Below are 55,622 nucleotides of genomic sequence, written 5' to 3'. Positions count from 1 at the left end.
GAGCGCGCCGGTCGCGGCCGCCGGAGGTGTCTTGAGAGCCGCCTCACGCATGTCCCGCCCCGATATACGCTTCGACCACACGCGGATCCTTCGAGACCGTGGCGTAGTCCCCCTCGGCCAGCACCTGGCCGCGGGCCAGCACGGTGATCCGGTCCGAAAGGGAAGCGACCACCGACAGGTTGTGCTCGACCATCAGGATCGTCCGGTCCTTCGAGACGCGCCGAATGAGCGCGGCGGTCCGGTCCACGTCCTCGTGGCCCATGCCGGCCATCGGCTCGTCGAGGAGCAGCATCTCGGGATCGAGAGCGAGCGTGGTTGCGATCTCCAGCGCGCGCTTGCGGCCATAGGACAGCTCGACCGCCAGCACGTCGGCGAACTCCGACAGTCCGACCGCGTCGACCAGTTCGAGCGCCTCGCCGTTCAGCGCACGCAGGACCCGCTCGGGCCGCCAGAAATCGAAGGAATCGCCGCGCCGCCGCCGTTGCAGGGCGATGCGGACATTCTCCATCACGGTGAGATGCGGGAAGACCGCCGAAATCTGGAACGAGCGGACGAGCCCCAGCCGGGCGACATCCGCCGCCTTGAGGCCGGTGATGTCGCGATCCTTGTAGCGGATCGTCCCCGAAGTCGGGATCAGGAACTTGGTGAGCAGATTGAAGCAGGTGGTCTTGCCGGCGCCGTTCGGCCCGATGAGCGCGTGAATCGTGCCGCGCTCCACCTGCAACGCCACGCCGTTGACGGCCCGGAATCCACGGAATTCCATCGTCAGGCCATCGGTCGCCAGGATTACATCCCGTGCCAAGCGTGTCCCTCCCGGGTTTGATTTCTTGCCGCCATATCGCCGATCCGTGACGGTACAGTCCATCGCAATCGCCGGGGACCACGCGACAATCCCCCGTCAGTGATATCTGTCGCCGACCGTGTCGCGACGGTCGCTCGACCGAACTTGACCACGCGCCGCCCTCCAATTAACTCAGACAAATTACGGTGGCGCTATTCTGGGGAGACACGGCATGGACGGTCGCGCGGCCTACATCGCCGTCGACTGGGGCACCACGAACCGTCGGGCCTTCGCCGTGTCGGGCTCGGGAGCGGTGCTCGACAGCCTGCAGGACGGACGCGGGATCCTCTCCCTGGCGCCCGGCGACTACCCCGCGGAGATCGCGGATCTGCGCGCGCGGCTGGGGCCTCACCCGGTCATCGCGGTCGGCATGGTCGGATCCAACCGGGGCTGGCTGTCGGCGCCCTACATCGCCGCGCCGGCAACCCTCGCGGCCCTGGCGAAAGCCTGCGTCGAACCCGCGCCCGACGTGCAGATCGTCCCCGGCGTAGCCCTGCGTGACGGACAGCGTCCCGATGTGATGCGGGGAGAGGAGGTTCAGGTCTTCGGTGCGATCGAAGCGGATTCAGCGCCGCCGACGGCCTTGTTCTGTCAGCCGGGCACACACAACAAGTGGATCGAGACCGTCGATGGTGCGATCACGGATTTTACCACCGTGATGACCGGAGAGATCTTCGCCCTGCTTCGCGCACAGGGCATCCTGGCGGGGATGCTCGCCGGTGAGGTCGGGAACGGAGCCGCCTTCCGCGCGGGCGTCGGACGGGGCCTCGCCTCCAGAAACCTCGCCGCGACCCTGTTCGAGGTCCGCTCGGGACTGCTGCTCGACCGCCTCGCCCCCGATGACGCGGCCTCCTACGCCAGCGGCATCCTGATCGGCGCCGATGTCGGCACCCGGGACGACCTCCAGGGCCGTCCGGTCCATCTGCTCGGCGGCGGTCCCCTGGCCGCGCTGTACGCCGCCGCCATCGCGCAAGCGGGCGGGACTGCGGTGATCGTGCCGGACGGTTCCACCACGTCCGGTATCCACGCCATCTGGAGTCTGCGGACATGACCATCCACGACCGGTTCGAGGCGGCCTTCGCGGGCTGCCCGCTCGTGGCGATTTTACGGGGACTCACGCCGGACGAGGCGCCGGCGATCGGGGAGGCCCTGGTCGGGGCCGGGTTCACCCTCATCGAGGTGCCGCTCAACTCGCCGGACCCGTTGCGGAGCATCGCGGTGCTCGCTGAGCGCCTCGCCGGACGGGCGCTCGTCGGCGCCGGCACCGTTCTCAGCCGATCGCAGGTCGCCGACGTCGCGGCCGCCGGCGGAGGCCTCGTCGTGTCGCCGAACGCCGATCCGGCGGTCATCGGCGCGACCGTCGCGGCCGGTCTCGTTTCCCTCCCGGGCTATCAGACACCCACGGAGGCCTTCGCGGCCCTGGCGGCCGGCGCCACCGCGCTCAAGCTGTTCCCGGCGGACGTCGCGACGCCTCTGGCGCTCAAGGCGCATCGCGCGGTTCTGCCGCCGGTCACCCGGGTCCTGGCCGTCGGCGGAATCCTGCCCGAGACGATCGCGGGCTGGCGACAGGCGGGAGCCGATGGTTTCGGCCTCGGCTCCAATCTCTACCGCCCCGGCAAGGGGGCGGACGACGTGGCGCGCGATGCTGCGGCCTACGTGGCGGCATTGCAGCGATCTGCCTGAAGACACGTACGGGGTCCCGACGGCTTGGACCGGCGCCGAGGCTCGCCTATCAGCCTCTCGCGTCGGATAGGTCGGGAGCGGTAGATGATCGGTGACACTGCGGTATCGCCCGGTGGCGGCGGTTTCGACGGGCTGGAGACACCGTGCCTCCTCCTGGACGCCGACATCCTGCAGGCGAATGTCGACAGGATGCGCAGGCATCTCGACGGGTTGGGCGTCACCCTGCGCCCGCATCTCAAGACGGCCAAATCCCTCGAGGTCGCGCGCCGGGCGATGGCCGGTCCCGCTGGGCCCGCGACGGTCTCGACGCTCCGGGAGGCCGAGTATTTCGCCGAAGGCGGCGTGCGCGACGTGATCTACGCCGTCGGCATCGCACCGCAGAAGCTCGATCGGGTCGGAGCCATCCGACAGCGCTGGGGGGCGGATCTGGCGATCGTCCTGGATTCGGCAGCCCAGGCCGAGGCTGTGGCGGCCTGGAGCCGGCGCAGTGGCGATGCCCTGCCGGTGCTGATCGAGGTGGATGCCGATGGACATCGCTCCGGGGTCGGGCCGCGGGATGCCGAAGCGCTCGTCGCCATCGGCCGCGCGGTCGCGGACGGCGCGAGCCTGCGCGGCGTGCTGCTCCATGCCGGCGACAGCTATGGGCTGAGCGATCCCGCCGCCCTTCGTCGGGCGGCCGAGGCCGAGCGCGTGGCCGCCGTCGCGGCGGCCGAGATCCTGCGCGGCGCCGGCCTCCCCTGCCCTGTCGTGAGCGTCGGATCGACGCCCACCGCCCGGTATGCGGAGACCCTCGCGGGCGTCACGGAGGTGCGCGCCGGCGTGTTCATGATCGGCGACTTGTTCCAGGCGGGCGTCGGCTCCTGCACGATCGACGACATCGCCCTCACCGTTCTCGCGACGGTGATCGGGCATCAGCGGGACAAGGGCTGGATCATCACCGACGCGGGATGGATGGCACTGTCGCGTGATCGTGGCACCGCGCGGCAGGCGGTCGATCAGGGTTACGGCTTGGCCTGCGACATCGCCGGGCGCCCCTATCCGGACCTGATCGTGCGGGACGCCAACCAGGAGCACGGGATCGTCGCGGTGCGGAAGGGCGCTGCCGCCGGGATGCCCGACCTTCCGGTCGGCGCGCGCCTGCGGATTCTCCCGAACCATGCCTGCGCCACGGGTGCTCAGCACGACCGCTATCACGTCGTGGCCGATGGCCGCCTCTCCGGAGAGGTCTGGCCGCGCATCAACGGCTGGTGAGGCGCGGCGCCGCGCCTAGCGGCGATTTGCGATGTTCCCTTTCGACCGGTCGGAACGGTCGACGACCGTCCGGCAGGCGGAACTCAACGCCACCCGATTCTCCCGCAGGCAGAGGGTGATAGCGCCCGCATTGGGAATCTGAGAGGCGCAGAGGCGCATCACGTCCGGCGTGCAGGCGGCCCGCTCGGCCCCCGTTTCCGCGAACGCCGAAGCCGTGCCGAGGAGGACGACGAACAGTGCGAGGGGGGCGGACTTCATCGCGGTGGGTTCTCCTGAACGGGTCGGGTCGGCGTGCGGCCAAGCCTCGGCATCGGGCGAGAACGTCGACGCCGACCGAGATATCCCGTCACGCTTGTTTCAATCTGACGCAGGGGCGCCGCTCAAGACTACGCAGAGCGCAGGCTCAAGGACGCTCCTGCCGCGTAATCGTTCCAGTGGTGGCAGGCTCGATCAGTGCGGCGCCGACGACCGGTTGCGTTTTTCGCCGGTCGACCTTGTCCGCCGAGACGAGGGCGGCGGCGATCAGGGCCGACACCGCCAGCGTCGCCTTCACCACGTCCCAGACCCGCGCGAGCATGGCCGAACCCTTCCGATGTCACCGAATGCAAGCGGCGGATCCGCGTCGATCATCCGCGCACTCCGGATCCTCGACGGTGGCCGTTCCCAAAACCTTTCCTGCTCGACCGAGACCTGCAGATCGACGGTACCGTGATGCAATCAGGTCTCACTTCGACGTCGGCCGAGCGGCCGCCTCGGCGGCTAGGGCTTCGAAGACCAGCGCGTGGCGCCACGCGAGGGCTTCGACATCGTGGGTGTATCCGCCGCCGATTACCGCAGCGAGCGCGATCCCGCGCGCGCGAGCCTCGGCCACGACGAAGCGGTCGCGGGCGAAAAGGCCATCATCGGTGAGGCAGAGCCGGCCGAGGCGGTCGTCGCGATGCGGATCGACGCCGGCATTATAGAAGACGAGGTCCGGCGCGAATGCGTCGAGCAGCGGCGGCAGACGGGCACGCAGAACAGCGAGGTAGCCGGCGTCGTCGAGCCTGTCCGGCAGGCCGATATCGAGGTCGCCGGCGATCTTCTGGGCTGGATAATTGTTTTCGCAATGGATCGAGAAGGTGAAAAGCTCAGGGCTTCGGGCGAGACAATCGGCGGTGCCGTCGCCCTGATGCACGTCGAGATCGACCACGAGGACGCGCCGGACCAGCCCCTCGGCCTGGAGCGTCCGCGCCGCTACGGCGACGTCGTTCAGCACGCAGAAGCCAGCACCCTGCTGGCGCCGCGCGTGATGGCTGCCGCCAGCGGCGCTGCCCGCCAGACCTTCCGCCAGGGCGAGGCGCGCGGCCAGAAGGGTGCCGCCCACCGATGCGCGCGAGCGCCGGACGAGGGCCGCATCGACCGGTAGCCCGATGGCCCGCTCGATTTCAGGACCGACATCGCAGGCCAGCACCGCATCCACATAGGCGGCATCGTGAGCGCGGATCAGGATGTCCGCCCCGGCCGGCTCCGGCGTGACGAAACCGAGCGGAGCCAGCCCCTTCGCGATCAGCTTCTCCGCGAGCAGGCCGTACTTGCGCATCGGAAACCGATGGCCGACCGGGAGGGACGCCTCATAGGCCGGGTGGAAGGCGATCGGGGGAGTCACGCAGGGTGCCCGAGATCGTTCAGGATAGCGTCGGCGAGCGCCAGCCCGCTGTCGTAGGCCGCCTCGATCCGGGCCCCCAGGCACCAATCCCCGGCCGCCCCGAGTCGGCATGCCGGATCGTACAGGCAGGGCACCTGCACGGCGTTCTCGACCTGCGCGTAGCGCCAGCGATGGGCTTCCATGTGGGACGGTCGAAGTTCGGAGCCGAGGCAGTCCCGGGTGGCGCGGACAAGTTCGGCGACGATCGTCTCACGCGGCGCTTCGAGATGCCGGCGCGACCAATCCGGGGTCGCGTGGACCGTGAGCCGGATCCCGGGGGGCCGCCCGGGCTTCGACGAATCGTACGCGATCAGGCCGATCGGACCGGCCCCCGGTTCGATCAGGTCCTCCGGCGGGGACGTGTCCGCCGCGATCATGAAGGACCAGCAGGGTGCGTATGAAGCGTGGGCGATGTCCGGGAGGATGACGCCGGATGCCGCGAGCAGCGTCATGACCTGCGGCGCCGGGACGGTGATCGCCACCGCGTCGAACGGCCCGTGAACGGCGCCGGACGCGTCCTCCAGCCGCCAGTGTGCCCCATCTCGGTGAAGACGCAGGATGGTCGTGGCGCTCTGAACCGGAAGACCCGACAGCAGGTCGCGCACGGGCTCGACCATGCTCGGCACGCCGACAGACCGTTCGGAACCGGCCCAGGGCGCAACGATGCCGCTTCGCGCCCACCGATCGATCTGACCCGCGAAGGCGGTACCGCGTGCGCGCATGAATTGAGCGCCATGGTCGAACTGGAGATCACCGACGCGCCGGGTTGCCATCCGACCGCCGACGCCGCGCCCCTTGTCGAACACCCGCACCCGCAGGCCCGCCTCGGCAAGGTGGCGTGCCGCAGCTGCGCCGGCCATGCCCGCGCCGAGAACCGCGACGATCCCACGCTCGTTCAAGTGCCTACTCCGCTCCGCAGGACGGCCAAGCCGGCCGCGTTGCAGCACAGATAGGGGGCAGCGATCAGGAGATCAGGGCGACCGAACTTCGCGCGTCGACAGGATCCGCGCGGACATCGGGTCGCTCCTCATGGAGCCGCCGGACGGGATAGGCCGCACGATCGCCGGATGGCCATGGTGCGGGTAGAGGGAATCGAACCCCCACGCCTTGCGGCTGGCGATTTTGAGTCGCCCGCGTCTACCAGTTCCGCCATACCCGCGTACGGAGGGCTCTTCGCATAGGTCGGCGGGTCCGGCCAAGTGTTGTTTTTGCGGTGGGCGCCGATCTGGCCAAGGCGGGACGCCTATGCTCAAAGGGCGACCGATCGCTCACTTCGGGACCTTGCATGCTCCGCCGGCTGTACGCGTGGATCCTGGCCCTCAGCGACAGGCCGTCCGCGCCCTATGCGCTCGGCGCTGTGGCCTTCGCCGAAAGCTCCTTCTTCCCGGTTCCGCCGGACGCGATGCTGGTGCCCATGGCGGTCGCCCGACCGGACCGGGTCTGGCTCTACGCCACGATCACCACCGTCGCCTCGGTCATCGGCGGACTCGTGGGCTACGCGATCGGGGCCCTCCTGTTCGATTCCCTCGGGGAATGGCTCATCCGTCTCTACGGATTGCAGAACTCGGCCGCGACCTTCCAGGATTCCTACGCGCGCTACGGCCACTGGGTGATCCTGCTGAAGGGACTCACGCCGATCCCCTACAAGCTCGTCACGATCACCTCGGGCTTCGCCCATTACAGCCTGTTCTGGTTCACGGTTCTGTCGATCGTGACCCGCGGCGCCCGCTTCTTCATCCTGGCCGGATTGCTTGGACGCTACGGCGTCCAGATTCGGGCCGTGCTCGACCGGCACCTCAACGCGGTTGCGGCGATCTCCGTCGCCGTCATCGTCCTCGGCTTCCTGCTCTTCAAGGTGATCCTGTAGCGATGAATACGGCGGCCGCCCTGCGCCTCAAGACCGCTGGCCTCTGGCTGGCAATCGCTTCCGCCCTCACCGTCGGAGCCGCGCTCGTTCTGCAGTACGGATACGGCTACGCGCCGTGCAAGCTCTGCCTGACAGAGCGGCTGCCCTATTACGCCGCGATCCCCCTGGGCCTTCTGGCCCTGTTCCTGCCGGAGCGCCTGGCACGGATCGCCCTCGGGCTGGCCGCCCTCGGCCTCCTCTACGGCGCCGGCATCGGGGTCTACCACGCCGGCGCGGAATGGGGCTTCTGGCCGGGGCCGGCCGATTGCGGGGGCGGCACCGGGACGAATCCGGGCCAAGTCGGCGACTTCCTCAACGCGCTCCAGACCACGAAGGTCGTCGATTGCTCGGTGGCGGCGCTCCGGCTGTTCGGGATCTCGCTCGCCGGCTGGAGTGCCCTTGTCTCGGCTGTGCTGGCGTCGTTCGCGGGGACCGCCGCCCTGCGGCCCTGAGGCTCGGGGCGGGTCTGGTATCCGCTCAGTTCCGGTCGTCCGGCAGGACCGGGATCGCCGCCACCTCAATGCCCTCGTCGATCAGCGCGCGCGCCTCCGCGGGGGTCGCCTCGCCATAGATCGAACGGCCCTCGGTCTCCCCGTAATGGATCCTGCGCGCCTCTTCGGGAAAGCGCGCGCCGACGTGCTCGGCATTGGCCACCACGTGCTCCCGGAGCGCGCGCAGCATCGCCCGCAACTGACGCTCCGGCTCGGCGACCATGGTCACCGGCGCTTCCGCCTCCGCCTTCGCGGGCAGCGCGGGTGCACGCGCCCGATCCGTGCGGGCGACGCTCGGCACCATCAGGGCCTTGCTGACCTTGGCGCTGTCACAGACCGGGCACGTCACGAGCCCGCGTTCGACCTGCGTGTCGTAGGAGTCGGAGGACGGGAACCAGCTCTCGAAGCCGTGTCCGGCCTCGCAGACGAGACTGTAGCGGATCATTCTGTCGCTTGCTGTGCTGCCTGATGCGCCGCTTGAGCCTGGGAAGAGACGCGCTCGATGGTGAAGGGCCGGCCGTGCTGCAACGAAGGGATGCGGGCCCGGGCCTCGGCGACCTGCGCGAGGTCGATCTCCGCCAGAATGATCCCGGGTTCGACCCCGCCGGCATCGGCCAGCACCCGGCCCCAGGGATCGACGATCAGCGAATGGCCGTAGGTTTCCCGCCCGTCCTCGTGCAGGCCGCCCTGCGCCGCCGAGATCACGAAGGCGCCGGTCTCGATGGCGCGGGCCCGCTGCAGGACGTGCCAATGGGCCTCCCCGGTCTGACGGGTGAAGCAGGCGGGTGCCGTCAGCACGTCCGCGCCCGCTTCGGCGAGGGCGCGGTACAGGGCGGGAAAACGGATGTCGTAGCAGATCGTCAGGCCGAGGGTGGCCCACGGCGTCTCGGCGAGGACCGCGCAGGCACCTCCGGAATACGTGGCGGATTCCCGCCACCGCTCGCCGCTCGGCAGGTCGACATCGAAGAGGTGCAGCTTGTCGTAGGACGCCAGGATCGCGCCATCGGCGCCGATCAGGTAGGCCCGGTTGGCGATCTTGTCGCCGGACCGGACTGCGATCGAGCCGATCTGAACGACCGTGCCGGTCTGGCGCGCGGTCTCGCGGAGGGCCGCCAGGGTCTGGTCCTGCTCCTCGGCGGTGACGTGGGCGAACAGGCGCTCGCGGCTCCGCTCCACCAGGGATGTCATCTCGGGAGTCTGCACGTAGGCCGCGCCCCGGGACGCCGCTTCGCGCACACCCGCCACGGCCGCGTCGCGGTTCGCCGCGGGATCGCGCCCCGACCGCATCTGCACGCAGGCGGCCGTGAAGCGGGCCTCAGGCATCGGCCGTGTCCTTGAGCAGCGGGTCGAGCTTGCCCGCCCGATCGAGGGCGTACAGGTCGTCGCAGCCGCCGACATGCGTGGCACCGATGAAGATCTGAGGCACGCTCGTACGGCCGCCCGCGCGCTCGACCATCGCGGTTCGAGCCCCCTGCGCGCGTTCGACGTCGATCTCCTGGAAGGCCACGCCCTTCTCCTTCAGCAGGCTTTTGGCCGCCGAGCAGTAGGGACACCAGCCCGTGGTGTAGATTGTGACCGGCTGCATCGCGAACGTCGTCCCGACCGTGAACTCCCGCCATATAGGAGTGCGGGACGCGACTTGCCTATGCCCGTGTCGCCACAGGCAAACTCGGTCGCGCCATGCCGGTGGCTCCGCGGCCGGCTCAGGCAGCCAGCAGTTTTTCGACCTCGTTCACGAGATCGCGCAAGTGGAAGGGCTTCGACAGGACCTTCGCGTCCTTCGGAGCCTTGGAATCCGGGTTGAGGGCCACGGCTGCGAAGCCGGTGATGAACATGACCTTGATATCGGGATCGAGCTCGGTGGCCCGGCGGGCCAGTTCGATACCGTCCATCTCGGGCATCACGATATCGGTCAGCAGCAGCTCGAACGGCTCCTCGCGCAGCCGGTTGTAGGCCGAGAGGCCGTTGTCGAAGGACAGGACATCATAGCCCGCATTCTGCAGCGCCTTGGCCAGAAACCGGCGCATGTCGTTGTCGTCTTCCGCCAGCAGGATTTTCATCGGCCGGATCCGAGCCTTCGAGTCGAGAAGTTGATCCCATAAAGGGAGGCGATGGTAAACAAGGTGTTAGGATGGAGCGCGCAGCGGGAGCCGCGTGTCTCACGGGCGACTGCCCCAGTCGCCGGCACGGAGTGGACAGGCGGTCGATCGCGCACCACAGTGAGCACCTGCCGTCCTCGTTCAACCGCCGGGGTGTCCACCAACCGATGACTGCATCCGAACCGGTACAGCCAGACGCCTTCGGATTTGCCCCGGCCTTTGCGGTCGACGAGCCCGCGGCGCACACCCTGCCCTTCGTCTTCAATACCGGTCATTCTGGAGCCGTCTACCCCCCAGACTTCATCGCAGCCTCGCGGCTCGACGCCCTGGCGCTGCGTCGCTCCGAGGACGCCTATGTCGAGCGCCTGTTCGCGCCCGTCGTCGAACTGGGCGCGCCGCTGCTGCGGGCCAACTTCCCCCGCGCCTTCCTCGACGTGAACCGCGAGCCGTACGAGCTCGACCCCCGCATGTTCGACGGGCGCCTGCCGCCCTTCGCCAACACCCGGTCGATGCGCGTGGCCGGCGGCCTCGGGACGGTCCCGCGCGTCGTCGCAGACGGTCAGGAAATCTACGCCCGACGACTGCCCGTGGCCGAGGCGACCGCCCGGATCGAGGGCCTGTACAAGCCCTATCACCGCGCGTTGCGCAGCCTCATCCAGCGCACGGCGCGCGCGCATGGTTGCTGCATGCTCATCGACTGCCACTCGATGCCCTCATCGAGCCTGGGCCGCGACCCGGAGATGAAGGCCGACGTGGTGCTGGGTGACCGGTATGGCACGGCTTGCGCGCCCGCGCTGATCGACGGGTTCGAGGCCGCGTTCCGGGCTCGGGGTTTTCGCGTGGTGCGCAACAAGCCCTACGCGGGCGGGTTCATCACGGAGCATTATGGCGAGCCGAACCTGGATCGCCACGCGCTCCAGATCGAGGTCAACCGCGGCCTCTACATGAACGAGGTCAGCCTCGCGACGACGCCGGGCTTTCCGGCCCTGGTCGGAGCCTTGCGCGCCGTGATCGTCGAGGTCGCCCAAGATCTCGCGGAGGTTGTTCCGCGCCAAATCGCCGCGGAATAGCGATCGCGCCGGGACGTTCGGCGGAGACGGGCGCGGGAGGACCAGACAGAAAAAAGGCCACTCCCGAAGGAGCGGCCCGAAGTCTAGGGAGGAAACGCCCAAGAAGGGCAGCAGGGCCGCGACGCCATCGCGATCCCGCAACGCACAAATTAAAGTGCGCCGCACAAGAAGCAAGGGCAAATCGTCGGATCCCGCTGCTCTGCGCGCATACCTGAGCCGCGTGCGACGGACGCAAGAGGCCCACGCGGTCTCCGGGTGAGCGATCGGCCCCGTTCACCGCGTTCGCCGGTCGGGGCCTGGACCTGGGCGGTTCGGCAGCCCCGGAGACGGAGCGCCTTAGCCCTGACGCTTCAGGAGCTTCTCGATTTCAGCCTTCAGCGGCCCCGCGAGGTCGTCCCGATCGAGGGCGTAGGCGAGATTGGCCGTGAGGAAACCGAGCTTCGAGCCGGTGTCGTAGGTCCGGCCCTCGTAGCGCATGCCGTAGAACGCTTGCGTCTCCATCAGGTCGATCATGGCATCGGTAAGCTGGATCTCGCCGCCAGCGCCCTTCTTGCCATGCTCGAGAATACCGAAGATCTCGGGCTGCAGGATGTATCGGCCGGAAATGATGAAGTTCGAGGGCGCCGTGCCCTGCTTGGGCTTCTCGACCATGCCGGTGATCTGGAACGACTGACCGTAGGTCTCGCCGACGCTCACGATCCCGTACTGATGCGTTTCCTCCGGCTTCACCTCCTCGACGGCGATGATGTTGCCACCGTGGCGCTCATAGGCGGACAGCATCTGCTTCATGCAGCCGCGGCTGAGCATGTCGGGGAGCAGGACCGCGAAGGGCTCGTCGCCGACGATCTCCCGGGCGCACCACACCGCATGGCCCAGGCCCAGCGGGGCCTGCTGCCGGGTGAAACTCGTCTGGCCCGCCTTCGGCAGGTCCTTCTTCAGTTCCTCATAGGCGGCCGTCTTCCCCCGCTCCTGGAGCGTGTGGTCGAGTTCGAACGCCATGTCGAAATGATCCTCGATCACGGCCTTGCCGCGACCGGTCACGAAGATGAAGTGTTCGATCCCCGCCTCACGGGCCTCGTCGACGACATGCTGCACGACCGGCCGGTCCACGACCGTGAGCATTTCCTTCGGGACCGCCTTCGTAGCTGGCAGGAAGCGCGTGCCAAGGCCCGCGACGGGCAGGACGGCCTTGCGGATCGGTTTCATCAAACGGTAACCCCGGAACAGGATGGAGCGACGTGGTCGGCGGTGCCGTCAGTGAGATAGCTTAACGCGAGCCGTCGCAAGGGTTCTACGTCGATAGTATGAAGCAGCGGAGCGTAAATTTCCCGTCTGCAATCGCGTAATCAGGCTCGGCGGGACGGCGTCAGGGTGGGGGGTCATGGCGGTTCTGGTTACGGGCGGTGCCGGCTACATCGGCAGCCACATGGTGCTGGCGCTGCTCGATGCGGGCCATGAGGAGGTGATCGTCCTGGACGATCTATCCACCGGCTTCGACTGGGCGGTTCCGGAGGGCGTCAAGCTCGTGGTCGGAGACGTGGCCGACCAAGCCCTTGTCACGCAGACGATCCTTCAGCATCGGATCGATGCCCTCGCCCACTTCGCCGCCAAGATCGTCGTGCCCGACTCGGTGGCCGATCCGCTGGGTTACTACCTGTCCAACACGGTCAAGACGCGATCGCTGGTCGAGGCCTCCGTGCGGGCCGGCGTCCGGCACGTCATTTTCTCCTCGACCGCAGCCGTCTACGGGGAGCCCGAGGTCGTGCCGGTTCCCGAGGACCTGCCACTGAAGCCGATCAATCCCTACGGCCGCTCGAAGCTGATGAGCGAATGGATGATCGCCGATGCCGCGGCCGCGCACGGCTTCTCGTACGTGATTCTGCGCTATTTCAATGTGGCCGGCGCGGATCCTGAGGGTCGGTCCGGCCAGTCGACGCCGAATGCCACCCACCTCATCAAGGTCGCCACGCAGGCGGCGCGGGGGCAGCGCGCGCGGCTCGACGTCTTCGGGACCGATTACCCGACCCCCGACGGGTCCTGCCTGCGCGACTACATCCAGGTCTCGGACCTCGCCGAAGCGCATCGTCTGGCCCTCGACCACCTCCGGTCGGGCGGCGACAGCCTGACGCTGAATTGCGGCTATGGCCGCGGTTACTCTGTGCTTGAGGTCATCGAGGTCGTGAAGCGTCTATCCGGCCGCGACTTCGAGGTCAGGCTCTGCCCGCGTCGTGCGGGAGATCCGGCCCGGATCGTGGCCGAGGGCGCGTTGATCCGCGAGCGTTTGGGCTGGCAGCCCCGGCATGACGATCTGGACGCCATCGTCGCTCAGGCCCTGGCCTGGGAGGAGCGCCTGGAAACGCGCAACCGGATCTGACCGAATGATGTCCCGCAGAGGGCTGCTCGCCGCGGCGGCCTGTCTCGCCGCGGGAGAGGTCCGCGCCGAAGATACCTTCCAGGCCTTCGTGGCAGCGCTCCGACCGGACGCGGCTGCGCGGGGCGTCTCCGCGCAGACCTTCGACGCGGCATTCCGCGGAATCACCGGCCCGGACCCCGGCATCCTGGCGCATACGCGCCGCCAGAGCGAATTCGTCCGGCCCGTCTGGGACTACCTCGTCGGCGCCGTCTCCCCCGGACGCATCGCGCGCGGACGCGCCCGTGCCGCGGCCGTCGCAACGACCCTCCAGGCCATCGAAACCCGCTTCGGCGTACCGGGGCCGATGGTCACGGCGTTCTGGGGCGTGGAATCGGATTTCGGGGCCAGCGCGGGCAGCGTTCCCACCATCCGGGCGCTGGCGACTCTGGCCGCGGCGCGCCACCGCGGCACGCTGTTTCGCGACGAACTCCTCGCCGCTCTCACGATCCTGCAGCGCGGCGACATCACGCCCGACCGGATGAGCGGCAGCTGGGCCGGGGCCATGGGACAGGTCCAGTTCCTGCCCTCCACCTATCTGGCACATGCGGTCGATTTCGACGGGGACGGGCGGCGCGACATCTGGGCCAGCGCGGCGGATTCGCTCGCCTCGATCGCGGCCTACCTCAAGGATCTCGGCTGGGATCCGACCCTGTCCTGGGGCTACGAGGTGCGCCTGCCGAAGGATTTCGACCTGAGCCGATACAGCGGCGAGCTCGGCTCGTTCGCCGAACGCGGCGTTACCCGCACGGACGGGAAACCTCTGCCCGGCCGCGGCCGGGCCAGCCTATTCCTGCCCGGGGGCCTCGGCGCCCCGGTCTTCCTGATCACCGACAATTTCGAGGTGATCCGAGGCTATAACACCTCGGATTCCTACGCTCTGGCCGTGGGCCACCTCGCGGACCGTCTCGGCGGCGGACTGCCGCTGGCGGCTCCCTGGCCGGCCGCAGGGGCGCGCCTCGACGGGCCGGGCCTTCGGGCCCTGCAGACCGGTCTGGCGGCTGCCGGCTTCTACGACGGTCCGACGGATGGCCGCGCCGGCCCGAAGCTGCGTGAGGCGGTGCGCCGCTATCAGATCAGCGTCGGATTGCCGGCTGACGGCTATGCCACGCCGGCCCTGCTCAGCCGGGTCACGGGACAGCCGGCGTCGCCGCGACGCTGATCCCCGCGAGAGGTTTAGACCCGCCGTCAGCTTCCACCTATACTGGGCGCGTTCCGAACGGGTTGGGTTCGGCGTACAGCGTACGGGATGCGCATGGTAGTCGCTCGTCGGCGTCACTCGGAACGCCCGTTGCTCCTCGGCCTCGCGGCCCTTCTGGGGCTCGCCGGTCTGTCCGTCCTCGGCGGGGGACCGGCCCGCGCGCAATGGGGCGACAGCTATCAGCAGCCCGGCGGCGGCACCTATTATGAGGCTCCGCCGCGGCGTCGGCCACGGGATGCGTATTACCGTGATGACGGCACATACGGGCGCCAACCGCGATATGCGCCGCAGCAGGAGGCGCCGCGCCAGTTCTACTGGCCCTGGGAGGACAGGCCGCAGCCGGTGGCGCCACAGCCGGAGCGCACCTACCGGGCGCCACGCTCGCGTCCCCCCTATGCGACCGGGGAGGCACAACGACCGGCTCCCGCGGTGAAGCGGCGGGTCCGCCCGGCGCGGGCGCCGACGCCGCCGAAGCCGGCCGTCGCCAAGACCGAGCCGAACGTCCAGATCGCCGTATTCGGCGATTCCCTGGCCGACCACCTTGCGAAGGGCCTCGACGACGTCTTCGAGGACAATGCCGACGTCGCCGTGATCGACCGTGCTAAAGGCGACAGCGGCCTCGTGCGCAAGGACGTGGTCGACTGGCCGAAGGTTGCCCAGGATTATCTCCAGAGCAACGCGAAAGTGCGCTACGCCTTCGTGATGATGGGCGCCAACGATCGGCAGCCGATCCGCGACGGGGACGAGACGGTCGATCCGCTGACGGATCGCTGGCGTGCCCTCTATCGCGCACGGGTCGAAGCGCTGGTGAAGGTGTTCGTCGATCGCAGGATCCCGCTGATCTGGGTCGGATTGCCGCCGATGCAGAGCGAATCGCTGAGCCGCGATCTCGCGTCGCTGAACGAGATCGTGCGCGACAGCGTGACCAAGGCCGGCGGCACCTATGTCGATATCTGGCCGGGCTTCGTCGACGATCGGGACCGGTACGCGGCGTCGGGACCGGATCCGGAAGGACAGATCGCCAAGCTGCGCACCGCGGACGGCGTCCACTTCACCAAAGCGGGTGACCGCAAGCTCGCGCATTTCGCCGATGTCGAGCTGAAGCGCCTCATGGGCACCGTGCCGGGATCGGCCGAGCCTTCGCCCACCGCAACCGTTGCGCCGACGGCGCCGTCCTCGACCTCGGGGCCCAGCCTCGACGGGCCCGCGCCGGCAACCGACACCGCGGCGATCGATCGCCAGATCACCGCCATGCTGCCGAGCCTGCCGGAACCCCCCGGCGTGCCGGCGCTTCCGGTCAAGCCCGCGGCCGGACCTGTGGTCCCGCTGAGCCGCATGGAGGTCTCGCCCGGCGGCGCTCTCCTGAACGGGCGGCCGCGCGAGCCGGACAACCTCGGCACCGTGGAGCGGACGCTTCTGCGCGGAAACGCCCCCATGCCGCAGCCCGGCCGCGCCGACGATTTCCGCTGGCCGCCCGGCTGAGCCGGGCGCGCCTCTCTCTCGGTCGGCTTCAGCGCGGCAGGACGCTCGCGCCCATCAGGGTCTCGTCGATGGCGCGCGCCGCCTGACGTCCCTCGCGAATAGCCCAGACCACCAGGGACTGGCCGCGGCGCATGTCGCCCGCCGCCCAGATCTTCGGATCCGAGGTCTGGTAGTCGTCCTCGTTGGCCTCGACGTTGCCGCGCTTGCTCACGCCGATTCCGGATTGCTCCAGGAGACCCTTCTGGACCGAGCCGGCGAATCCGATCGCCATGAAGACGAGGTCGGCGGGCAGGACGAACTCGGTGCCGGGAATCGGCTGACGCTTGGCGTCGACCCGGGCGCAGACCACCCCGGTGAGCTGGCCCTTCTTGTTGCCCTGGAGCCGGAGCGTCGCGGCCTGGAACTCGCGCTCCGCCCCCTCGGCCTGACTGGACGAGGTCCGCATCTTCGTCGGCCAGTACGGCCACACGGTCAGCTTGTCCTCCCGCTCGGGGGGACGGGGGCGGATGTCGAGCTGCGTCACCGACAGGGCACCCTGGCGGAACGCGGTACCGACGCAATCGGAGGCGGTGTCGCCGCCGCCGATGACGACCACGTTCTTGCCGCCCGCCAGGATCGGCAGCTCGCCGTTGCCGCGCATCGGCTCGCTGCTGACCCGGCGGTTCGACTGGACGAGATAGGGCATCGCGTAGTGAACGCCCTCCAGCTCCTGTCCCGGGAGCTGCGGGTTGCGGGGATCCTCGGCGCCGCCGCAGAACATCACGGCGTCGAACTCGGCCTTGAGCTCGTCCACCGACTTCGTCACGCCGATGTTCTGGTTGTAGTGGAAGACGACGCCCTCGGCCTCCATCTGGCGCACGCGCCGGTCGATGTGCCGCTTCTCCATCTTGAAGTCGGGGATGCCGTAGCGCAGCAGGCCGCCGGCCTTCGGCTCGCGCTCGAAGACATGGACGTCGTGACCGACCCGGGCGAGCTGCTGCGCCGCCGCCATGCCCGCGGGACCGGAGCCGACGATGGCGACGCGCTTGCCGGTGCGGGTCTCTGCGGGCTCGGGCTTGACCCAGCCCATGTTCCAGGCCCGGTCGGCGATCGCCTGCTCGATCGTCTTGATGGCGACGGGCTGGTTCTCGAGATTCAGCGTGCAGGCTTCCTCGCACGGCGCGGGGCAGATGCGGCCGGTGAACTCGGGGAAGTTGTTGGTGGAATGGAGGTTGCGCGCAGCCTCCTCCCAATCCGACTGGAAGACGAGGTCGTTCCAGTCCGGGATCTGGTTGTGGACCGGGCAGCCCGTCGGGCCGTGGCAGAACGGGATGCCGCAATCCATGCAGCGGGCCGCCTGTTTGGTCAGGTCGTGCTCGTCGAGCGGCAGCGTGAACTCGCGGAAATGCCGGACCCGGTCGGCGGCGAGCTGGTACTTCTGCTCCTGCCGGTCGAACTCGAGGAAACCTGTGATCTTGCCCATTGGTCCGCCCCTGGGCCGGCCAGTCCGTGACTGCGCTGCCCGCGTCGTCTCACATCATGCGTGCGTGACCGGGCGGCGAACCGCCCGGTTCGGGTGTCCGCCTATTCCGCGGCCACCGGCATCCGCGCCATCTCCATCTCGCGCAGCGCCCGGCGGTACTCCACCGGCATGACCTTCACGAACTTGGTGCGGTAGCCGCTCCAATCGTCGAGGATCGCCTTGGCGCGGGGGCTGCCCGTGTACTTGAGATGGTTGGTGATGAGCTGCGTCAGCCGCTCCTCGTCGTGCCCGGACATGTCGGCCAGGATGTCGACCCGCCCCTTGGTCTCCAGATCGCCGTCCTGGTGGAAGCGACGCATCAAGTCGTCCTCCTCCTCGACCGGCTCCAGATCGACCATCGACAGGTTGCAGCGCGCCGAGAACGAGCCGTCCTCGTCGAGCACGTAGGCGATGCCGCCCGACATGCCGGCCGCGAAGTTGCGCCCGGTCTCGCCGATCGACACGACCACGCCGCCGGTCATGTACTCGCAGCCATGGTCGCCCATGCCCTCGACCACCGTGATGGCGCCCGAGTTCCGCACGGCGAAGCGCTCGCCGGCAGAGCCGCGAATGTAGCACTCGCCCGCGATCGCCCCGTACAGCACGGTGTTGCCGACCATGATGGTCCGGTCCTGCGGCGACTTCAGCGCGTCGCTCGGCCGGATGATCAGCTTGCCGCCCGACAGGCCCTTGCCGACATAGTCGTTGCCGTGGCCAGTCAACTCGAGGGTCACGCCGGCCGCCACCCAGGCGCCGAAGCTCTGGCCGGCGGTGCCGGCGAGCTTCACCACGATGGTGTCGTCGGGCAGGCCCTCGTGCCCATGCGCCTTGGCGACCATGCCGGACAGCATCGCTCCGGTCGCCCGATCCGAATTCCGGATCGTGTCGGTCAGGACCACGGGCTCGCCGGTCTCGATGGCGCGCTGGGCACCCGCGATCAGGCGACGGTCGAGGACCGTGTCGATCGGGTGATGCTGCACCTCCACGTGGCGGATCGCCGTGCCCTCGGCCACCTTCGGCCGATGGAACAGCTTGGTGAAGTCGAGCCCGCGCGCCTTCCAGTGGGCGATGGCGTCGACCTTGTCGAGCAGGTCCGAGCGTCCGACAGCTTCCTCCAGCTTGGTGAAGCCCAGCGACGCCAGGATCTCGCGCACCTCCTCGGCCACGAAGAAGAAGTAGTTCACCACGTGCTCGGGCGTGCCCTTGAAGCGCTTGCGCAGCACCGGATCCTGCGTGGCAACGCCCACCGGACAGGTGTTCAGATGGCACTTGCGCATCATGATGCAGCCGGCGGCGATCAGCGGCGCCGTCGAGAAGCCCATCTGGTCGGCGCCGAGCAGGGCCGCGATGATCACGTCGCGCCCGGTGCGGATACCGCCGTCGGCCTGGAGGGCGACGCGCCCGCGCAGGCCGTTGAGCACCAGCGTCTGCTGGGTCTCGGCCAGCCCGGTCTCCCAAGGCCCGCCCGCATGCTTGAGCGAGGTCAGCGGCGCGGCACCGGTGCCGCCGTCGAAGCCCGAGATCGTGATGTGGTCGGCCCGCGCCTTGGCGACGCCGGCCGCGACCGTGCCGACGCCGACCTCGGAAACGAGCTTCACCGACACGTCCGCCGACGGATTCACGTTCTTCAAGTCGAAGATCAGCTGGGCCAGATCCTCGATCGAGTAGATGTCGTGGTGGGGTGGCGGCGAGATCAGGCCGACGCCCGGCGTGGCGTAGCGGACCTTGGCGATCTTGGCGTCGACCTTGTGGCCGGGCAGCTGGCCGCCCTCGCCGGGCTTGGCACCCTGCGCGACCTTGATCTGCATCATGTCGGAATTGACGAGGTATTCCGTCGTGACGCCGAAACGGCCGGACGCAACCTGCTTGATCGAGGACCGGCGCGAGCGCCCGTCCGGCAGGGGCTTGAACCGCTCGACCTCCTCGCCGCCCTCGCCGGAGTTCGAGCGGCCGCCGAAGGAGTTCAGCGCGATGGCGAGCGTCTCGTGCGCCTCCTTGGAGATGGAGCCGTACGACATGGCGCCCGTGGCGAAGCGCTTGACGATCTCGGAGGCCGGCTCGACCGACTCGAGCGGGACCGGCTGACGGCCGATCTCCGGCGCCGACTTGATCCGGAACAGGCCGCGCAGCGTCTTGAGCTGGTGCTCCTGGCGGTTCACGAGATCGGCATATTCCCGGTAGCGCTCGGGCACGTTGAGGCGCACTGCGTGCTGCAGCGTGGCCACCGTGTCCGGCGTCCAGGTGTGGGTCTCGCCGCGCAGGCGGTAGGCGTACTCGCCGCCGACATCGAGGGCGTTCCGGTAGACCGGCGCGTCCCCGAAGGCGTCGCGGTGACGGCGCACCGTCTCCTCGGCGATCTCGGCCATGCCGACGCCCTCGATGGTCGTCGCCGTGCCGAAGAAGTCGCGGCCCACGAAGGTCGAGTTCAGGCCGACCGCGTCGAAGATCTGGGCGCCGCAATAGGACTGGTAGGTCGAGATGCCCATCTTGGACATCACCTTCAGCAGGCCCTTATCGATCGCCTTGATGTAGCGGTAGATGATCTCGTCGTCGGTGAGATCCGGGGGGAACTCATCCTTCATCTCGAGCAGCGTCTCGAAGGCGAGATACGGGTTGATCGCCTCGGCGCCGTAGCCCGCCAGGCAGGCGAAGTGATGCACTTCGCGCGGCTCGCCCGATTCGACCACGAGGCCGACCGAGGTCCGCAGCCCCTTGCGGATCAGGTAATTGTGGACGGAGGCCGTGGCGAGCAGCGCCGGAATCGGGATCCGGTCCGGCCCGACCGCCCGGTCGGTGAGAACGATGATGTTGTAGCCGCCGCGCACCGCAGCCTCGGCCCGGTCGCAGAGGCGGTCCAGCGCCCCGTCCATGGCCTGCGCGCCCGACTCGGCCGGGTAGGTCATGTCGAGCGTCTTGGTGTCGAACCGGTCCTCGAAATGGCCGATCGAGCGGATCTTCTCCAGGTCACCGTTCGTCAGGATCGGCTGGCGGACCTCCAGGCGCTTGCGCCGGGAGGCGCCTTCCATGTCGAGCAGGTTCGGCCGCGGCCCGATGAACGACACGAGGCTCATCACGGCCTCCTCGCGGATCGGGTCGATCGGCGGGTTCGTGACCTGCGCGAAGTTCTGCTTGAAGTAGGTGTAGAGCAGCTTCGACTTCTCGGAGAGCGCCGAGAGCGGCGTATCCGTGCCCATCGAGCCGACCGCCTCCTGGCCGGTGACGGCCATGGGCTGCATCAGCAGCTTGAGGTCTTCCTGGGTGTAGCCGAAGGCCTGCTGGCGATCGAGCAGGCTGACGTCGCCGCGCGACTCGCGCGGCTGCACCGGGCGCAGATCCTCCAGGACGATCTGGGTGTTCTTGACCCAATCGGCATAGGGGTGCGCGGCGGCGAGCTCGCCCTTGATCTCCTCGTCCGAGACGATGCGACCCTTCTGCAGGTCGATCAGAAGCATGCGGCCCGGCTGGAGGCGCCAGGATTGCACGATCTTCTCGTCCGGGATCGGCAGGGTACCCATCTCGGAGGCGAGCACCACGAGGCCGTCATCGGTGACGATGTAGCGGGCCGGGCGCAGACCGTTCCGGTCGAGGGTCGCGCCGATCTGGCGGCCGTCCGTGAAGGCCACGGCGGCGGGGCCGTCCCACGGCTCCATCAGCGCGGCGTGATACTCGTAGAAGGCGCGCCGTTCCTCGGTCATCAGCGGGTTGCCGGCCCAGGCCTCCGGGATGAGCATCATCATCGCGTGGGCGAGCGGGTATCCGCCCTGCACGAGGAACTCGAGGGCGTTGTCGAAGCAGGCGGTATCCGACTGCCCTTCGTACGAGATCGGCCACAGCTTCGAGATGTCGTTGCCGAACAGGTCGGAATCGACGCTCGCCTGACGGGCGGCCATCCAGTTGACGTTGCCCCGCAGCGTGTTGATCTCGCCGTTATGGGCGACCATCCGGTACGGGTGCGACAGCCGCCAGGTCGGGAACGTATTGGTGGCGAAACGCTGGTGGACGAGGGCGATCGCCGAGACGAAGCGCTTGTCCTTCAGGTCGAGGAAGTAGCCGCCGAGCTGCGTGACCAGCACCATGCCCTTGTAGACGATGGTCCGGGACGACACCGAGACCGGGTAGAACTCCTTCACCCGCGGGTCTTCGAGGGCGTAGACCTTATTGGAGATCACCTTGCGGGCGACATAGACCCGGCGCTCGAACGCGTCCTGGTCGGTGACCGAGGCCGGCCGGCCGATGAAGACCTGACGGTGATGCGGCTCGGTCGCCTTCACGGCCTCTCCGAGATCCTCCGGATCGACCGGCACGTCGCGCCAGCCGAGCAGCGGCAGGCCCTCGGCGGCGAGCGCCGATTCGACGATCTCCTGAATGATCGCCCGCGGCTCGTCCGCCTTCGGCATGAAGAACTGGCCGATCGCGTACGAACCCGCCGGCGGCAGCTCGAATCCGAGCCGCGAGCATTCCTCGGCGAAGAAGCCGTGCGGAATCTGCGTGAGGATGCCGCAGCCGTCGCCCATCTTGGGATCGGCGCCCACCGCACCGCGATGGTCGAGGTTCTCCAGGATCTTCAGACCCTGCGCGACGATCGCGTGGGTCCGGCGGTCGTGCATGTCGGCGATGAAGCCGACGCCGCAGGCATCGCGCTCGTTCGCGGGATCGTAGGAACCCTGGGCTTTCGGAAGGGCGGGATCGCGCACGATGAGCGGCATCGCGCCGCCGCGCGGGGCGGCAGCCTGGGCCGTGGACGCAGCAAACTCTTCGGCAGCCCTGCGTTGTGACATGCTTCGTCTCGTCCTTCCCTCGAACCCGTCCGCAGCCAAGAACCCGCGAGCATGTTTCATGCCCGCAAGCCGTCGGCGCCCGGCGCTTCGGCCTCTTGCCGCAGGCCATCCGGCCGGTCCGGGTGGACACGTCCGTCGGCTTGCGTTCATCGAGGACCCAGACCGCTCAGGGAGCGGTGCGCTGGCGCGCCCGTATCCGTCAGCCGAAAAACTCGCCCGCGCGCGAGACGGCGACGGCCGGGGTGCACGGCCGATGGGACAGTTGTGCTGTCCTAAGTCGCAAAACTGCCAGATTGAAATGTTTTCAGCAAGAGACTGCTGGCGGCTGCGGCGTCGCCGCTCTGGATGAGGGGGCGGACCCGGCTCCCGGCCTCCGCAATCTCGCCCGAATCGCGGGTTCTACCGGGCAGGCCGAGCACAAGCGGCATGCGGGGCAACGACCTCGCCGGCATGGTCGAGGTCCGGGTCCACCGGCCCGGACCATGCCGGAACCGGACACTCTGCCGGGTCTCCAAACCGAGAACGCACAAGAGTGACGATGAAGAGCAGAGTTGCACGCCTCCGACGACCGACGATCCTGACGCTGGGCGCGGTCGTCCTATCGGCCGCGACCTGCCTGGGTGCATCCAGCGGCGCCCACGCGCAATTCGCTTTCGAGGATGAGGTCCTCCCCCCGCGCGTCGTGGCTTGGCGCCTCGCAGACCGCGGCTTCAGCGGCCTCAGCCGCCCGCGCTTCGACGGGCGGGTCTACGTCGTCGAGGCCGTCGGCCCCGCCGGCGTGCCGGTGCGGCTCTTCGTCGATCCGATGACAGGGGCGATCGTGGGCCGCCAGCGGACGGGGGCGCCGGAAACCTACGCGCGGCTTGAGCGGCCCACACCCGGTTTCGGCTGGACCGAGGACGAGGCCCTCCCCCGTCGCGCGATCCGCCCGGCCCCGCCCGCCGAGGACCCGATGGCGCGACCGCAGCGCCGACCGGGTGGCGAAGCCTTCCGACCGGACGTCAATCCCGACGGGCTCAACCCCGACGGCGTCGTCCGCAGCGCTCCGTCCAGAAAGGTTGCACGGGCGACGCCCGCGCGCACGCCGGAGCTGAAGACGCCCCACCGCACCTCACCCGAGGCGCCGGCCCCCAAGATCGCTCCCGCCGACACGGCCAAGAGCGATCCGAATCCGCCCTCGGCGCCCGAGACCAAGGCGGCATCGATCGAGAAATCCCCCTCGCCGGCCCCGACGACGCCTGCTGCAGCACCCTCGAAGCCGGCCGGAGCCCCCGTCGCGGACGCGGCCAAGCCGGCCGCGAAGGACTGGAAGGACCCGCCGTCGGACAAGAAGCCGGTGCGGGTGATCGGCGGCGCCACCATCGTCCCGGGCCCGTCCGAATAGGCGCGCAGGCTCTGGCCTCGGCGTCACCCGCCGATGGTCAGCCGCCGGTGGTCAGCCTCTCTGCGCCCGTGAAGACCGTGACGGTATCGGCCCGCGCGATGGCGCAGAGCGTCAGGCCATAGGATCGGGCACGTTCGAGGGCCAGCGACGTCGGTGCCGAGATGGCGACGATCACAGCCGCGCCGAGCCGTGCGGCCTTTTCAACCATCTCGAACGAGCAGCGGCTGGTGATGACGAGAAAGCCCTCGTCCGCGGGCGTGCCCGCCCGCATCAGGGCGCCGATCAGCTTGTCGAGGGCGTTGTGGCGGCCGACATCCTCACGGACCGCCGCGAGGCTGCCGTCGCGGCGAGCCCAGGCCGCCGCGTGAACGGCGCGCGTCTGCGCGCCGAGCACCTGCGCCCGATCCAGATCGGAGAGCGCGCGGGCAATGGCCGGTAGAGCGATCCGGACTTCGGACGCGGCCCGCCCCCCGGCCCGCGGCAGTTGCGCCAGATCCTCGATGCCACAGACGCCGCAACCGGTCCGGCCGCTGATGGCGCGCTTGCGCGCCAAGTGCTCGCGAAGCCGACCGGGCGCCAGATCGACGTGAAGGCGCAGGCCGTCCTCGGCCATCTCGACCCGGGTCGCGCGGATCTCGTCCACGCTGTCCACGATCCCTTCCGTGAGGCTGAACCCGTAGGCGAAATCCTCCAGATCGGCGGGCGTCGCCATCATCACCGCGTGCGGCACGCTGCCGTAGACGAGGTTGACCGGCGCCTCCGCTGCGAGCGCCCGCGTGTCCGGCTTCGGCGCCGAACCGTCATAGGCCATCACCTGCATGGACACCGGCACCGCGCAGGGCGGCAGACCGGACGTTCGACTTCCGGTTTCCGTCGACATCTCGAACTCCGATGGGGTGATACGAACGGCCGGCGATGGCACATCCCCCGCGCCATGCGACCGTGAATGATTTCGCCGTTCCCTAGTGCGCCGACGCCACGAGACACCGCCAACTGGCTGGAAAGCGCGCGATGCGACGCTTGTGCGGTTGCACCTCGCCGGCCCTTGTGGTCTGAAGCCCCGGTCGGATAATGCCGGGTGACACAACCGGTACTCCGTCACGTCGGTACAATCCCGCACGCAGTCAAGACGGGACGGTTCGGCGGCAGCCAGATAGTTCAAGGGAGCCACGAGAGGCAGATGCGGACGGTGCGGACGATCAACCGGTCACTCTGGAGCCTCGCCGCTCTCGGCGCCCTGCTCTTCCCGATATCAGGCGCGCAGGCTGCGGGCTTCGGTCAGCCCGTGCCGTGGGAGATGGACCGGCAGATTCCGGTCACCGACAACGCGCGCGACATCCTGAACTTCGAAATCGGCCTGCACTGGCTATCCCTCGGGATTTCCGTCTTCGTCCTGGGGCTGATCCTCTGGTGCATCTACCGCTTCAGCGAGAAGCGGAACCCGACGCCGTCGCGCACCACGCACAACACCGCCATCGAGATCGCCTGGACGATCGTGCCGGTGCTGATCCTGGTCGCCGTCGCGATCCCGTCCTTCCGCCTGCTGCGCACGCAGCTCTCGGATCCGAAGGCCGACATGATCGTCAAGGTCATCGGCCACGCGTGGTACTGGTCCTACGAGTACCCGCAGACCGAGGCCGGCGGCGGCTTCACCTTCGACGCCAACATCGACGAGGACAAGCAGCCGCGCCTGCTCCAGACCGACAACGAGATGGTCGTTCCGGTCAACAAGATCGTGAAGATCCAGGTCACCGCTGCCGATGTGCTGCATTCCTGGGCCATGCCGGCCTTCGGCTTCAAGATCGACGCCGTTCCCGGCCGCCTGAACCAGATGTGGTTCAAGGCCGACAAGGAAGGCACCTTCCACGGTCAGTGCTCCGAGCTGTGCGGCCAGCGCCATGCCTACATGCCGATCGTGGTCCGCGTGGTCAGCGAGCAGGCCTATGCCGAATGGCTGAAGGAGGCGAAGACCAAGTACGCCCGCATCGACAACGGCACGAGCTTCGCCGAGGCCCGCTGAGCCCCGGCTGACCGAACCGAACCCATCAGATTCACAAGGCATTCGAATCCATGGCTACAGCCGCAGCCCATGCCGGGGCCCACGAGGTCCACGACCATAAGCCATCGTTCTTCGCCCGCTGGTTCCTGTCGACGAACCACAAGGACATCGGCACCCTCTACCTGCTGTTCGCCTTCTGCGCCGGCATGATCGGCGCGTTCCTCTCCTTCGGGATCCGGATGGAGATGGAGGCGCCCGGCCTGCAGTATTTCTCGAACCCCGCGACCTACAACGTGTTCGTCACGGGACACGGCCTCATCATGGTGTTCTTCATGGTGATGCCGGCGCTGATCGGTGGCTTCGGCAACTGGTTCGTGCCCCTCATGATCGGCGCGCCCGACATGGCGTTCCCGCGCATGAATAACATCTCGTTCTGGCTGACGGTGGCGGGCTTCTGCTCCCTGCTCTGCTCGCTGTTCGTCGAGGGCGCGCCCGGCGCGTCCGGCGCCGGCACCGGCTGGACCGTCTACCCGCCGCTCTCGACCGCCGGCCATCCCGGCCCGGCCGTCGACTTCGCGATCTTCGCCCTGCACCTCTCGGGCGCGGGCTCGATCCTCGGCGCGATCAACTTCATCACCACCATCCTGAACATGCGCGCCCCGGGCATGACGCTGCACAAGATGCCGCTCTTCGCCTGGGCCGAGCTGGTCACCGCCTTCCTGCTGCTGCTCTCGCTGCCGGTTCTGGCGGGCGCCATCACGATGCTGCTGACGGACCGCAACTTCGGCACGACCTTCTTCGATCCGGCCGGCGGCGGTGACCCGATCCTGTACCAGCACCTGTTCTGGTTCTTCGGTCACCCCGAAGTGTACATCATGATCCTGCCGGCCTTCGGCATCGTGTCGCACATCATCGCCACGTTCTCGCGCAAGCCCGTCTTCGGCTACCTCGCGATGGCCTACGCCATGGTGGCGATCGGCGTCGTCGGCTTCGTCGTGTGGGCCCACCACATGTACACGGTCGGCCTGTCGCTGCAGACGCAGTCCTACTTCGTGTTCGCCACCATGGTGATCGCGGTCCCGACCGGCGTGAAGATCTTCTCGTGGATCGCCACCATGTGGGGCGGCTCCATCCGCTTCACCGCCGCGATGCACTGGGCGGTGGGCTTCATCTTCCTCTTCACCGTCGGCGGCGTCACCGGCGTCGTGCTCGCCAACTCGGCGGTCGATAAGTACCTGCACGACACCTACTACGTGGTCGCGCACTTCCACTACGTGCTGTCCCTGGGTGCCGTGTTCATCATCTTCGCCGGTGTCTACTACTGGTTCCCGAAGATGACCGGCCACATCATCCCCGAGTGGGCCGGCAAGCTGCACTTCTGGCTGGCCTTCATCGGCGCGAACGTCCTGTTCTTCCCGATGCACTTCCTCGGCCTCGCCGGCATGCCGCGTCGCTACGCCGACTATCCGGATGCCTTCGCCCAGTGGCACAAGGTGTCGACCTACGGCGGCCACATCTTCGGCCTCGGCATGTTCGTGTTCGTGATCGGCGTGGTCCTGGCCTTCCGCTCCAAGGAGCGGGCCGCGGACAACCCGTGGGGCGAAGGCGCCACCACCCTCGAGTGGACGCTCTCCTCCCCGCCGCCCTTCCACCAGTTCGAGACGCTGCCCCGCATCGTCGACGAGCCGGGCGCGCACTGATAGAGACCTCGCGAGGGCCGCATCTGCGGCCCTCGCCCTTCCCCGGAGGCCGGTCGGCCGACCTCCCGGCAAGGGCGAGCGTTGAGGGCGATCCGCACGGGCCGAGGACGACGTCCTGGGCCCCGCTCACGCCGACTCTTGGAACACGTCGAATTCGAGAACCGACTCGGCCGTGACGCGCGCGGCCGGGCGCCGACACAGCAGCGGCAGACGCGATGACGAGCCTGACGAACACGATCGGACCGGAGGTCCCCGCCCCGGCCCTCACGAGCGCCGGCGGCGACGTTCCGGACTATTTCGCCCTGCTGAAGCCGCGGGTGATGGTCCTCGTCATCTTCACCGCCCTGGTCGGCATGGTGGTCTCCCACGGGCACGTGCAGCCGGCGATCGGCGCGATCTCGCTGCTCGCCATCGCGGTCGGCGCCGGTGCCTCCGGCTGCCTCAACATGTGGTGGGACGCGGATATCGACGCCGTGATGAGCCGCACGGCGACGCGGCCGATCCCTGCGGGCAAGATCACGTCGGAGGAGGCCCTCGGCTTCGGCCTGTTCCTCTCGGTGGCGTCCGTGCTGGTGCTGGGCCTCACCGCCAACTGGCTGGCCGCGGCGCTCCTGGCCTTCACCATCGTGTTCTACGCGGTGGTCTATTCCATGTGGCTGAAGCGGGCGACGGCGCAGAACATCGTCATCGGCGGCGCCGCGGGCGCCCTGCCGCCGGTCATCGGTCAGGCGGTGGTGACCGGCTCGGTGGGCATCGAGTCCCTGATCCTGTTCGCCATCATCTTCATCTGGACCCCGCCCCACTTCTGGGCGCTCGCCCTGATCAAGGCCGACGAGTACGCCCGCGCCGGCATCCCGATGATGCCGAACGTCGCCGGCCCGGCCTCCACCCGCCGCCAGATCGTGTGGTACTCGCTGCTCCTCGCGCCCCTCGGCCTCGTGCCGGTCGCGCTCGGCTTCGGCGGCCTCGTCTACGCGGTGGTCGGCCTCGTGGGCGGCCTCGGTATGGTGGCCTTCAGCATCCGGGTTCTCCGGAACCGCGAGGGCGATGCCGAGAAGCGTGCCGCCATGGGCATGTTCGGCTTCTCGATCCTCTACCTGTTCGCGCTGTTCTCGGCGCTCCTGGCCGAGCAGAGCTTCGGCCTGTTCCGCCCGGTCCTGGGCTGAGCGCCATGGCGGATCCCGAGATCCAGTACCGGCCACTCACCCCCGAGGAGGAAGCGCGCCGCCGGAAGCGCTCCGTGGCCATCGCGCTGGCCCTCGGCGCCTGGGTTTTGCTGTTCTTCGTGCTGACGATCGTCAAGCTCGGACCGCAGATCCTGAGCCGGCCGCTCTGAGGAGTTCGCGATGACAGCTGCCCCTTCCGGACCGGGTCGCGGCGCCAAGCGTACCGCCATCGCCTGCGCCGGTCTCGCCGTCGGCATGGTCGGCCTCGCCTTCGCGTCGGTCCCTCTCTACAACGCGTTCTGCAAGGCGACCGGCTACGACGGAACGCCCCGCCAGGGACCGGCGCTCGCCGCCTCCGCGGCACGCACCGACGACAGCATGGTCGTGCATTTCGACACCAACGTCGCGCCGGGGCTGTCCTGGAAGTTCGTCCCGGAAGTGAGCCGCGTCGAAGCGAAGCTCGGCGAGACGAAGACCGTCTTCTTCCGGGTGCAGAATGTCGGCAGCGCACCGTCGGCGGGTGTGGCCACCTTCAACGTCCAGCCCGGCCTGATGGGCGGCTATTTCGTCAAGATCGCCTGTTTCTGCTTCAACGAGCAGACGCTTCAGCCCGGCGAGACACTGGACGTGCCCGTGGTGTTCTATGTCGATCCGGCCGTCCGGGACGATTCGAACACCGCGCATCTCTCGGAGATGACGCTGTCCTACACGTACTTCGCCTCCAAGAACGGCCAGCCGGTCAAGGCGACGGGGGCGAAGTCCGGTTCTTCGGAGACGAAGGGCGATTTCTGATCGCGGACCCGTGACAAGACGGGGCTGCACCGACTAAACGTTCGGGCAAGCTTGGGTGTGGTGTCGGCCGCGCCCGGCCAAGAGCAAGCAACGAACAGCGTAAGGCCGGATGCCGGGAACGGCGCGGGGCACGAGGGTGAGGAGCGACGGGACGATGGCCGAGGCGGACGCCAAGAATCACGACTATCACATCCTGAGTCCGAGCCCGTGGCCGTTGATCGGGGCCTTTTCAGGCTTCCTGATGGCGTTCGGCGCCGTGTTCTGGATGAAGAGCCTCCAGATCGGCACCCTGAGCCCAGGCCCCTACATCTTCGGGGCCGGCACGATCGGCGTCCTCTACACGATGTTCTCGTGGTGGCGGGACGTCGCCCACGAAGCCAATTCTGGCGATCACACCCGCGTCGTCCAGCTGCACCACCGCTACGGCATGATGATGTTCATCGCCTCCGAGGTGATGTTCTTCGTCGCGTGGTTCTGGGCCTACTTCGAGGCCGCGCTCTACACCGCCGATCCCATCCAGGTCTCGCGTGTGGAGTTTACCGGCGGCGTCTGGCCGCCGAAGGGTATCGAGGCATTCGATCCCTGGCATCTGCCGCTCCTCAACACGCTGATCCTGCTGACCTCCGGCACCACGGTGACCTGGGCCCACCACGCGCTGATCGAGGGCGACCGCAAGGGCCTGAAATACGGCCTGTGGCTGACGATCATCCTCGGCGTTCTGTTCACAGCCTGCCAGGCCTACGAGTACAGCCACGCCGAATTCGGCTTTTCGGGAAGCATCTACGCGTCGACATTCTTCATGGCGACGGGCTTCCATGGCGCCCACGTCATCATCGGCACGATCTTCCTCGCGGTCTGCCTGTTCCGCGTCTATGCGGGCCAGTTCACCCCGCGCCAGCATCTCGGCTTCGAGTTCGCCGCCTGGTACTGGCACTTCGTCGACGTCGTATGGCTGTTCCTGTTCGCTGCCATCTACGTGTGGGGCTCGGGCGTCTTCCACGGCGGCGGCGCTCACTGAGACCGAAGCATCCCGCCGATGCATGGCGGACCTGCGAAGGGCGGCTCAGGCCGCCCTTTTGCATTTCCGACGCTTCGTGATCCCCATATCGGATAGGACGGCCCGGGCGCGGGACGACCGGGGTCCGCGCGGAGCTGTTCTGGAGTATGCCCGTGGACAACCGAACCTATTCGCCGCCGCCCCCGATCCCCACCGGCCTGCGCGGCCGGTGCCCGCGTTGCGGCGAGGGCCATCTGTTCAAGGGGTTTCTCACCCTACGCCCCTCCTGCGAGGCCTGCGGCCTCGACTACGCGCATTTCGACTCCGCGGATGGGCCGGCCTTCTTCGTGATGTCGATCGTCGGCCTCATCGTCGTGGGCCTCGCCCTGTGGCTGGAGATCACCTACGAGCCGCCGATCTGGGTTCACGCCACGGTGGCACTGACACTCTCCGTCGGGCTCAGCCTGATCCTGGTTCGACCGCTCAAGGGCCTTCTGGTCGCCCTTCAGTTCAGCAATCGGGCCGAGGAAGGGCGCTTCGAGCCGTGACCGCTGCCGAAACGAAGCGGGCCGCCTGGCGCGATCTCGTCGCGCCGGGAATCGCGTCCTTGATCGCTCTGGCCATCCTGCTCGGCCTCGGGACATGGCAGCTCGAACGCAAGGCCTGGAAGGAAGACCTGATCGCGCGGATCGTTCGGCAAAGCCGGGCCGAGCCCGTGGCGCCCCCGGCGCCGGAGGCCTGGACTCCGGAGCGTGACGAGTTTCGGCATGTCCGGGTCTCCGGGCGCTTCCTCAACGACCGGGAGACCCTCGTCCACGGCCTGGCAGCCGGCGAGACGCCGGGACGCGCCCTGCAAGGCTTCTATGTTCTCACGCCCCTGCGCCGCGACGACGACAGCATCGTGTTGATCAACCGGGGCTTCGTGCCCACGGAACTGAAGGCGCAGGGTGATCGCCGGGATGGCCTGATCGAGGGGCCGACGACGGTCACTGGAATCCTCCGGTCCAGCGAGGCCCGGGGGATGTTCGTGCCGGCGCCCGACCCGGCCCGTGGCGAGTGGTTCAATCGGGATATCGCCGGCATCGCCGCGGCCCGCGGCCTCGGCACGGTGGCGCCCTACCTGATCGAGGCCGATGCCGTCCCGGGACAGACGACCTGGCCGCGGGGCGGTCAGCTCCGCGTCGACCTCCCCAACAACCATCTGCAATACGCGTTCACGTGGTTCGGCCTCGCCGCCTGTCTGATCGGCGTCTTCTCGGTCTTTGCGTGGCGCCGCCTGCACGATTCGGCCGAGCCCCGGGCGGCCTAGGACAAAATCGAACTCTTTGGCTCCCGACGAGGAAAAGTCTCGCCGGGTTCGGCTGAAAAACAGCAACCCGTTCCTTTGACCGCGCGCCGTCGCTCCAGAATACTTTCTGTGTTCTAGATCGATCGGCCGCGCAGTGCATAGTGTATTCAGTTCGCGGCGATCTTCCAAAGACGATACGGCGCGTGGCCGCCGTGCAACTGAGGTAGCGCCGAATGACAAGGCATTTCGCCGATGACCCGCGGCGCGAGCCGATCCGGTTCGCCTACTGGGTGCCCAACGTTTCCGGTGGGCTCGTGATCAGCAAGATCCCGCAGCGGACGAGCTGGGATGCGGAGTACAATCGAAAGCTGGCCCAGATCGCCGAGGCGGCGGGGTTCGAGTACGGGCTGACGCAGATCCGGTTCACCGCCGGCTACGGGGCTGAGTACCAGCACGAATCGGTGGCCTTCAGCCACGCCCTGCTTGCCGCGACGACCAAGCTCAAGGTCATCGCCGCCCTTCTGCCCGGACCGTGGCATCCGACCCTCGCCGCCAAGCAGATCGCCACGATCTCGCAGCTCACCGAGGGGCGCATCGCGGTGAACATCGTGTCGGGCTGGTTCTCGGGAGAGTTCCGGGCCATCGGCGAGCCCTGGCTCGATCATGACGAGCGTTACCGCCGGTCCGAGGAATTCATCCGGAGCCTGCGCGGGATCTGGACGCAGGACAACTTCACCTTCCGCGGCGATTTCTATCGCTACAGCGACTACACGTTGAAGCCGAAGCCCGCCCAGCCGCTGCCTGAGATCTTCCAGGGCGGTTCGTCCCGGGCGGCGCGCGACATGGCGACCCGCGTCTCCGACTGGTACTTCACCAATGGCGGCACGCCGGAGACGATCCGGGCCCAGGTGGACGACATCCGCGCCAAGTCGGCCGAGACCGGCAATTATCCCCGGATCGGCGTGAACGCCTTCGTGATCGCCCGCGACACGGAGGAGGAAGCCCGCGCCGTCCTTCAGGAGATCATCGACAATGCCGATCCCGAGGCCGTGAGGGCTTTCGGCCACGAGGTGAAGAATGCCGGCAAGGCCTCGCCCGAAGGCGAAGGCAACTGGGCGAAGTCGAGCTTCGAGGATCTCGTTCAGTACAACGACGGCTTCAAGACCAACCTGATCGGCACGCCCGACCAGATCGCCGAGCGGATCCTGGCGCTGAAGGATGCCGGTACGGACCTCGCGCTGCTGGCCTTCCTGCACTTCCAGGAAGACGTCGCGTATTTCGGCGCGCACGTGATCCCCCGGGTCCGCGCCCTTGAGGCCGCCCGGAACCGGCATGCCGAGGCAGCCTGAGCGTCGCACGCCGATCCGTATCCTGCCTGACTGGAGTGAGCCATGAACATCGCCGTCGATGCGCGCACGCTCGCGCCGGAGCGCCGTCAGGGCGCTCCCGGCCCTACGCGACCGCCCTCCCCCGCCCATGTGATCCGTGACGATGCCGAGGCGCTGGCCGTCGCCCAGCGGCTGGCTGCCGCGTTCCGGGGCGGCGCCTCGGAGCGGGACCGCCACGCCGCACGACCGCTGGCGGAACTCGACGCCTTCTCTCAGAGCGGCCTCTGGTCGATCAACGTGCCGCGGGCGTATGGCGGCCCGGAGGTCTCGTACCGGACCCTGGCCCAGGTGATCGCCATCCTTGCGGCTGCCGATCCATCGATCGCGCAGATCGCCCAGAACCATCTCGGCATCCTGGCTGCCATCCGGACCGTGTCGGACGAGGCGCAGAAGCACCTGCTCTTCTCGGAGGTGTTGCGCGGAACGCGGTTCGGCAACGCCTTCTCGGAGCGCGGCACCAAGCGGGCGGCCGATTTCGACACACGCTTCACCGATGACGGCGACCACGTCGTCGTGCGGGGCCAGAAATTCTACGCCACGGGCGCCCTTCTCGCGCATCTCGTGCCGATCGTGGCGCTCGATGGAGACGGGCGTGCTTGGTACGCCATCGCCGAGCGGGACGCGCCCGGCCTGACGGTAATCGACGACTGGTCGAGCTTCGGCCAGCGCGGTACGGCCAGCGGGACCGTGCTGATCGAGGACGTGCGGGTACCCAAGACCCATCTCGTCCCCGCCTGGAAGGGCTACGAGGCGCCCACCGCCGACGGCGCGGTGTTCCAGATTATCCAGGCGGCCGTCGATGCCGGGATCGGCCGCGAGGCCCTGGACGACACGATTCGCTTCGTTCGCGACAAGGCCCGCCCCTGGATCGATAGCGGGCTGGAACGGGCCTCGGACGATCCCTACACGATCCACGCGATCGGCGATCTGACCATCCGGCAGCACGCCGCCGAAGCGCTGCTCGACCGGGCCGGGCTCGTCCTCGACGCGGCCGTGGCGCGACCGGATGCCGAGGCGGTCGCCGCAGCGCAGATCGCCGTGGCCGAGGCAAAGGTGCTCACCACCGAGGTGGCCTTGGCGGCGTCAAACAAGCTCTTCGAGCTGTCGGGCACCCGCTCGACCCTGGCGGCGGAGAACCTCGACCGGCACTGGCGGAACGCCCGCACGCACACGCTGCACGATCCGGTCCGCTGGAAATACGCGATCGTGGGCAACCACGCCCTGAACGGCGTGAACCCGCCGCTCCACGCCTGGAGCTGACCGGGCCCTACAGCACGGGCAATCCCCGGGCCTTCGCCTCCTCGCCGGGCTCGACATGGATGGTCACCACGGCGCCGGGGATCGTCGTCTCCAAGGCGGTCTCCAGCCGGTCGCAGATCGCGTGGGAATCCTCGACGGTCATGGCCCCGGGGACGACGAGGTGGAAATCGATGAAGGTGGCCTGACCGGCGGAGCGGGTGCGCACGTCGTGCGCCTCCAGCGCGCCCTCACCGTGCTGCGAGATGAGCGACCGGATCTGGCTCACCATCTCGGCCGGGGCGGCCCGATCCATCAGGCCGTCCACCGATTCCCGGACCATGCGGAAGCCCGACCAGAGGATGTTGAGCGCCACCAGCCCGGCCACGACGGGGTCGAGGACCGGGTATCCGGTCAGGATGACGGCGCCGACGCCGGCAAGGACGCCGCAGGACGTGACAACGTCGGCGAAGACGTGACGCGCATCGGCGATCAGAGCCGGCGAACGCCAGCGCTTGCCCCACCGCATGAGTGCCACCGCCCAGGCGGCGTTGATGATTCCGGCCCCGAAGTTGATCGCGAGGCCGATCAGGGGCGCGTCGAGGGGCTCCGGAGCGAGCAGCCCGGAATAGGATTCGCGCAGGATCAGCAGCGCAGCCACCACGATCAGCGCGCCCTCGATCACCGCGGAAAAGAACTCGGCCTTGTGATGTCCGTAGGGATGGTCCTCGTCGGCCGGACGCGCGGCGACCCGCAGGGCCACGAAGGCGCCCACGGCCGCGACCACGTTGATGATGCTCTCCAGAGCGTCGGAGTACAGGGCGAGGCTGCCCGTGAGCCACGCGGCGTAGAATTTCAGCGCCGTGACGGCGAGGCCGATGCCCGCGCTGAAGAGGGCGGCTTTCTGGGTGCGGTCCATGGATTGCGCCGTTGGGGTGACGCCGCGCCCATACGGCACCCGCCGCGGCCAAGGCCACGGCAAAGGTTCGAGACCGTCGAAAACGTGTTAGCCGCGGCTATGTCTCCGACGGGGTCTCGCGGCCCCGGGCAACCTCGCGCCGTCGGCTCAGCTCCGCCTTGGCGTGGGCGACCTCGGCCTTGCGGAGATAGCGCCGACGCTGCCAGGCGAAGCGCGTCGCGGCGGCCAGGGTCTCCAACCGAGCGGCCTCACGCTCCCAATAACCGAGGAGCTGGCCGTCCAGGGTGATGGACCGGCGTGGCGCGCGGGGGGGCACGCGGGTCGTCACGCGGGGCGATCCCGCGACGCCGGCGGCTCGCCCGTCTCGGCGACGACCAGCGCGTCCGGATCACCGCGGAAGCTGCCGGCACCGGTATCCGGAACGGGGACGCCGGGGCTGCCGAAGGGCTGGCTCGGATAGGCCGATTCGAACTTCGCGCGGGCGGCTTCGGGATCCTCGGCCTTCAGCACGATCTCGGCTGTGCCGGGCAGCGGCCAGCGGGGGTCGGCGTCATCACGGGGGCGAACGGCGTACCAGGGCATGGATCGAAGACCTCGCGTCTCGGTGACGCGGAAACGGGCGCACTCCCCGGCGGTTCCGCGGTTGAAACCGCGTGCCGTTCGGTGCAGGCAGCCGGCGATGCGCGTGGACCTCTTCGATTTCGACCTGCCGGAAACCAGCATCGCCCTGCGCCCGGCCGAGCCGCGCGATGCCGGGCGGCTGCTCGTGGTGCAACCCGGCCTGCCGCCGGCCGACCAGACCGTGCGCGACCTTCCCGGCGCCCTCAGGGCGGGCGATGCCCTGGTCTTCAACGACACGAAGGTGATCCCCGCGCGGCTGAACGGTGTCCGCACGCGTCCCGGCGCCCCGGGCCAGCGCACGGAGGTGTTGCTTCACCTGCGCGAAGCCCCGGATCGCTGGCGCGCCTTCGCCCGGCCGGCGAAACGACTCGCTCCGGGCGATGCACTGCGCTTCGGCGCACTGGGCGCCACCGTCATCGAGAAGGCCGAGGCCGGCGAGATCGTCCTGGCCTTCGACCGGTCCGGGCCCGAGCTCGACGCCGCCATCGCCGCCGAGGGCGCCCTGCCGCTGCCGCCCTACATCGCGGGCAAGCGCGCCACGGATACCCGGGACACCACCGACTACCAGACGGTCTACGCCCGGCATCCGGGAGCGGTCGCGGCGCCGACGGCAGGCCTGCACTTCTCCGAGGCGCTGCTGTCCGATCTCGATGCCGCGGGTCTGCGGCGCCACCACGTCACGCTGCATGTCGGCGCAGGGACCTTCCTGCCGGTCAAGGCCGAGGATACCGACGCACACCGCATGCATGCGGAGATCGGCATCCTCGACGCAGCCACGGCCGACGCCCTGAACGCGGCGCGGGCCGCGGGGGGTCGGATCGTCGCGGTGGGCACCACGGCGCTGCGCCTTCTGGAGAGCGCCGCCGGCCCGGACGGGACGCTCGCGCCCTTCTCGGGGCCGACCGAGATCTTCATCACGCCGGGCTATCGGTTCCGCGCGGTCGACGCGCTCGTGACCAACTTCCACTTGCCGCGCTCGACGCTGTTCATGCTGGTCTCGGCCTTCTCCGGACTGGAGACGATGCGCGCGGCCTACGCGCACGCGATCGAGGCGGGATACCGGTTCTACTCCTACGGCGACGCCAGCCTGCTCTTCCCGGGCCCGCGCGCGGACATCCCATGACCGACAGCGTTCCCTTCGGATTCAACCTGCTGGCGCAGGACGACACCGCCCGAACCGGCGTCATCACGACGCCGCGCGGCACGATCCGCACACCGGCCTTCATGCCGGTGGGCACCGCCGCGACCGTCAAGGCGATGTATCCCGATCAGGTCCGCGACCTCGGCGCCGACGTGGTGCTGGGCAACACCTATCACCTGATGCTGCGGCCCGGCCCGGAGCGGATGGCCCGGCTCGGCGGCCTGCACCGCTTCATGAACTGGGATCGGCCGATCCTGACGGATTCCGGCGGCTTCCAGGTGATGTCCCTCTCCGCCCTGCGGAAGATCGACGAGCAGGGCGTGACCTTCCGCTCGCATATCGACGGCACCGCCCACCACATGAGCCCGGAGCGCTCCATCGAGATCCAGGGTCTGCTCGGCTCGGACATCCAGATGCAGCTCGACGAATGCGTGCGCCTGCCGGCCGACCATGCGGCCATCGAGAAGGCCATGCATCTGTCCCTGCGCTGGGCCGAGCGCTGCCGCGTCGCGTTCGGCGAGCAGCCCGGGCGGGCCCTGTTCGGCATCGTCCAGGGCGGCGACGTGCCGGCCCTGCGCGTCGAGAGCGCGCGCGCGCTGACGGATCTCGATCTCAAGGGCTACGCGGTGGGCGGCCTCGCCGTGGGCGAGCCCCAGGAGGTCATGTTCGCCATGATCGAGACGGTGGAGCCGCATCTGCCGGCGGCGAAGCCCCGGTACCTGATGGGCGTCGGTACGCCGGACGACATCCTCGGCGCGGTCGCCCGCGGCATCGACATGTTCGACTGCGTGATGCCGACTCGCGCCGGCCGGCACGGCCTCGCCTATACGCGCCACGGACGGGTCAACCTGCGCAATGCCCGCCACGCCGAGGACACCGCGCCGCTCGACGAGGCCTCGACCTGTCCGGCGGCCCGGGATTACTCCCGCGCCTATCTGCACCACCTCGTTCGCTCGAACGAGATCCTCGGGATGATGCTCCTGACCTGGAACAACCTCGCCTATTATCAGGACCTGATGGCCGGCGCCCGCGCGGCGATCCGGGACGGCCGCTACGCGGATTACTGCACCAGCACCCGCGCGGGTTGGGCCCGGTCCGAGCGCGCCGCCGCCTGACCGCCCAATTCAGGGATGTGCCAGCACGCGGTAGACTCCGTCCGGATCGTCATGGCCCGTCGCGACGGCGGCCTTCAGATCCGAGACGAGCCGCGCCGCCACGGGCAAACGGTAATGGAGCGCGTCCCAGTAATTCGCATCCTCGGTCGTGAGCGGCGAGATCCGGCGGAAATCCACCACGACGGCGCCGCGGCGTTTCCCGATCATCGCGGTGCGCGCCTTGCAAGCCGCCTCGCGCCGGCCCGCTGCCGAGTCCGGCGCTCCCTGCGCCGCCGCATGGACCGGCATGAACGCCACGATCTTCAGCGCCTCCCCCGGCACGCGGCCGAGCAGATCGTCGAGATGGGCGAGGGCCGGCATCGGGGCGCCCGGTGCGTCCGCGGCGGATGACTCGACGGCCCCCGCTCGGATATGCGCCCGCGCGCGGTCGAGATCGTAGCGCGCCTCCGATGGCGTGAACACCGCATAGCCGTCGCCGCGGATCCTCGCCCGTGCCAGCCCGAGATCTGCGAACCCGGCTCCGACGGCCGTCGTGACCGAGCGCAAGCTCATCTGCCGCAACACGTCCCCCGGCGCTCCGTCCGCGTAGAGCCAGTCCGGAAAGGCGTTCGCGGTTCGGGCCGGCGGATCGGCGGCGCACCACGTGGCGTCGAGGCCGAACAGGACCGCGCGGATCGGCCTGCGTGCCAGGAACAATCCGGCGAGGCGGGTCTGCTCATCGGGCGTGGCGGCATTCATAGCCAGATTGGCGAACCGCACGCCGAAGGCCGCGTCCAGCGCGACCGGGTCGAGCAGACGTGCGGTCGAGGTCCCGAAGACCGCCGCGTCGAACGGACCGCCGCGGGCGATCTGCGGGTAGGAGAGCCGCTGATTGGTGTCCATGATCGGTCCCGGCGGACGACCGGGCGCGGCCCGCAATCCGTAAGGGTCGATTGCGGCCACGAGGCCGATCGCCGCCAGGCCCATGATTGCGGCGGCCACGACGAAGGTGCGGGCGAAGCCGCTCCATACTGAAGGGTGGTCGATCGGGCGGTGAGACGGCGCGTCCATCGGCGGGCTCCATACGCCATTCCGCCGCCCGCGTCGCAGCCGGCGACACCGGGCGACGGCGCATCCCCGTGGGTTTGCTCGACCAGGGACACGGGCATGCGCGGAGCCATCACGCCGCCTCCACCGCGACTGACCGCTTCGTCGCGGCACCCAGACCCGTCTCAGATCGAAAAACCTTCGATTCACCATCCTGGACGGAGGCGAAGGCCAAATCCTGATCGAGGCCGTTGGAGGCGCATGGTCTCCTCCGCGCCGCCTGAGAAAGACCCCCTCGCGACGGCGGCGGAAGCGGTCGCCGATCTTCCGACGAATGTCTTCGTTACGCGGTGGCAGCAAATCACGGGTGAGCCGCCCGCGATTCTCTTGAGCTCGTATTCCGAGATGATCGCGCTCTTGGTGGCGAGCGTGCCCATGGCGCCGTTTCCACGTCACGGGCCTGAGCCCGACGAGGCGGGTCTCGACCCCGGTGCGGGCCGAGATCGAAACGAGCCATGACGATGACGGCTCCGGATCAGGTTCGGCAGCGGCGGCGCCGCGCATGAATCCCGCGCCGGCGCGGAATGCCGGAGTTCGTCGGCGCGGCCGGTTCGATCGTGGTTACGCTGACGTGAGGCGGTGAGACAGGGATCGACGGTCCCGTTCCGACGGCACGCTCGACAGAGGCGGCTTATTTCAGACCGCCCTCGGTGTGGAGGCACTTGGGGATTGGAAAGTCTCGGGAAATCTTGGTCGGAGTGGCAGGATTTGAACCTGCGACCCCCACGTCCCGAACGTGGTGCGCTACCAGACTGCGCTACACTCCGAAGGCCGTCCCGCGTCTCCGCTGGGCCAGCGAGCGGGTGTATAGCCGCGCCTTTCCCCCACCGCAAGCGCGGTGTTGCGCCTTTTCAGCCGAGATGTTCGGGCCAATCGTCGGAGAGCCGGTGGCTCGTGATCGCCACCGCGGCCGAGCGCACCGCAACCGTGGCGAGATGGTCCGCGCCGCAATCGAGATCCGCGAGACTCCACGGGCCGTCCAGTGTCCAGGATCCGTCGCCGACCGCCCGGAGGAGACGCGGGGCTTCAGGCGGAACGGTGACGCTGAACCGGTCGAGGGGCAGCGACAGGCCGCTGCCGAGCGCCTTCACCACGGCTTCCTTGCGGGTCCACAGACCGAAGAAGGCACGCTCGACCGTGCTCCGGGATGCTCGGGACAGGGCTGACACCTCGTCGGCGGCGAAATGCGCCCGCGCGATCCGCAGCGCGTCCACGATCGGCCGGACGGCCTCGACATCGACACCGATGGGCATGTCGCGCGCGATGCCGATCACCGCCCGCGCTCCGGAATGCGACAGGTTGAACTGCCAGGCGCCCCGCGCCGCACCCGCGAGCTCCGGCTTGCCGCCGGGACCGGCCGTGATCTCCACTTCGGCCGGCGCGAGACCGAGCACGTCGGCGAGCACCGTTCGGAGCGCCGCGTGGCTGGCGACGAAGCGCGCCCGATCCGCCGGCCGCAGGAACCGGTCCGCGCGCAGGCGCTCCGCGCCGTCGAGTACGGCGTCGCAGCGATGGAGCCGGTCCGGAGAAAGCCCGAGATCGACGATCCAGACCCGAGCCGCGCTCACGCGACGCCTCGCGGGGGCGGAGAGCTGGCGCTAGCGTCGGCAGGGCGAAACGGCACGGGCGGGGATCCGGTGAGGGCGGTATGAGCAGCATCGGAAACAAGCCCGCCTCCCGCAAGGAGCGGCGTGCGCGATGACCCCGATTGCCGCGGGTTTCGGCAGCGCCCCCTCGGACAAGCCGAGCCTGCACCGGCGAAGGGTCCGCTACGGGGTGTTCTTCGCCACTTATCTCTACCAGGGACTCATCGCGGGCTTCTCGCTCACCGCCCTCGCCAACCATCTGGCAGCGCAGGGCGTTTCGTCGGCCGAGATCGGCGTTCACTTCGCCCTGGCGGGACTGCCCTGGACGTTGCAGCCCCTGCTCTGGGGACCCTGGGTGGACCGGGCCGGCGACACGCGGATGGGCCGGCGTCGGCCCTTCGCGGTCGCAGCGCTCGTCGGATGCCTCGCGAGTCTCGCGCTCCTCCTCGTCGTCGAACGCAACGCCATCGGTGCCTTGGGACTGGTCTTCCTCGTTCACAGCGTGTTCGCGTCGCTGCTCGACACCGCCTGCGACCGGATGATCATGGACCATGTCCCGGCGCACGAGCTCGGCCGGGTCAGCGCCTGCACGCGCGCGGGCTTCGTGGCGGGAACCAGCCTCAGCGCCGGGCTCTTCGGCTGGATGCTGGCGACCTGGGGATTCGCCGCGAGCAGCCGCTGGCTGCTCGTCGCCGCGATCCTCGCGAGCCTGCCGATGCTGCTGATCCGCGAGGCGCCGACTGACGCGTTCCTGTCCTGCGAGCGCCGCGGAGCGGCACCGCGCCGCGTCCCGATCCGGCGCTTCCTGCGCCGGACCGTCGTCGCGCTCCAGCGGCCGCGTGCCCTGCGTCTGCTCGCCTTGTGCTTCGGCCTGGACGCCGCCCTGGGACTGTTCGAGCTGCCCTTCTCGATCGATCTGCTCCAGCGTCAGGGCTGGGATGCCGCCGGCCTGTCGCGCCTTCAGGCGATCCTGACCCTGGCGAGCGGCACGGCCGGCGCCGTCGCGGTGGGTCTCTGGTCGGATCGGGCGGGGGCAGCAGCGCCCTTGCGCGTGCTGCTCCTGGGAAGCGCCGTCACCTTCGCGCTCGCCGGCAGCTTGATCGGCGCCGGCCTCATCGGGGCGGCGGGACCGGTGATCCTGGCGCTCACCAGCGTGCTGCCCGGCCTGCTGATCGTCGCCCTGATGCCGGCCCTGCTCGAGTCGAGCCGGGGCCGACCGGGCGCTGCCACGCAGTTCGAAGTCTACATGGCCGCCATGAATCTGGGCTCGGTCGCCGGCACCGCCGTCGCGGGCTGGCTGGCGCCGATGCTGCCGCTGCACGGGGTCGCCGTCCTCGTCGCCGCAACATTCCTGGCGGCGTTCCGGATGGCGGGAGACGGCGGCCTGCTCAACTCCCATGCTTGAGGGAACAGGGGACTGCGCGCCACGGCCGACTCCCCGTCGGCCGCCGATGCGTTAGAACCCCGCCATGGCCGTTACGAAATCCGATCCGCTCGATCTCGACCTCACCGCCGAGGATGCGCGCGCCGAGTACGCGCGGCTGTCGGACGCGCTCCTGGAGGCCGACCGGCTGTACTACCAGGAGGACGCGCCCGAGATCTCGGACGCCGAGTACGACCGGCTGCGCCGCCGCCTCGAGGAGCTCGAGGCGCGCTTTCCGGATCTCGCCGGCACCGGCGCGGCCAGCACGTCGGTCGGCGCAAAGCCCTCGGAAAAGTTCGCCAAGGTGCGGCACGCCGTACCCATGCTCTCGCTGGGAAATGCCTTCGACGATGGGGAGGTGGCCGAGTTCGTCGCGCGCGTGCGTCGCTTCCTGGGCTGGCCCGACGAGACACCCCTCGCCTTCACGGCCGAGCCCAAGATCGACGGCCTGTCCCTGTCGCTGCGCTACGTGAACGGGCGGCTCGACACCGCGGCCACCCGCGGCGACGGCGAGGTCGGGGAGAACGTCACGGCCAATGCCCGCACGGTGCAGGACATCCCGGCGGTGCTCGCGGGGTCCGGCTGGCCGGAGATCTGCGAGGTGCGCGGGGAGGTCTACCTGTCCCACGCCGATTTCGCCGCCATCAACGCCCGGCAGGAAGCGGCCGGCAAGCCGCTCTTCGCCAACCCGCGCAACGCCGCGGCCGGGAGCCTGCGCCAGCTCGATCCCGCGATCACCGCGTCCCGTCCGCTCCGGTTCTTCGCCTATGCCTGGGGCGAGCTGTCGGCGCCCATCGCGGAGACGCAATCCGGCAGCCTCCAGCGCTTCGCGGACTGGGGCCTGCCGGTGAATCCCCGCACCGAGACCTTCACGGACACGGAGGCGATGCTCGCCCATTACCGCCGCATCGAGGCGGACCGGGCCGGGCTCGGCTACGACATCGACGGCGTCGTCTACAAGGTCGACGACCTCGGCTTGCAGAAGCGTCTCGGCTTCGTCTCGCGCTCGCCGCGCTGGGCCCTCGCCCACAAATTCGCCGCGCAGGAAGCCACGACGGTGATGGAGGACATCGTCATCAATGTCGGCCGCACCGGCTCCCTGAACCCGCTGGCGAAGCTGCGCCCCGTGACGGTCGGCGGCGTCGTCGTCTCCAACGCCACCCTCCACAACGAGGGCTACGTGAGGGGCGTCGGGGCGGACGGCGAGTTTATCCGTGAGCCTATCGCGGAGGGGATCGGCGCCGACGGTCAGCCGATCCTCGTGCCCCGCGACATCCGCGTCGGCGACACCGTGACGGTGGTGCGGGCCGGGGACGTGATCCCCAAGGTCATGGATGTCGACCTCACCAAGCGTCCGGCCGGGTCGCAGCCCTATGCGTTCCCCGAGACCTGTCCGGCCTGCGGCAGCCGCGCCGTCCGCGCCATCAATCCGCGCACCGGCCGCCCCGACGCGGTGCGCCGCTGCACCGGCGGCCTGATCTGCCCGGCGCAGGGCGTCGAGCGGATGAAGCACTTCGTGTCGCGCAACGGCTTCGACATCGAGGGGTTCGGCGAGACCTATATCGAGGTCCTGTTCGAGGCCGGGCTCGTGCGCCAGCCCGCCGACCTGTTCCGCCTCGATTTCGAGGAACTCAAGGCCGCCATCGTGGCGCGACGCGAGGCGCTCTCGGCCGAGCGGCGCGCGGACTCGGCAACGGCCGAGCCACCCAAGAAAGCCGCCAAGAAGAAGGGCGAGGACGACGACAAGGCGATCAAGAACCTGCTCGCCGCCGTCGAGGCACGCCGGGCCGTGCCGATGAATCGCCTGCTCTTCGCCCTCGGCATTCCGCAGATCGGCGAGGCGACCGCCAAGGCGCTGGCCAAGCGTTTCACCGACATGCCGACGCTCATCGCGGCGATCCAGGAGGCCTCGGCGTCGCAGCCCGGACCGGATTGGGTCGAACTCACCGCCGTCCCGCGCGTCGGAGGCACCACCCGCGACCGGCTGCTCGATCTCGGCTTCCCGGAGGACGACGCCGCGCCGGCCAAGGAGCGGGCGCGCCTGAGCGCCGTCCAGCGCGAGAACCTCCTTGCCCATTACGGCGACGTCGACGCGGTGCGTGCGGCGATCGCGCGCGCGGCGGCGCAGCGTCCCGGGGATGCCTACCGGGTCTTCGCCGATGACGGGGAGATCGGCCCGGTGGCGACCGATGCCCTGCTCCTGTTCTTCTCCGAGCCGCACAACGCCGACGCCGTCGCGGCTCTGCTCGACGCGGTCGCGGTCGAGCCGATGGAGCGGCCCGCCTCGGCCTCCGCCTTCGCGGGGAAGACCGTGGTCTTCACCGGCAGCCTGGAGAAGATGACCCGCAACGAGGCCAAGGCGGTGGCCGAGCGCCTCGGCGCCAAGGTGTCCGGCTCGGTCTCGGCCAAGACCGACCTCGTCGTGGCCGGCCCGGGAGCCGGCTCGAAGCTGAAGGACGCCCAGAAGCACGGCGTCCAGGTCGTGTCGGAGGACGATTGGCTGGCGATGGTGGCGCAGGGTTGAAGCCCGGATCCGGGCGGCCTAGACCTCGCGGGGAACACCCCGAGAACTCCCACCCGGCATGGTTGACCCTGGATGACGGTCCTGGCCCTCGACTTCGAGACGGCCAACGAGCGGCGTGACAGCGCCTGCGCGGTGGGGCTCGCCTGGATCGCGCAGGGTCGGGTCGTCCGCCGGGAGAGCCATCTGATCCGGCCCCCCGAGATGCGCTTCGCGCCGGGCAACATCCGGGTTCACGGGATCCTGCCGGCCGACGTCGCCGACAAGCCGGATTTCGCCACCGTGATGGCGCCCTACCTCGGCGATCTCGGGCGCGGGCTGATCCTGGCGCACAATGCGAGCTTCGATATTGGCGTCCTGCGGGCCGGCCTGACGCGGGCGGGCCTGGCGGTTCCCGATCTCGCGTATCTCTGCACGGTCCAGGTGGCGCGCCGGGTCTTCCCGGCGCCGGAGGGATGCGGGCTCGGCAAAGTGGCGCGGCGCCTCGGCATCCGCTTCGAGCATCACGATGCCGGCGAGGACGCCTATGCCTGCGCGGAGATCGCCCTGGCCGCGATGCGCGAGCGGGCGGTCGCGGACGTGCATGCCCTCGCGGCCGCGCTCGGCCTGCCGGTCACGCGGGCGGTCGGCGGCCCGGCAGGACCGCGTCGCGGCCCGGGGACGATCAGCGGCCGCGCCCTGGCGGCCTTCCCCGACGAGCCTGCGGCTTTGCGATTCGCCATGCGGGGCTCGACCGGCAATCGCTACCATGTCAGCCTGGAGGAGCGGCCGGGCGGCCCGGAGCTGCGCTGCACCTGCACCGCCGGCCGCTACGGCATGCGCTGCCGCCACGTGAAGGCGCTGGAGGTCGGCGACGTTACCGACCTGCTCTCTGACAATGCCGCCGACGTCGTCCTCCTCGCCCGGATGCTCGGCGCGAAGACGCGGGTCGCGGGCGCGGCCTGATTCCGCTCAAGCCCCGTCGAGGCAGGTGCGGAAGGCCGCCACGGCGCGGTCGATATCGGCCGCCGCGATGTGGCGGTGCGTGACGAGCCGAAGCCGCTGCCCGCCGAGGGGGCGCGTGCGAATCCCGAGCGCGTCGAGATCCGTGATCCAGCGCGCGCTATCCCGCCCGGTCCGGCCGAGATCGACCTGCACGATGTTGGTCTGCGGCATGGTCGCCGAGAGGCGCGGCCGCAGGGCGTTCAGCCCCTCGCTCAGCTGCCGGGCTCGGTCGTGATCCTCGGCGAGGCGCGCACCCATGACGGTGATCGCCTCGAGGCCGGCCGCGGCCATGATCCCCACCTGCCGCTGCGTCCCGCCGATCATCTTCCGCAGGCGCCGCGCCGCCGCGATGACCGGCCCGTCGCCGGCCAGCACGGCGCCGACCGGGGCGCTCAGGCCCTTGGACAGGCACAGCGACACCGTGTCGACATGCGCGGCGAGATCCGCCGGCGCGACGCCGAGATGCGTCGCCGCATTGAACAGGCGCGCCCCATCGAGATGGACCGGGATGCCGCGCGCCCGGGCGAGATTTGCGACCGCCGCCATATGGGCCGGCGGCAGCACGGTGCCCCCGGCGGCGTTGTGCGAGGTCTCCAGCGCGATCATGGCCGTCCGGAGCGGGCTGGCATTCGGGCTGAGGGCGTCCTCCAGCCGGTCGAGGTCCATGGCGCCGTCCGTGCCGGCGACCCCGTACAGGAAGGCACCGGTCAGGGTCGCGGCGCCGCGCTCGGTGTTGAGCATGTGGGCCTGGGCTTCGAGCAGGATCTGCTCGCTGCGCTGGACCTGGGCGAGGATCGCCAGCAGATTGCCCATCGTGCAGCTCGGCACGAACAGGCCGGCCGCCTTGCCGAGCATGGCGGCGGCGGTCTCCTCCAGCGCGCAGGCGGTCGGGTCGGCGTCGAGGCCGTCATCGCCCAGCGGTGCCGTCCGCATCCGCGCGTACATCGCCTCGGTCGGCCGCGTGACGGTGTCGCTCCGCAGGTCGACGACGGACGGCGCGTCCGCCGTATGGGTCAGATCGTCTTGCATCTCGGACTCGCCGGCCGCCCTATCGGTACGCGGCCTCGTCGCCGGAATCGGTCGGGTGAGCCAGGGCCCGCTTGAGCACGTCGCTCATCGGCAACTCCAGGTTTATACCCTTCGGCGGGATCGGCTGCTCGAAATACCTGCCGTAGAGGCGTGCAACGGTGCCGTCCTGAATGAGCTCGATCACCGCCTTGTCGACGGCCGCCTTGAAGGCCGGGTCGTCCTTCGGCTCCAGGATCCCGTAGGGCGCGAATTCCAGGCCCTTGGTGCCGATCTTGTAATCCGCCGGCCGCTTGGCGCCGGCCACCGTGGCGTGGGCCAGGGCGTCGTCGTTGATTGCGCCCGCCGCGCGGCCGGTCTCGAGGAGCAGGAACACCTCCGCGGTGTCCTTGGCCGGCATCACCTGGATGTCGAGCTTGTCGCGGACGTTGATCCGGGTGGCGACGCGCTGGGTCTCGCCGCCGGCCTGCGCCGAGATGGCCTTGCCGCGGAACGAGGCGATGTCGTCCACATCCACCGGCGTATCCTTCTTGGCCACCAGCACCACCTGCGCCACGAAGGTGGTCGGCGCGAAGGAGACCAGCTTGTGCCGCTCGGGCAGATTGCTGGCGGTGCCGCATTCCAGGTCGATCGTGCCGTTGTTGATCAGCGGGATCCGGGTCGCCGACATCACCGGCACGTGGCGCACCTCGAGCTTCGGCAGGCCGAGGGCGGCCTTGAGCTTCTGCGCGACGTGCTCGCATATCTCCAGCGAATAGCCCACCGGCTTGGCGTTCTGGTCGAGGAAGCCGAAGGGCGGCGACGCGTCCGGGAAGCCGAGGCTGATCTGTCCGGTCGTGCGGATCTTGTCGAGGCGCCCCTCCGCGGCCGACGGCGCGGCGAGCCCGGCCCAGCACAGAGTGGCCAACAGAAGCGGCAGCGTCCTCGACACGATCCGAACCCCCTCGCTATGTCTGAACCGGTTCAGCGCCGGGCCGTCCGCCAGGGAACCGGCCCGAAGCTTTGCCGTCCGATCCTAGGAGCGGCCGCGCGCGGGCGTCCAATGCCGATTCACCTGCCGAGCATACGGATCTGATATGGCCGAGCGGCGCATGACCTTCCGGCACATCGAGGCCTTCCGGGCCGTTGTGGCCACCGGGTCCATGACCGAGGCGAGCCGCCGGCTCCACACCTCGCAGCCGCAGGTGAGCCGGCTGATCGCCCAGCTGGAGGCGATCACGGGCCTGCCCCTGTTCGATCGGAGCGGGAGCCGGGTCGTGCCGTCCCTCGACGGCACGCGGTTTCACGCGGAGGTCGAGCGCGCCTTCGTGGGGCTGACCAGCCTGGAATCCGCGGCCGCACGGATCCGCGCCTTCGGGGCGGAGCGGTTGCGGGTGGCCGCGATGCCGCGGCTGGCGGGCGGGCTCCTGGCGCGGGCGGTCGTGCGCTTCCGCGCCGCGCATCCGGACGTGATCGTGGCGATCCATTCCGGCGACGACGAGACCGTGAACCACTGGCTCGCCACCGGCTTTTGCGACGCCGCGCTGACGATGCTGTACGGCGACGCCCCGGACGCGCATCGCGAACATGTCGAGACGCGTGCCTGCGTCGCCGTCCTGCCGCAGGACCATCCCCTTGCCGCGCAGGCTCTTCTAACCCCTGCGGATTTTTTCGGCGTACCCTTCGTCGCCTCCTCGCTCGGGAGCGCCCTGCGCAACCGGACCGAGGCGATCTTCGCAGCGGCCGGGATTACCCTGACCATCACCGCCGAGGCCGGCCTCGGTGCATCGATCTGCACCCTCGTCTCGGCCGGGCTCGGGGTCAGCGTGATGAACCCGCTGGCCGCCTACGAGGAGGCGAAGATCTCGCCGATCGCGATCCGTCCCTTCGCCCCCGCCCTCCCGGTGCATTTCGCCCTGCTGTTCCCGCCCGACCATGCCCGTGGACGGCTGATGCGGGCTTTCGGCGCCTGCGCGCGGGCGGTGCTGCTGGAAGAACTCGCTCAGCTGCCGGACGCCGCGATCGGGCGTCCGGCACCTCCGTCTCAGGCGGCGCGCTTCTCGGCGCCCGCGTAGAAGGTGCCGCCGCGCGCGGCCATCGCTGTCAGGTTATCGGGTGCCCGGAACCGGGGGCCGTGCTTGGCCTCGAGCGTCCGCGCGAGGTCGACAAAGGCCGCCGCACCCATGAAGTCGATGTACGACAAGGCCCCTCCGGTGAACGGCGCGAAGCCGAACCCGAGGATCGAGCCGACATCGGCCTCGCGCGGGTCGGTGACCACGCCCTCGCCGACGGTGCGTGCGGCCTCCAGCGCCTGCACCACCAGAAGCCGCTGCTTCAGCTCGGTGAAGTCGACGGCGTCCGGGTCGAGGCGGTTCGGCTGCAGGTCCTTCAGGCCGGGCCAGAGACGCTTGGGCGCGCCTTCGGGGTAGTCGTAGAAGCCCTTGCGGTTCTTGCGACCGAGCCGGCCCAGCTTCTCGACCATCTCGGACAGGATCGCCTTCTGCGCCGGGTCCACGGCGCCCTGCCCCACCTGCGCCTCGGTGGCCTTGGCGATCTTGAGCACGAGGTCGAGGGCGACCTCGTCGTTGAGCGACAGCGGCCCGACCGGCATGCCCGCCTGGCGGCCGGCGCTCTCGATCATGGCCGGCGGAACGCCCTCGGCGAGCATCTTGTGCCCTTCGAGGATGTAGGCGCCGACGCAGCGGTTGGCGAAGAAGCCGCGGGCATCGTTCACGACGATCGGGGTCTTCTTGATCAGGCGCACGTAATCGAGGGCCGCGGCGAGCGCCGCATCCCCGGTCGCCTCGCCCTTGATGATCTCGACGAGCATCATCTTCTCCACGGGGGAGAAGAAGTGGATGCCGACGAATTGCGCCGGCCGCTGCGAGGTCCTGGCCAGCCCGGTGATCGGCAGGGTCGAGGTGTTGGAGGCGAAGATCGCGTCGGGGCGGATCACCGCCTCGACCTTCTGGATCACCTCGGCCTTCACCTGCGGATCCTCGAACACCGCCTCGATCACGAGGTCGCAATCGGCGAGCGCGCCGTAATCGGCCGTGGCCTGGATGCGGCCGAGAAGCGCGTCGCGATCGGCGGTCTTGGCGCGGCCCTTGTTGATCTGGCCGGTGATGAGGGTGTGGGCGTAGGCCTTGCCCTTCTCGGCGGCCTCGACCGACTGGTCGACGAGCACCACCTCGAGGCCCGCCTGCGCGGTGACGTAGGCCACGCCCGCGCCCATGAAGCCGGCCCCGATCACGCCGACCCGGCGCAGGTTGGCGGCCGGCACGTCCTTCGGTCGCCGCGCGCCCTTGTTCAGCTCGCCCATGGAGATGAACAGCGTGCGGATCATCGCCGCCGCCTCGGTGGAGCGCAGGATGTGGGCGAAGTATCGGCTCTCGACCCGCAGGGCGAGGTCCATCGGCAGCTGCAGGCCCTCGTAGACGGAGGCCAGGATCGCCTTGGCGGCCGGGTAATTGTCGTGGGTCTCGCGGCGGTAGATGGCGTTGGCCGGCGGCCAGATCATCATGCCGGCGGGGGAGTAGACCTTTCCGGACGGGGCCTTGAACTTCGCCACATCCCAGGGCGCCACCGCCGAGCCGCCCTCACGGATCCAGGCCTTGGCGCGCTCGACGATCTCGGCCTGGGGCGCCACCGCGTGGATCAGCCCCATGCCCTTGGCCATGGGCGCGCGGATCTGCTCGCCCTTGAACAGCATCTGGAGGGCGTCGCCGGTCTGCATCAGGCGGGCGACGCGCTGCGTGCCGCCGCCGCCCGGGAACAGGCCGACCTTGATCTCCGGCAGGCCGACCCGGGTCTTCCCGTCATCGGAGGCGATCCGGTAATGGCAGGACAAAGCCAGCTCGAAGGCGCCGCCCAGGCACAGGCCCTGGATCGCCGCCGCGAAGGGCTTCCCGCACGTCTCCAGCCGCCGGAACAGCAGCGACAGGCGCCGAGACGCTTCGAAGAAGTGGCGCATCGCCACCTCTTCGCCCTGCTCGGCCTTGAGCTGCTCGTAGGCCCGGCCGAGGCCCTGGAGCATGGTGAGGTCGGCACCGCCGGAAAAATTGTCCTTGCCGGTGGCGATGACGCAGCCCTTCAGGGCCGGATCGGAGGCAACCCGCTCGATGATCTGCTCGAGCTGGTCCATCACCCCCTCGGTGATCACGTTCATCGAGCGGCCGGGCATATCCCAGGTCGCCAGGGCGATGCCGTCGGCATCGGTCTCGAAGCGGAAATCGGTCAGCGTCACGGTGCCGTCCTCCCTGGGTTGCGCCAATGATCCACCGGCGAGCTTGCATTAAGGTTGTGTTGAGCGCCGACGCTCATGGTGGCGGCGTCGGCGAGAAGAACCGAAAGCTGCACATGACGAAGGACTCCGGCTGCCGCGCCTGTCGCGCCGGCACCACGCTCGACTTCGAGTTCACGATGGCGTTCCAGCCGATCCTCGATCTCGCAGACGACTCCGTCTGGGCCTACGAGGCGCTGGTGCGCGGCCCGAACGGGGAATCCGCCTATACGATCCTCGACCAGGTGACCGACGAAACGCGATACCAGTTCGATCAGGCCGCCCGCGTCAAGGCGATCGAGCTCGCCGGGGCGCTGTTTCCCCGCGACAGCACCACGCGTCTCTCGATCAACTTCATGCCGAACGCGGTCTATGAGCCGAATGCCTGCATCCGCGCCTCGCTGGAGGCCGCGCGACGCATCGATTTCGCCCATCAACGCATCATGTTCGAGTTCACCGAGCAGGAACGCTTCCGGGACATCGGGCACGTGAAGGACATCGTCGCCGCCTATCGGAAGCAGGGATTCCTGACGGCCCTCGACGATTTCGGCGCCGGCTTCGCGGGGCTGAGCCTGCTCGCCAACTTCCGTCCCGATCTGATCAAGATCGACATGGACGTTCTGCGCGGCCTCGACGGCGACGCCGGACGGTACGCCATCGTGTCGGGTGTGGTCGGCATCGCCCGCGCCCTCGGCGTGACGGTGCTCGCCGAGGGCGTCGAGACCGCTGCCGAACTCTCTGCCCTGCGCAGTATCGGGATCACGCTCGTGCAAGGCTACCACTTCGCCAAGCCCCTTCTGAAAGCGCTCCCCCCGGTCGCGGGCTTCGCGCCCGTGACAGCCGCGCGCGCCGCCTGAGATCGGCCTCACGCGCGCGGCCTCCCATCGGCTATTTCGGAGCCGGAGCGGGCGCCGCGGCCGGCGGCACGGGCGGCATCGGCGCCGCGCCGGGCTTGGGTGTGTTGTCGGTCGCCGCGGCCACCGCCAGCATGTTCAGCAGCTTGGTGACGGAGTTCTGCGAGATCGCGGTCACCGAGGAGTTCGGATCGGCGTTCATCGTCTGGAACTTGAGGTATGTCGGGTCCGAGTAGATCTCATCGAGATGCTTCAGTTCGGTGAGGCTGAATTTCTCGGCGTAGTCCTTCGACAGCCCCTCGACCATGAGGGCGCGCTGCTTGTCGAACTCGGTCAGGAGTTCCTTGCGCACGGCCTCGGCGCGCGCCTCCGGCATTGCCGCCACGGTCTTCTCGAGGGCGACGTTGAACCCGGTCTGAAGGTTCTTGATCAGGGTCTTGTTGACGAGGGTGGTGGCCGCGGCCACGCGGTCCGCCGCATCATCGGCGCGCGCAGCGACCGGCAGGCTCAGGGTGACGCCCAGACAGAGCGTCGCAAACAGGCGGTTCAAGGGCTTGTCTCCCGTTGTTTTATCGTCCGGCCCAGAGACGGGCCGAGCGTCGACCGCGCCTCTAGCAGCGTTCCCGGACTTTGGGGAGCGGCGGCACGCCGCTCCCGTGCACGCGATGGCTCACACCCGCTCGATGATGGTGGCGGTTCCCATGCCGGCGCCGATGCACAGGGTGATCAGCGCCCGCTCCTTGCCGGTCCGCTCCAGCTCGTCGAGGGCCGTGCCGAAGATCATCGCACCGGTGGCGCCCAGAGGGTGGCCGAGGGCGATGGCGCCGCCGTTCACGTTGACGGCCTCCGGATCGAGGTCGAAGGCTTGGCAGAAGCGCAGGACCACCGCCGCGAAAGCCTCGTTGACCTCGAACAGGTCGATATCCGACAGGCTCAGGCCCGTCCTCGCCAGGATCTTGCGGGTGACATCCACCGGCCCGGTGAGCATCAGGGCCGGGTCCGAGCCGATATTGGCGAAGGCCCGGATCCGGCCGCGCGGGCGCAGGCCCGCGGCCTCGCCGGCCGCCCGGGAGCCGATCAGCACGGCGGCCGCACCGTCGACGATGCCGGAGGAATTGCCGGCATGATGGACGTGATCCACGCTCTCCACGTCCGGATGCGCGTCCGTCGCCACGGCGTCGAAGCCGCCCATCTGGCCCATCTGCACGAACGATGCCTTCAGGGCGGCCAGCGACTGCATGTCGGTGCCCGGGCGCATATGTTCGTCGCGGTCGAGCAGGGTGATGCCGTTCACGTCGCGGACCGGAACGACGGACCGGTCGAACAGGCCGTCTTCCCAGGACTTCGCCGCGCGCGCCTGCGAGCGGACCGCGTAGGCGTCGCACGCGTCGCGGGTGAAGCCGTACTTGGTGGCGATCAGGTCGGCCGAGATTCCCTGCGGCATGAAATAGGACTTGATGGCGATCGCCGGATCCACCGGCCAGGCGCCGCCCGAGGCGCCGATGCCGATGCGGCTCATCGATTCCACGCCGCCGCCCACCGCCATCTCGTGCTGACCGCTCATGACCTGTGCGGCGGCGAAGTTCACCGCGTCGAGGCCCGAGGCGCAGAAACGGTTGATCTGCACACCCGGAACATGCGCGCCGTAATCGGCCACCAGGGCCGCGGCCCGGGCGATGTCGCCGCCCGCCTCCCCGACCGGATCGACGCAGCCCAGGATCACGTCGTCGACGAGGGCCGTGTCGAGCCCGTTGCGGACCTTGAGGGCGCGCAGCGCCGTCTCGGCCAGCCGGAGCGCGGTCACTTCGTGGAGGGCGCCGTCCGCCTTGCCGCGACCGCGCGGCGTGCGAACGTGGTCGTAGATGAAGGCGTCCGTCATCAGCACTCCCCGGGGCGTTGATTGTCGCCGGTCGACGACGCGGCCTTACAGGGCCGTCTCCATTCGCGCCAGTCTGCCACGGGGCGCGCGCCCCCGGCCAGTCCTGGAGGGAGGGACCGGCAGAGGGCGCGTGGCATCGGGGTCTGATGGGGCGCTGCTGGTCCGGACGCCTTCCCGATCAGGCCACCGGGGACCGTCCCGCGGCCGATCCGGAGCGAATCTGCTCGGTCGAGAGCAGGTCCGTCCGGGACGTCATGCAGGTTCGACTAGTCCTGAAGCATCCGCTTCAGGAGCTCGACTTCATCGCCGAGCACCGCGTCTTCGCCGATCTGCTTCTCGATCTTGCGCACGGCGTGCAGCACCGTGGTGTGGTCGCGGCCACCGAAGCGGCGGCCGATCTCCGGCAGGGAGCGCAGGGTCAGGACCTTCGACAGATACATGGCGATCTGACGCGGCTTCACCACCGCGGCGGTGCGCCGTTCCGACAGGATGTCGGACCGTGAGACGTTGTAGCGCGAGGCGACCAGCTTCTGGATGTCCTCGATCTTGATGCGCTTCGGCTCGCGATTCTTCACGAGGTCGCGGATCGCGCTCTCGGCGGTTTCCATCGTCACGGCGGTGCCGGTGAGCGTCGCGTGGGCCAGCAGGCGGTTCACCGCACCTTCGAGGTCGCGGCCGTTGGCGGTGATCGCCCGGGCCACGTAGGTTGCCACCTGGGGCGAGACGTCGAAGCCCGGATGTGCGGCCCGGACCGCGGAAAGCCGCGCCGACAGGATCGAGACCCGCAGGGCTTCGTCGAGGGCGGTGATCTCGACGACGAGGCCGCCGCCCAGGCGCGAGCGCACGCGCTCGTCCAGAGCCTCAAGCTCGGTCGGCGGCCGGTCGGACGCGACCACGACCTGGCGGCCGGCATCGATGAGCGCGTTGATCGTGTGGCCGAACTCGGCCTGGATCGACTTGCCCTGGATGAACTGGACGTCGTCGAGGATCAGAAGGTCGATGCCCCGCAGGCGCTCCTTGTAGGCGAGCGCCGACTGGGTCTTCAGGGCATTGACGAAGCCGTACATGAACCGGTCGGCGGTCAGGTAGATCACCCGGCGGCCGGCCTCGCGGGCGGCGTGGCCGATGCCGTGCAGCAGGTGCGTCTTGCCCAGCCCGACGCCGGCATGGAGATAGAGCGGATTGTAGAGGGCGCCCTCCCCCTGGTGGTTGGCGACCCGCTCGGCGGCGGCATGTGCCAGGGCATTGGAGCGCCCGATCACGAAGCTCGCGAAGGTCAGCCGCGCGTCGAGGGGCGTGCCGCTGAGGTCGCCTCCGGCGTCGGCATTGCGCGCCTCGGCTGCGGGCGCAACGGCGGCGATCGGGATCGGCGCGCTCGTGGCGTGAAGGCGGGCGAGCGGACCGCTGGCCGGGCCCGGCTTGGCGACGCCGGCGGCGACAGGACGGGCCGGGGCCCCGGTGCCGCGGACGCCGACCTCGATCCGCGCGATCTCCTCGACCTCGGCCTTGAACGTGTTCAGGACGCGGTCGAGGTAGTGCGACTCGATCCAGCTCTTGAGGAAGCGGGTCGGGACGGTCAGCCGGGCCGTTCCGCCGGCGACGGCCTCCAGCTCAAGGCGGGCGAACCAGCTCGCGAACACATCCTCGCCGAGTTCGGCCCGCAGCCGACGCTTCACCCGGGCCCAGGCAGACCCGTAATCCACAGTGCCGCCGCCGCTGCGGCCCCCGTCGTCGTCACTCGCCACCGTTCCGTCGACACGCATCACTGGCTCTCCCGACGCGACCCGCGGAAGTCCGCAGTCCGCGCGTACGCACGATTTACGCCCTCAGCGTCCCGCAAGAACCGGCGGGACAGAGTC

Annotated in this window: 52 protein-coding genes and 2 tRNA genes (1 of these 54 cut by a window edge); 27 read left to right on the top strand and 27 right to left on the bottom strand. The window is 69.3% G+C overall.

Annotated features, from left to right (window positions below; translation table 11 throughout):
• Positions 1-51 carry the start of an ABC transporter ATP-binding protein gene (locus GGQ91_RS16645; protein ID WP_043380399.1) on the bottom strand. The gene continues 690 nt to the left of window position 1, outside the view, so only the first 51 of its 741 coding nucleotides appear in the window; it begins with the start codon at positions 49-51; its stop codon lies off the left edge, out of view.
• Positions 44-802, bottom strand: a complete 759-nt coding sequence (locus tag GGQ91_RS16640) for an ABC transporter ATP-binding protein (protein ID WP_043348639.1) — start codon at positions 800-802, stop codon at positions 44-46. The genes GGQ91_RS16645 and GGQ91_RS16640 overlap by 8 nt, the downstream gene beginning before the upstream one ends.
• 211 nt (positions 803-1,013) lie before the next feature.
• On the opposite strand from GGQ91_RS16640, the gene GGQ91_RS16635 reads away from it, so the two are divergent.
• The 3 genes from GGQ91_RS16635 (at position 1,014) to GGQ91_RS16625 (ending at position 3,775) form a co-directional block, all read left to right on the top strand.
• Positions 1,014-1,892: a 2-dehydro-3-deoxygalactonokinase gene (locus tag GGQ91_RS16635; RefSeq protein ID WP_182592449.1), complete on the top strand. Its 879-nt coding sequence runs from the start codon at positions 1,014-1,016 to the stop codon at positions 1,890-1,892.
• The gene (locus GGQ91_RS16630; protein ID WP_182592448.1) at positions 1,889-2,524 is read left to right on the top strand and encodes a 2-dehydro-3-deoxy-6-phosphogalactonate aldolase; all 636 of its coding nucleotides are present in this window, start codon (positions 1,889-1,891) and stop codon (positions 2,522-2,524) included. Before GGQ91_RS16635 ends, GGQ91_RS16630 begins: the two co-directional genes overlap by 4 nt.
• An 84-nt stretch (positions 2,525-2,608) precedes the next feature.
• Entirely contained in the window at positions 2,609-3,775 is a 1,167-nt protein-coding gene (locus GGQ91_RS16625; protein WP_182592447.1) for an alanine racemase, read from the top strand.
• A 15-nt stretch (positions 3,776-3,790) separates the two neighbouring features.
• Here GGQ91_RS16625 and GGQ91_RS16620 read toward each other — a convergent pair whose 3' ends face one another.
• The 5 genes from GGQ91_RS16620 to GGQ91_RS16600 form a co-directional block, all read right to left on the bottom strand.
• Complete coding sequence (locus GGQ91_RS16620; protein ID WP_043380408.1) at positions 3,791-4,033, bottom strand: hypothetical protein; 243 nt, start codon at positions 4,031-4,033, stop codon at positions 3,791-3,793.
• A 145-nt stretch (positions 4,034-4,178) separates the two neighbouring features.
• Positions 4,179-4,352 carry a hypothetical protein gene (locus tag GGQ91_RS16615; protein ID WP_164706330.1) on the bottom strand — a complete coding sequence of 58 codons (174 nt, stop codon included), beginning with the start codon at positions 4,350-4,352 and terminating at the stop codon, positions 4,179-4,181.
• 147 nt (positions 4,353-4,499) lie between these two features.
• The gene (locus GGQ91_RS16610) at positions 4,500-5,420 is read right to left on the bottom strand and encodes an arginase family protein (RefSeq protein WP_182592446.1); all 921 of its coding nucleotides are present in this window, start codon (positions 5,418-5,420) and stop codon (positions 4,500-4,502) included.
• Positions 5,417-6,358: an NAD(P)/FAD-dependent oxidoreductase gene (locus GGQ91_RS16605; RefSeq protein ID WP_246410734.1), complete on the bottom strand. Its 942-nt coding sequence runs from the start codon at positions 6,356-6,358 to the stop codon at positions 5,417-5,419. Before GGQ91_RS16605 ends, GGQ91_RS16610 begins: the two co-directional genes overlap by 4 nt.
• Before the next feature lie 175 nt (positions 6,359-6,533).
• Positions 6,534-6,618, bottom strand: a tRNA-Leu gene (locus GGQ91_RS16600).
• Between the two features lie 126 nt (positions 6,619-6,744).
• On the opposite strand from GGQ91_RS16600, the gene GGQ91_RS16595 reads away from it, so the two are divergent.
• Positions 6,745-7,326 (top strand): YqaA family protein, encoded by a 582-nt coding sequence (locus GGQ91_RS16595; RefSeq protein WP_043353820.1) that lies wholly within the window; start codon positions 6,745-6,747, stop codon positions 7,324-7,326.
• 2 nt (positions 7,327-7,328) lie between these two features.
• Positions 7,329-7,817: a disulfide bond formation protein B gene (locus GGQ91_RS16590; protein ID WP_075381487.1), complete on the top strand. Its 489-nt coding sequence runs from the start codon at positions 7,329-7,331 to the stop codon at positions 7,815-7,817.
• Positions 7,818-7,842: 25 nt separating this feature from the next.
• Here the strand turns inward: GGQ91_RS16590 and GGQ91_RS16585 are convergent, their stop codons facing one another.
• From GGQ91_RS16585 to cpdR, 4 genes are all read right to left on the bottom strand, one after another.
• Positions 7,843-8,301 (bottom strand): DUF1178 family protein, encoded by a 459-nt coding sequence (locus GGQ91_RS16585; RefSeq protein ID WP_075381486.1) that lies wholly within the window; start codon positions 8,299-8,301, stop codon positions 7,843-7,845.
• Positions 8,298-9,179, bottom strand: a complete 882-nt coding sequence (locus tag GGQ91_RS16580; protein ID WP_182592445.1) for a carbon-nitrogen hydrolase family protein — start codon at positions 9,177-9,179, stop codon at positions 8,298-8,300. The genes GGQ91_RS16585 and GGQ91_RS16580 overlap by 4 nt, the downstream gene beginning before the upstream one ends.
• On the bottom strand, positions 9,172-9,441 hold the full coding sequence (grxC, locus tag GGQ91_RS16575; RefSeq protein WP_043353813.1) for a glutaredoxin 3: 270 nt from the start codon (positions 9,439-9,441) through the stop codon (positions 9,172-9,174). The genes GGQ91_RS16580 and grxC overlap by 8 nt, the downstream gene beginning before the upstream one ends.
• Positions 9,442-9,559: 118 nt before the next feature.
• Positions 9,560-9,916, bottom strand: a complete 357-nt coding sequence (gene cpdR, locus GGQ91_RS16570) for a cell cycle two-component system response regulator CpdR (protein WP_003603128.1) — start codon at positions 9,914-9,916, stop codon at positions 9,560-9,562.
• A 206-nt stretch (positions 9,917-10,122) separates the two neighbouring features.
• Here cpdR and GGQ91_RS16565 point away from each other — a divergent pair, with 206 nt between their 5' ends.
• A complete protein-coding gene (locus GGQ91_RS16565; protein ID WP_182592606.1) occupies positions 10,123-11,025 on the top strand; it encodes an N-formylglutamate amidohydrolase in 903 nt (300 codons plus the stop codon).
• Between the two features lie 336 nt (positions 11,026-11,361).
• On the opposite strand, the gene galU is transcribed toward GGQ91_RS16565, so the two are convergent.
• Entirely contained in the window at positions 11,362-12,231 is an 870-nt protein-coding gene (gene galU, locus GGQ91_RS16560) for a UTP--glucose-1-phosphate uridylyltransferase GalU (RefSeq protein ID WP_043380421.1), read from the bottom strand.
• A gap of 175 nt (positions 12,232-12,406) precedes the next feature.
• Here galU and galE point away from each other — a divergent pair, with 175 nt between their 5' ends.
• The 3 genes from galE (at position 12,407) to GGQ91_RS16545 (ending at position 16,118) form a co-directional block, all read left to right on the top strand.
• Positions 12,407-13,399 carry a UDP-glucose 4-epimerase GalE gene (gene galE / locus GGQ91_RS16555; protein ID WP_043353807.1) on the top strand — a complete coding sequence of 331 codons (993 nt, stop codon included), beginning with the start codon at positions 12,407-12,409 and terminating at the stop codon, positions 13,397-13,399.
• A gap of 4 nt (positions 13,400-13,403) precedes the next feature.
• Positions 13,404-14,597 carry a lytic murein transglycosylase gene (locus GGQ91_RS16550; protein ID WP_179697841.1) on the top strand — a complete coding sequence of 398 codons (1,194 nt, stop codon included), beginning with the start codon at positions 13,404-13,406 and terminating at the stop codon, positions 14,595-14,597.
• Positions 14,598-14,690: 93 nt separating this feature from the next.
• Positions 14,691-16,118 (top strand): SGNH/GDSL hydrolase family protein, encoded by a 1,428-nt coding sequence (locus GGQ91_RS16545; protein ID WP_051044907.1) that lies wholly within the window; start codon positions 14,691-14,693, stop codon positions 16,116-16,118.
• Between the two features lie 28 nt (positions 16,119-16,146).
• Here GGQ91_RS16545 and GGQ91_RS16540 read toward each other — a convergent pair whose 3' ends face one another.
• Both GGQ91_RS16540 and gltB read right to left on the bottom strand, forming a co-directional pair.
• Entirely contained in the window at positions 16,147-17,580 is a 1,434-nt protein-coding gene (locus tag GGQ91_RS16540; RefSeq protein WP_043353802.1) for a glutamate synthase subunit beta, read from the bottom strand.
• A 101-nt stretch (positions 17,581-17,681) separates the two neighbouring features.
• Positions 17,682-22,397 (bottom strand): glutamate synthase large subunit, encoded by a 4,716-nt coding sequence (gltB, locus tag GGQ91_RS16535; protein ID WP_043754887.1) that lies wholly within the window; start codon positions 22,395-22,397, stop codon positions 17,682-17,684.
• A gap of 538 nt (positions 22,398-22,935) precedes the next feature.
• Between gltB and GGQ91_RS16530 the strand changes: the two genes are divergently transcribed.
• Entirely contained in the window at positions 22,936-23,781 is an 846-nt protein-coding gene (locus tag GGQ91_RS16530; RefSeq protein ID WP_182592444.1) for a hypothetical protein, read from the top strand.
• 37 nt (positions 23,782-23,818) lie between these two features.
• Here GGQ91_RS16530 and fdhD read toward each other — a convergent pair whose 3' ends face one another.
• Positions 23,819-24,661, bottom strand: coding sequence for a formate dehydrogenase accessory sulfurtransferase FdhD (gene fdhD, locus GGQ91_RS16525; protein WP_182592443.1), 843 nt, complete (start codon positions 24,659-24,661; stop codon positions 23,819-23,821).
• A 300-nt stretch (positions 24,662-24,961) separates the two neighbouring features.
• Here fdhD and coxB point away from each other — a divergent pair, with 300 nt between their 5' ends.
• The 10 genes from coxB (at position 24,962) to GGQ91_RS16475 (ending at position 34,371) form a co-directional block, all read left to right on the top strand.
• Positions 24,962-25,801, top strand: coding sequence for a cytochrome c oxidase subunit II (coxB, locus tag GGQ91_RS16520; RefSeq protein ID WP_043348479.1), 840 nt, complete (start codon positions 24,962-24,964; stop codon positions 25,799-25,801).
• Between the two features lie 50 nt (positions 25,802-25,851).
• Entirely contained in the window at positions 25,852-27,480 is a 1,629-nt protein-coding gene (ctaD, locus tag GGQ91_RS16515) for a cytochrome c oxidase subunit I (RefSeq protein ID WP_043348481.1), read from the top strand.
• Between the two features lie 215 nt (positions 27,481-27,695).
• Positions 27,696-28,646 (top strand): heme o synthase, encoded by a 951-nt coding sequence (locus tag GGQ91_RS16510; RefSeq protein WP_043380432.1) that lies wholly within the window; start codon positions 27,696-27,698, stop codon positions 28,644-28,646.
• Between the two features lie 5 nt (positions 28,647-28,651).
• Positions 28,652-28,816, top strand: a complete 165-nt coding sequence (locus GGQ91_RS16505; RefSeq protein WP_043348492.1) for a hypothetical protein — start codon at positions 28,652-28,654, stop codon at positions 28,814-28,816.
• 10 nt (positions 28,817-28,826) lie between these two features.
• Positions 28,827-29,438 carry a cytochrome c oxidase assembly protein gene (locus GGQ91_RS16500; RefSeq protein WP_182592442.1) on the top strand — a complete coding sequence of 204 codons (612 nt, stop codon included), beginning with the start codon at positions 28,827-28,829 and terminating at the stop codon, positions 29,436-29,438.
• A 154-nt stretch (positions 29,439-29,592) separates the two neighbouring features.
• Positions 29,593-30,456 (top strand): cytochrome c oxidase subunit 3, encoded by an 864-nt coding sequence (locus GGQ91_RS16495; RefSeq protein ID WP_182592441.1) that lies wholly within the window; start codon positions 29,593-29,595, stop codon positions 30,454-30,456.
• A gap of 146 nt (positions 30,457-30,602) precedes the next feature.
• The gene (locus GGQ91_RS16490) at positions 30,603-30,983 is read left to right on the top strand and encodes a DUF983 domain-containing protein (protein ID WP_051044717.1); all 381 of its coding nucleotides are present in this window, start codon (positions 30,603-30,605) and stop codon (positions 30,981-30,983) included.
• Positions 30,980-31,744, top strand: coding sequence for an SURF1 family protein (locus GGQ91_RS16485; protein WP_182592440.1), 765 nt, complete (start codon positions 30,980-30,982; stop codon positions 31,742-31,744). The genes GGQ91_RS16490 and GGQ91_RS16485 overlap by 4 nt, the downstream gene beginning before the upstream one ends.
• Before the next feature lie 212 nt (positions 31,745-31,956).
• On the top strand, positions 31,957-33,072 hold the full coding sequence (sfnG, locus tag GGQ91_RS16480; RefSeq protein WP_182592439.1) for a dimethylsulfone monooxygenase SfnG: 1,116 nt from the start codon (positions 31,957-31,959) through the stop codon (positions 33,070-33,072).
• A 42-nt stretch (positions 33,073-33,114) separates the two neighbouring features.
• A complete protein-coding gene (locus GGQ91_RS16475; protein WP_179697834.1) occupies positions 33,115-34,371 on the top strand; it encodes an SfnB family sulfur acquisition oxidoreductase in 1,257 nt (418 codons plus the stop codon).
• 7 nt (positions 34,372-34,378) lie between these two features.
• On the opposite strand, the gene GGQ91_RS16470 is transcribed toward GGQ91_RS16475, so the two are convergent.
• From GGQ91_RS16470 to GGQ91_RS16460, 3 genes are all read right to left on the bottom strand, one after another.
• Positions 34,379-35,266, bottom strand: coding sequence for a cation diffusion facilitator family transporter (locus tag GGQ91_RS16470; RefSeq protein ID WP_043380442.1), 888 nt, complete (start codon positions 35,264-35,266; stop codon positions 34,379-34,381).
• Between the two features lie 97 nt (positions 35,267-35,363).
• Entirely contained in the window at positions 35,364-35,594 is a 231-nt protein-coding gene (locus tag GGQ91_RS16465) for a hypothetical protein (protein WP_244538815.1), read from the bottom strand.
• Positions 35,591-35,848, bottom strand: coding sequence for a hypothetical protein (locus GGQ91_RS16460; RefSeq protein WP_043380445.1), 258 nt, complete (start codon positions 35,846-35,848; stop codon positions 35,591-35,593). Before GGQ91_RS16460 ends, GGQ91_RS16465 begins: the two co-directional genes overlap by 4 nt.
• Positions 35,849-35,945: 97 nt before the next feature.
• Between GGQ91_RS16460 and queA the strand changes: the two genes are divergently transcribed.
• Positions 35,946-37,010 (top strand): tRNA preQ1(34) S-adenosylmethionine ribosyltransferase-isomerase QueA, encoded by a 1,065-nt coding sequence (queA, locus tag GGQ91_RS16455; RefSeq protein ID WP_043380447.1) that lies wholly within the window; start codon positions 35,946-35,948, stop codon positions 37,008-37,010.
• Entirely contained in the window at positions 37,007-38,143 is a 1,137-nt protein-coding gene (gene tgt, locus GGQ91_RS16450; protein ID WP_182592438.1) for a tRNA guanosine(34) transglycosylase Tgt, read from the top strand. Before queA ends, tgt begins: the two co-directional genes overlap by 4 nt.
• 9 nt (positions 38,144-38,152) lie before the next feature.
• On the opposite strand, the gene GGQ91_RS16445 is transcribed toward tgt, so the two are convergent.
• From GGQ91_RS16445 to GGQ91_RS28525, 3 genes are all read right to left on the bottom strand, one after another.
• A complete protein-coding gene (locus tag GGQ91_RS16445; protein WP_182592437.1) occupies positions 38,153-39,193 on the bottom strand; it encodes a hypothetical protein in 1,041 nt (346 codons plus the stop codon).
• A 726-nt stretch (positions 39,194-39,919) separates the two neighbouring features.
• Positions 39,920-39,996 (bottom strand) — tRNA-Pro (locus GGQ91_RS16440).
• Positions 39,997-40,080: 84 nt separating this feature from the next.
• The gene (locus tag GGQ91_RS28525) at positions 40,081-40,797 is read right to left on the bottom strand and encodes a 4'-phosphopantetheinyl transferase superfamily protein (RefSeq protein WP_182592436.1); all 717 of its coding nucleotides are present in this window, start codon (positions 40,795-40,797) and stop codon (positions 40,081-40,083) included.
• 130 nt (positions 40,798-40,927) lie between these two features.
• Here GGQ91_RS28525 and GGQ91_RS16430 point away from each other — a divergent pair, with 130 nt between their 5' ends.
• From GGQ91_RS16430 to GGQ91_RS16420, 3 genes are all read left to right on the top strand, one after another.
• Complete coding sequence (locus tag GGQ91_RS16430; RefSeq protein ID WP_182592435.1) at positions 40,928-42,220, top strand: MFS transporter; 1,293 nt, start codon at positions 40,928-40,930, stop codon at positions 42,218-42,220.
• A gap of 64 nt (positions 42,221-42,284) precedes the next feature.
• Entirely contained in the window at positions 42,285-44,762 is a 2,478-nt protein-coding gene (gene ligA, locus GGQ91_RS16425; RefSeq protein WP_182592434.1) for an NAD-dependent DNA ligase LigA, read from the top strand.
• 72 nt (positions 44,763-44,834) lie between these two features.
• A complete protein-coding gene (locus GGQ91_RS16420) occupies positions 44,835-45,704 on the top strand; it encodes a 3'-5' exonuclease (protein ID WP_043380462.1) in 870 nt (289 codons plus the stop codon).
• A 6-nt stretch (positions 45,705-45,710) separates the two neighbouring features.
• Here GGQ91_RS16420 and GGQ91_RS16415 read toward each other — a convergent pair whose 3' ends face one another.
• Complete coding sequence (locus tag GGQ91_RS16415; protein ID WP_182592433.1) at positions 45,711-46,772, bottom strand: threonine aldolase family protein; 1,062 nt, start codon at positions 46,770-46,772, stop codon at positions 45,711-45,713.
• A 19-nt stretch (positions 46,773-46,791) separates the two neighbouring features.
• A complete protein-coding gene (locus GGQ91_RS16410) occupies positions 46,792-47,700 on the bottom strand; it encodes an amino acid ABC transporter substrate-binding protein (protein ID WP_085987610.1) in 909 nt (302 codons plus the stop codon).
• Between the two features lie 160 nt (positions 47,701-47,860).
• On the opposite strand from GGQ91_RS16410, the gene GGQ91_RS16405 reads away from it, so the two are divergent.
• On the top strand, positions 47,861-48,823 hold the full coding sequence (locus tag GGQ91_RS16405) for a LysR substrate-binding domain-containing protein (RefSeq protein ID WP_236952807.1): 963 nt from the start codon (positions 47,861-47,863) through the stop codon (positions 48,821-48,823).
• Here GGQ91_RS16405 and GGQ91_RS16400 read toward each other — a convergent pair.
• Complete coding sequence (locus tag GGQ91_RS16400) at positions 48,793-50,994, bottom strand: 3-hydroxyacyl-CoA dehydrogenase NAD-binding domain-containing protein (RefSeq protein ID WP_182592432.1); 2,202 nt, start codon at positions 50,992-50,994, stop codon at positions 48,793-48,795. The two genes, GGQ91_RS16405 and GGQ91_RS16400, sit on opposite strands and share 31 nt — an antisense overlap.
• A 113-nt stretch (positions 50,995-51,107) precedes the next feature.
• On the opposite strand from GGQ91_RS16400, the gene GGQ91_RS16395 reads away from it, so the two are divergent.
• Complete coding sequence (locus tag GGQ91_RS16395) at positions 51,108-51,887, top strand: EAL domain-containing protein (RefSeq protein WP_182592431.1); 780 nt, start codon at positions 51,108-51,110, stop codon at positions 51,885-51,887.
• Between the two features lie 31 nt (positions 51,888-51,918).
• Here the strand turns inward: GGQ91_RS16395 and GGQ91_RS16390 are convergent, their stop codons facing one another.
• The 3 genes from GGQ91_RS16390 to dnaA all read right to left on the bottom strand — a co-directional run bounded on the left by GGQ91_RS16390 (position 51,919) and on the right by dnaA (position 55,526).
• Positions 51,919-52,434: a hypothetical protein gene (locus GGQ91_RS16390; protein WP_043346096.1), complete on the bottom strand. Its 516-nt coding sequence runs from the start codon at positions 52,432-52,434 to the stop codon at positions 51,919-51,921.
• A 120-nt stretch (positions 52,435-52,554) separates the two neighbouring features.
• The gene (locus GGQ91_RS16385; protein WP_053608756.1) at positions 52,555-53,763 is read right to left on the bottom strand and encodes an acetyl-CoA C-acetyltransferase; all 1,209 of its coding nucleotides are present in this window, start codon (positions 53,761-53,763) and stop codon (positions 52,555-52,557) included.
• A 266-nt stretch (positions 53,764-54,029) separates the two neighbouring features.
• Positions 54,030-55,526, bottom strand: a complete 1,497-nt coding sequence (gene dnaA / locus GGQ91_RS16380; protein ID WP_043346098.1) for a chromosomal replication initiator protein DnaA — start codon at positions 55,524-55,526, stop codon at positions 54,030-54,032.
• Positions 55,527-55,622 lie beyond the last annotated feature (96 nt).

Origin of the sequence: Methylobacterium fujisawaense (genome assembly GCF_014138435.1) — a bacterium.
Taxonomy (GTDB): domain Bacteria; phylum Pseudomonadota; class Alphaproteobacteria; order Rhizobiales; family Beijerinckiaceae; genus Methylobacterium; species Methylobacterium fujisawaense.
Note: the sequence above shows the minus strand (reverse complement) of the source record. Positions and strands in the feature narration are given on the sequence as shown.

Bases quoted from the DNA above. Each gene is read 5' to 3' on its own strand.
- dnaA (WP_043346098.1), bottom strand. From the start codon at position 55,526: ATGCGTGTCGACGGAACGGTGGCGAGTGACGACGACGGGGGCCGCAGC.
- queA (WP_043380447.1), top strand. From the start codon at position 35,946: ATGCGCGTGGACCTCTTCGATTTCGACCTGCCGGAAACCAGCATCGCC.
- GGQ91_RS16550 (WP_179697841.1), top strand. From the start codon at position 13,404: ATGATGTCCCGCAGAGGGCTGCTCGCCGCGGCGGCCTGTCTCGCCGCG.
- galE (WP_043353807.1), top strand. From the start codon at position 12,407: ATGGCGGTTCTGGTTACGGGCGGTGCCGGCTACATCGGCAGCCACATG.
- GGQ91_RS16630 (WP_182592448.1), top strand. From the start codon at position 1,889: ATGACCATCCACGACCGGTTCGAGGCGGCCTTCGCGGGCTGCCCGCTC.
- GGQ91_RS16475 (WP_179697834.1), top strand. From the start codon at position 33,115: ATGAACATCGCCGTCGATGCGCGCACGCTCGCGCCGGAGCGCCGTCAG.
- GGQ91_RS16595 (WP_043353820.1), top strand. From the start codon at position 6,745: ATGCTCCGCCGGCTGTACGCGTGGATCCTGGCCCTCAGCGACAGGCCG.
- GGQ91_RS16620 (WP_043380408.1), bottom strand. From the start codon at position 4,033: ATGAAGTCCGCCCCCCTCGCACTGTTCGTCGTCCTCCTCGGCACGGCT.
- GGQ91_RS16490 (WP_051044717.1), top strand. From the start codon at position 30,603: ATGCCCGTGGACAACCGAACCTATTCGCCGCCGCCCCCGATCCCCACC.
- tgt (WP_182592438.1), top strand. From the start codon at position 37,007: ATGACCGACAGCGTTCCCTTCGGATTCAACCTGCTGGCGCAGGACGAC.
- GGQ91_RS16405 (WP_236952807.1), top strand. From the start codon at position 47,861: ATGACCTTCCGGCACATCGAGGCCTTCCGGGCCGTTGTGGCCACCGGG.
- grxC (WP_043353813.1), bottom strand. From the start codon at position 9,441: ATGCAGCCGGTCACAATCTACACCACGGGCTGGTGTCCCTACTGCTCG.
- GGQ91_RS16470 (WP_043380442.1), bottom strand. From the start codon at position 35,266: ATGGACCGCACCCAGAAAGCCGCCCTCTTCAGCGCGGGCATCGGCCTC.
- GGQ91_RS16395 (WP_182592431.1), top strand. From the start codon at position 51,108: ATGACGAAGGACTCCGGCTGCCGCGCCTGTCGCGCCGGCACCACGCTC.
- coxB (WP_043348479.1), top strand. From the start codon at position 24,962: ATGCGGACGGTGCGGACGATCAACCGGTCACTCTGGAGCCTCGCCGCT.
- GGQ91_RS16430 (WP_182592435.1), top strand. From the start codon at position 40,928: ATGACCCCGATTGCCGCGGGTTTCGGCAGCGCCCCCTCGGACAAGCCG.
- GGQ91_RS16540 (WP_043353802.1), bottom strand. From the start codon at position 17,580: ATGGGCAAGATCACAGGTTTCCTCGAGTTCGACCGGCAGGAGCAGAAG.
- GGQ91_RS16445 (WP_182592437.1), bottom strand. From the start codon at position 39,193: ATGGACGCGCCGTCTCACCGCCCGATCGACCACCCTTCAGTATGGAGC.
- GGQ91_RS16585 (WP_075381486.1), bottom strand. From the start codon at position 8,301: ATGATCCGCTACAGTCTCGTCTGCGAGGCCGGACACGGCTTCGAGAGC.
- GGQ91_RS16580 (WP_182592445.1), bottom strand. From the start codon at position 9,179: ATGCCTGAGGCCCGCTTCACGGCCGCCTGCGTGCAGATGCGGTCGGGG.
- GGQ91_RS16530 (WP_182592444.1), top strand. From the start codon at position 22,936: ATGAAGAGCAGAGTTGCACGCCTCCGACGACCGACGATCCTGACGCTG.
- GGQ91_RS16625 (WP_182592447.1), top strand. From the start codon at position 2,609: ATGATCGGTGACACTGCGGTATCGCCCGGTGGCGGCGGTTTCGACGGG.
- GGQ91_RS16615 (WP_164706330.1), bottom strand. From the start codon at position 4,352: ATGCTCGCGCGGGTCTGGGACGTGGTGAAGGCGACGCTGGCGGTGTCG.
- GGQ91_RS16510 (WP_043380432.1), top strand. From the start codon at position 27,696: ATGACGAGCCTGACGAACACGATCGGACCGGAGGTCCCCGCCCCGGCC.
- GGQ91_RS16460 (WP_043380445.1), bottom strand. From the start codon at position 35,848: ATGCCCTGGTACGCCGTTCGCCCCCGTGATGACGCCGACCCCCGCTGG.
- fdhD (WP_182592443.1), bottom strand. From the start codon at position 24,661: ATGTCGACGGAAACCGGAAGTCGAACGTCCGGTCTGCCGCCCTGCGCG.
- GGQ91_RS16415 (WP_182592433.1), bottom strand. From the start codon at position 46,772: ATGCAAGACGATCTGACCCATACGGCGGACGCGCCGTCCGTCGTCGAC.
- sfnG (WP_182592439.1), top strand. From the start codon at position 31,957: ATGACAAGGCATTTCGCCGATGACCCGCGGCGCGAGCCGATCCGGTTC.
- GGQ91_RS16565 (WP_182592606.1), top strand. From the start codon at position 10,123: ATGACTGCATCCGAACCGGTACAGCCAGACGCCTTCGGATTTGCCCCG.
- ligA (WP_182592434.1), top strand. From the start codon at position 42,285: ATGGCCGTTACGAAATCCGATCCGCTCGATCTCGACCTCACCGCCGAG.
- GGQ91_RS16500 (WP_182592442.1), top strand. From the start codon at position 28,827: ATGACAGCTGCCCCTTCCGGACCGGGTCGCGGCGCCAAGCGTACCGCC.
- GGQ91_RS16385 (WP_053608756.1), bottom strand. From the start codon at position 53,763: ATGACGGACGCCTTCATCTACGACCACGTTCGCACGCCGCGCGGTCGC.
- galU (WP_043380421.1), bottom strand. From the start codon at position 12,231: ATGAAACCGATCCGCAAGGCCGTCCTGCCCGTCGCGGGCCTTGGCACG.
- GGQ91_RS16495 (WP_182592441.1), top strand. From the start codon at position 29,593: ATGGCCGAGGCGGACGCCAAGAATCACGACTATCACATCCTGAGTCCG.
- GGQ91_RS16420 (WP_043380462.1), top strand. From the start codon at position 44,835: ATGACGGTCCTGGCCCTCGACTTCGAGACGGCCAACGAGCGGCGTGAC.
- ctaD (WP_043348481.1), top strand. From the start codon at position 25,852: ATGGCTACAGCCGCAGCCCATGCCGGGGCCCACGAGGTCCACGACCAT.
- GGQ91_RS16545 (WP_051044907.1), top strand. From the start codon at position 14,691: ATGGTAGTCGCTCGTCGGCGTCACTCGGAACGCCCGTTGCTCCTCGGC.
- GGQ91_RS16590 (WP_075381487.1), top strand. From the start codon at position 7,329: ATGAATACGGCGGCCGCCCTGCGCCTCAAGACCGCTGGCCTCTGGCTG.
- GGQ91_RS16505 (WP_043348492.1), top strand. From the start codon at position 28,652: ATGGCGGATCCCGAGATCCAGTACCGGCCACTCACCCCCGAGGAGGAA.
- gltB (WP_043754887.1), bottom strand. From the start codon at position 22,397: ATGTCACAACGCAGGGCTGCCGAAGAGTTTGCTGCGTCCACGGCCCAG.
- GGQ91_RS16635 (WP_182592449.1), top strand. From the start codon at position 1,014: ATGGACGGTCGCGCGGCCTACATCGCCGTCGACTGGGGCACCACGAAC.
- cpdR (WP_003603128.1), bottom strand. From the start codon at position 9,916: ATGAAAATCCTGCTGGCGGAAGACGACAACGACATGCGCCGGTTTCTG.